The 57,076-nt window shown below is 73.6% G+C and carries 51 protein-coding genes and 1 tRNA gene (1 of these 52 cut by a window edge); 24 read left to right on the top strand and 28 right to left on the bottom strand.

Annotation, left to right across the window (positions count from 1 at the left end; genetic code table 11):
• Positions 1-809 carry the 3' portion of an IS701 family transposase gene (locus OTB16_RS08230; RefSeq protein ID WP_267719302.1) on the top strand. The gene continues 517 nt to the left of window position 1, outside the view, so only the last 809 of its 1,326 coding nucleotides appear in the window; its start codon lies off the left edge, out of view; the stop codon is at positions 807-809.
• 68 nt (positions 810-877) lie between these two features.
• Here the strand turns inward: OTB16_RS08230 and OTB16_RS39470 are convergent, their stop codons facing one another.
• The 3 genes from OTB16_RS39470 to OTB16_RS08215 all read right to left on the bottom strand — a co-directional run bounded on the left by OTB16_RS39470 (position 878) and on the right by OTB16_RS08215 (position 3,497).
• Positions 878-1,153 carry a DUF6126 family protein gene (locus OTB16_RS39470; RefSeq protein WP_420717644.1) on the bottom strand — a complete coding sequence of 92 codons (276 nt, stop codon included), beginning with the start codon at positions 1,151-1,153 and terminating at the stop codon, positions 878-880.
• Between the two features lie 16 nt (positions 1,154-1,169).
• Positions 1,170-1,856 (bottom strand): helix-turn-helix domain-containing protein, encoded by a 687-nt coding sequence (locus OTB16_RS08220; protein ID WP_267719301.1) that lies wholly within the window; start codon positions 1,854-1,856, stop codon positions 1,170-1,172.
• 105 nt (positions 1,857-1,961) lie between these two features.
• Positions 1,962-3,497: an ATP-dependent DNA ligase gene (locus OTB16_RS08215; RefSeq protein WP_267719300.1), complete on the bottom strand. Its 1,536-nt coding sequence runs from the start codon at positions 3,495-3,497 to the stop codon at positions 1,962-1,964.
• Positions 3,498-3,602: 105 nt separating this feature from the next.
• Between OTB16_RS08215 and OTB16_RS08210 the strand changes: the two genes are divergently transcribed.
• From OTB16_RS08210 to OTB16_RS08200, 3 genes are all read left to right on the top strand, one after another.
• Positions 3,603-3,839 carry a hypothetical protein gene (locus tag OTB16_RS08210; protein WP_267719299.1) on the top strand — a complete coding sequence of 79 codons (237 nt, stop codon included), beginning with the start codon at positions 3,603-3,605 and terminating at the stop codon, positions 3,837-3,839.
• Between the two features lie 126 nt (positions 3,840-3,965).
• On the top strand, positions 3,966-6,761 hold the full coding sequence (locus tag OTB16_RS08205; RefSeq protein ID WP_267719298.1) for an alpha/beta fold hydrolase: 2,796 nt from the start codon (positions 3,966-3,968) through the stop codon (positions 6,759-6,761).
• Positions 6,758-7,624 carry an ABC transporter permease gene (locus OTB16_RS08200; RefSeq protein ID WP_267719297.1) on the top strand — a complete coding sequence of 289 codons (867 nt, stop codon included), beginning with the start codon at positions 6,758-6,760 and terminating at the stop codon, positions 7,622-7,624. The genes OTB16_RS08205 and OTB16_RS08200 overlap by 4 nt, the downstream gene beginning before the upstream one ends.
• 79 nt (positions 7,625-7,703) lie before the next feature.
• Here the strand turns inward: OTB16_RS08200 and OTB16_RS08195 are convergent, their stop codons facing one another.
• From OTB16_RS08195 to OTB16_RS08175, 5 genes are all read right to left on the bottom strand, one after another.
• A complete protein-coding gene (locus tag OTB16_RS08195) occupies positions 7,704-8,582 on the bottom strand; it encodes a D-2-hydroxyacid dehydrogenase family protein (protein WP_267719296.1) in 879 nt (292 codons plus the stop codon).
• A gap of 16 nt (positions 8,583-8,598) precedes the next feature.
• Positions 8,599-9,549, bottom strand: a complete 951-nt coding sequence (locus OTB16_RS08190; protein ID WP_267719295.1) for an aldo/keto reductase — start codon at positions 9,547-9,549, stop codon at positions 8,599-8,601.
• A gap of 150 nt (positions 9,550-9,699) precedes the next feature.
• On the bottom strand, positions 9,700-10,860 hold the full coding sequence (gene galK / locus OTB16_RS08185) for a galactokinase (protein WP_267719294.1): 1,161 nt from the start codon (positions 10,858-10,860) through the stop codon (positions 9,700-9,702).
• Positions 10,857-11,894: a galactose-1-phosphate uridylyltransferase gene (gene galT / locus OTB16_RS08180; RefSeq protein WP_267719292.1), complete on the bottom strand. Its 1,038-nt coding sequence runs from the start codon at positions 11,892-11,894 to the stop codon at positions 10,857-10,859. Before galT ends, galK begins: the two co-directional genes overlap by 4 nt.
• 14 nt (positions 11,895-11,908) lie before the next feature.
• Complete coding sequence (locus OTB16_RS08175; protein ID WP_267719291.1) at positions 11,909-13,705, bottom strand: glycoside hydrolase family 35 protein; 1,797 nt, start codon at positions 13,703-13,705, stop codon at positions 11,909-11,911.
• A gap of 313 nt (positions 13,706-14,018) precedes the next feature.
• Here OTB16_RS08175 and OTB16_RS08170 point away from each other — a divergent pair, with 313 nt between their 5' ends.
• Positions 14,019-15,143: a substrate-binding domain-containing protein gene (locus OTB16_RS08170; protein ID WP_267719290.1), complete on the top strand. Its 1,125-nt coding sequence runs from the start codon at positions 14,019-14,021 to the stop codon at positions 15,141-15,143.
• A 449-nt stretch (positions 15,144-15,592) separates the two neighbouring features.
• Here the strand turns inward: OTB16_RS08170 and OTB16_RS08165 are convergent, their stop codons facing one another.
• Positions 15,593-16,399: a sugar phosphate isomerase/epimerase family protein gene (locus OTB16_RS08165; protein ID WP_267719289.1), complete on the bottom strand. Its 807-nt coding sequence runs from the start codon at positions 16,397-16,399 to the stop codon at positions 15,593-15,595.
• Positions 16,396-17,472 carry a LacI family DNA-binding transcriptional regulator gene (locus OTB16_RS08160; RefSeq protein ID WP_267719288.1) on the bottom strand — a complete coding sequence of 359 codons (1,077 nt, stop codon included), beginning with the start codon at positions 17,470-17,472 and terminating at the stop codon, positions 16,396-16,398. The genes OTB16_RS08165 and OTB16_RS08160 overlap by 4 nt, the downstream gene beginning before the upstream one ends.
• A gap of 215 nt (positions 17,473-17,687) precedes the next feature.
• Between OTB16_RS08160 and OTB16_RS08155 the strand changes: the two genes are divergently transcribed.
• The 4 genes from OTB16_RS08155 to OTB16_RS08140 all read left to right on the top strand — a co-directional run bounded on the left by OTB16_RS08155 (position 17,688) and on the right by OTB16_RS08140 (position 21,736).
• Positions 17,688-18,812 (top strand): Gfo/Idh/MocA family protein, encoded by a 1,125-nt coding sequence (locus OTB16_RS08155; protein ID WP_420717661.1) that lies wholly within the window; start codon positions 17,688-17,690, stop codon positions 18,810-18,812.
• On the top strand, positions 18,809-19,966 hold the full coding sequence (locus tag OTB16_RS08150) for a dihydrodipicolinate synthase family protein (protein ID WP_267719286.1): 1,158 nt from the start codon (positions 18,809-18,811) through the stop codon (positions 19,964-19,966). Before OTB16_RS08155 ends, OTB16_RS08150 begins: the two co-directional genes overlap by 4 nt.
• Entirely contained in the window at positions 19,963-20,808 is an 846-nt protein-coding gene (locus tag OTB16_RS08145; RefSeq protein ID WP_267719284.1) for a sugar phosphate isomerase/epimerase family protein, read from the top strand. Before OTB16_RS08150 ends, OTB16_RS08145 begins: the two co-directional genes overlap by 4 nt.
• 529 nt (positions 20,809-21,337) lie before the next feature.
• Complete coding sequence (locus tag OTB16_RS08140) at positions 21,338-21,736, top strand: VOC family protein (protein WP_267719283.1); 399 nt, start codon at positions 21,338-21,340, stop codon at positions 21,734-21,736.
• A gap of 210 nt (positions 21,737-21,946) precedes the next feature.
• Here the strand turns inward: OTB16_RS08140 and OTB16_RS08135 are convergent.
• Both OTB16_RS08135 and OTB16_RS08130 read right to left on the bottom strand, forming a co-directional pair.
• Positions 21,947-22,023, bottom strand: a tRNA-Trp gene (locus OTB16_RS08135).
• A gap of 54 nt (positions 22,024-22,077) precedes the next feature.
• Positions 22,078-22,818, bottom strand: coding sequence for an ankyrin repeat domain-containing protein (locus OTB16_RS08130; protein ID WP_267719282.1), 741 nt, complete (start codon positions 22,816-22,818; stop codon positions 22,078-22,080).
• A 361-nt stretch (positions 22,819-23,179) separates the two neighbouring features.
• On the opposite strand from OTB16_RS08130, the gene OTB16_RS08125 reads away from it, so the two are divergent.
• Together OTB16_RS08125 and OTB16_RS08120 are read left to right on the top strand one after the other, a co-directional pair.
• Positions 23,180-24,511, top strand: a complete 1,332-nt coding sequence (locus OTB16_RS08125) for a glycoside hydrolase family 18 protein (RefSeq protein ID WP_267719281.1) — start codon at positions 23,180-23,182, stop codon at positions 24,509-24,511.
• A 293-nt stretch (positions 24,512-24,804) separates the two neighbouring features.
• The gene (locus OTB16_RS08120) at positions 24,805-25,701 is read left to right on the top strand and encodes an aldo/keto reductase (protein ID WP_267719280.1); all 897 of its coding nucleotides are present in this window, start codon (positions 24,805-24,807) and stop codon (positions 25,699-25,701) included.
• A gap of 89 nt (positions 25,702-25,790) precedes the next feature.
• On the opposite strand, the gene OTB16_RS08115 is transcribed toward OTB16_RS08120, so the two are convergent.
• Together OTB16_RS08115 and OTB16_RS08110 are read right to left on the bottom strand one after the other, a co-directional pair.
• The gene (locus OTB16_RS08115) at positions 25,791-26,771 is read right to left on the bottom strand and encodes a sugar kinase (protein WP_267719279.1); all 981 of its coding nucleotides are present in this window, start codon (positions 26,769-26,771) and stop codon (positions 25,791-25,793) included.
• Complete coding sequence (locus tag OTB16_RS08110; protein ID WP_267719278.1) at positions 26,768-27,571, bottom strand: bifunctional 4-hydroxy-2-oxoglutarate aldolase/2-dehydro-3-deoxy-phosphogluconate aldolase; 804 nt, start codon at positions 27,569-27,571, stop codon at positions 26,768-26,770. Before OTB16_RS08110 ends, OTB16_RS08115 begins: the two co-directional genes overlap by 4 nt.
• Positions 27,572-27,659: 88 nt before the next feature.
• On the opposite strand from OTB16_RS08110, the gene OTB16_RS08105 reads away from it, so the two are divergent.
• A complete protein-coding gene (locus OTB16_RS08105) occupies positions 27,660-28,553 on the top strand; it encodes an IclR family transcriptional regulator (protein ID WP_267719277.1) in 894 nt (297 codons plus the stop codon).
• Here OTB16_RS08105 and OTB16_RS08100 read toward each other — a convergent pair.
• Positions 28,525-30,600 carry a tetratricopeptide repeat protein gene (locus tag OTB16_RS08100; RefSeq protein WP_267719276.1) on the bottom strand — a complete coding sequence of 692 codons (2,076 nt, stop codon included), beginning with the start codon at positions 30,598-30,600 and terminating at the stop codon, positions 28,525-28,527. The genes OTB16_RS08105 and OTB16_RS08100 overlap by 29 nt on opposite strands.
• Positions 30,601-30,866: 266 nt before the next feature.
• On the bottom strand, positions 30,867-31,658 hold the full coding sequence (locus tag OTB16_RS08095; RefSeq protein WP_267719274.1) for a hypothetical protein: 792 nt from the start codon (positions 31,656-31,658) through the stop codon (positions 30,867-30,869).
• On the opposite strand from OTB16_RS08095, the gene OTB16_RS08090 reads away from it, so the two are divergent.
• Positions 31,651-32,277 (top strand): MerR family transcriptional regulator, encoded by a 627-nt coding sequence (locus OTB16_RS08090; protein WP_267719273.1) that lies wholly within the window; start codon positions 31,651-31,653, stop codon positions 32,275-32,277. The genes OTB16_RS08095 and OTB16_RS08090 overlap by 8 nt on opposite strands.
• 102 nt (positions 32,278-32,379) lie before the next feature.
• Complete coding sequence (locus OTB16_RS08085; RefSeq protein WP_267719272.1) at positions 32,380-34,161, top strand: sigma-70 family RNA polymerase sigma factor; 1,782 nt, start codon at positions 32,380-32,382, stop codon at positions 34,159-34,161.
• Between the two features lie 113 nt (positions 34,162-34,274).
• Here OTB16_RS08085 and gad read toward each other — a convergent pair whose 3' ends face one another.
• Entirely contained in the window at positions 34,275-35,666 is a 1,392-nt protein-coding gene (gad, locus tag OTB16_RS08080) for a glutamate decarboxylase (RefSeq protein WP_267719270.1), read from the bottom strand.
• A 378-nt stretch (positions 35,667-36,044) separates the two neighbouring features.
• Between gad and melC1 the strand changes: the two genes are divergently transcribed.
• Both melC1 and melC2 read left to right on the top strand, forming a co-directional pair.
• Positions 36,045-36,443 (top strand): apotyrosinase chaperone MelC1, encoded by a 399-nt coding sequence (gene melC1, locus OTB16_RS08075; protein ID WP_267719269.1) that lies wholly within the window; start codon positions 36,045-36,047, stop codon positions 36,441-36,443.
• Positions 36,440-37,288, top strand: a complete 849-nt coding sequence (melC2, locus tag OTB16_RS08070; protein WP_267719268.1) for a tyrosinase MelC2 — start codon at positions 36,440-36,442, stop codon at positions 37,286-37,288. The genes melC1 and melC2 overlap by 4 nt, the downstream gene beginning before the upstream one ends.
• Here melC2 and OTB16_RS08065 read toward each other — a convergent pair.
• Positions 37,243-37,947, bottom strand: a complete 705-nt coding sequence (locus OTB16_RS08065) for a response regulator (protein ID WP_267719267.1) — start codon at positions 37,945-37,947, stop codon at positions 37,243-37,245. The genes melC2 and OTB16_RS08065 overlap by 46 nt on opposite strands.
• Positions 37,944-39,776 (bottom strand): sensor histidine kinase, encoded by a 1,833-nt coding sequence (locus OTB16_RS08060; RefSeq protein ID WP_267719265.1) that lies wholly within the window; start codon positions 39,774-39,776, stop codon positions 37,944-37,946. Before OTB16_RS08060 ends, OTB16_RS08065 begins: the two co-directional genes overlap by 4 nt.
• Before the next feature lie 106 nt (positions 39,777-39,882).
• Between OTB16_RS08060 and OTB16_RS08055 the strand changes: the two genes are divergently transcribed.
• Positions 39,883-41,310 carry a cation:dicarboxylate symporter family transporter gene (locus OTB16_RS08055; protein WP_267719264.1) on the top strand — a complete coding sequence of 476 codons (1,428 nt, stop codon included), beginning with the start codon at positions 39,883-39,885 and terminating at the stop codon, positions 41,308-41,310.
• Between the two features lie 270 nt (positions 41,311-41,580).
• Positions 41,581-43,344, top strand: coding sequence for a S8 family peptidase (locus OTB16_RS08050; RefSeq protein WP_267719619.1), 1,764 nt, complete (start codon positions 41,581-41,583; stop codon positions 43,342-43,344).
• Positions 43,345-43,642: 298 nt separating this feature from the next.
• Here the strand turns inward: OTB16_RS08050 and OTB16_RS08045 are convergent, their stop codons facing one another.
• Together OTB16_RS08045 and OTB16_RS08040 are read right to left on the bottom strand one after the other, a co-directional pair.
• Positions 43,643-44,311, bottom strand: a complete 669-nt coding sequence (locus OTB16_RS08045; RefSeq protein WP_267719263.1) for a (2Fe-2S)-binding protein — start codon at positions 44,309-44,311, stop codon at positions 43,643-43,645.
• 188 nt (positions 44,312-44,499) lie between these two features.
• Complete coding sequence (locus OTB16_RS08040; RefSeq protein ID WP_267719618.1) at positions 44,500-44,733, bottom strand: alpha/beta fold hydrolase; 234 nt, start codon at positions 44,731-44,733, stop codon at positions 44,500-44,502.
• 245 nt (positions 44,734-44,978) lie between these two features.
• Between OTB16_RS08040 and OTB16_RS08035 the strand changes: the two genes are divergently transcribed.
• Positions 44,979-45,665: a GNAT family N-acetyltransferase gene (locus OTB16_RS08035; protein ID WP_267719262.1), complete on the top strand. Its 687-nt coding sequence runs from the start codon at positions 44,979-44,981 to the stop codon at positions 45,663-45,665.
• Positions 45,666-45,766: 101 nt separating this feature from the next.
• Here the strand turns inward: OTB16_RS08035 and OTB16_RS08030 are convergent, their stop codons facing one another.
• Positions 45,767-46,795, bottom strand: coding sequence for a TolB family protein (locus tag OTB16_RS08030; RefSeq protein ID WP_267719261.1), 1,029 nt, complete (start codon positions 46,793-46,795; stop codon positions 45,767-45,769).
• A gap of 286 nt (positions 46,796-47,081) precedes the next feature.
• Here OTB16_RS08030 and OTB16_RS08025 point away from each other — a divergent pair, with 286 nt between their 5' ends.
• Positions 47,082-48,215, top strand: a complete 1,134-nt coding sequence (locus OTB16_RS08025; protein ID WP_267719260.1) for an alpha/beta hydrolase-fold protein — start codon at positions 47,082-47,084, stop codon at positions 48,213-48,215.
• Here the strand turns inward: OTB16_RS08025 and istB are convergent.
• On the bottom strand, positions 48,199-49,029 hold the full coding sequence (gene istB, locus OTB16_RS08020; RefSeq protein ID WP_267719259.1) for an IS21-like element helper ATPase IstB: 831 nt from the start codon (positions 49,027-49,029) through the stop codon (positions 48,199-48,201). The two genes, OTB16_RS08025 and istB, sit on opposite strands and share 17 nt — an antisense overlap.
• Before the next feature lie 75 nt (positions 49,030-49,104).
• Positions 49,105-50,646, bottom strand: a complete 1,542-nt coding sequence (gene istA / locus OTB16_RS08015; RefSeq protein WP_267719258.1) for an IS21 family transposase — start codon at positions 50,644-50,646, stop codon at positions 49,105-49,107.
• 167 nt (positions 50,647-50,813) lie between these two features.
• Here istA and OTB16_RS08010 point away from each other — a divergent pair, with 167 nt between their 5' ends.
• Entirely contained in the window at positions 50,814-51,113 is a 300-nt protein-coding gene (locus OTB16_RS08010) for a hypothetical protein (RefSeq protein ID WP_267719257.1), read from the top strand.
• On the opposite strand, the gene OTB16_RS08005 is transcribed toward OTB16_RS08010, so the two are convergent.
• Entirely contained in the window at positions 51,091-52,641 is a 1,551-nt protein-coding gene (locus OTB16_RS08005) for a carboxylesterase/lipase family protein (protein ID WP_267719256.1), read from the bottom strand. The two genes, OTB16_RS08010 and OTB16_RS08005, sit on opposite strands and share 23 nt — an antisense overlap.
• Positions 52,642-52,778: 137 nt before the next feature.
• Here OTB16_RS08005 and OTB16_RS08000 point away from each other — a divergent pair, with 137 nt between their 5' ends.
• On the top strand, positions 52,779-53,153 hold the full coding sequence (locus tag OTB16_RS08000; protein WP_267719255.1) for a hypothetical protein: 375 nt from the start codon (positions 52,779-52,781) through the stop codon (positions 53,151-53,153).
• Positions 53,154-53,250: 97 nt separating this feature from the next.
• Complete coding sequence (locus OTB16_RS07995) at positions 53,251-53,541, top strand: chaplin (RefSeq protein ID WP_267719254.1); 291 nt, start codon at positions 53,251-53,253, stop codon at positions 53,539-53,541.
• Positions 53,542-53,624: 83 nt separating this feature from the next.
• Here OTB16_RS07995 and OTB16_RS07990 read toward each other — a convergent pair whose 3' ends face one another.
• The 3 genes from OTB16_RS07990 to OTB16_RS07980 are packed head-to-tail and all read right to left on the bottom strand — an operon-like array spanning position 53,625 to position 55,469.
• Complete coding sequence (locus tag OTB16_RS07990) at positions 53,625-54,488, bottom strand: tyrosinase family protein (RefSeq protein WP_267719253.1); 864 nt, start codon at positions 54,486-54,488, stop codon at positions 53,625-53,627.
• 16 nt (positions 54,489-54,504) lie between these two features.
• Positions 54,505-54,873, bottom strand: a complete 369-nt coding sequence (locus OTB16_RS07985) for a tyrosinase family oxidase copper chaperone (protein WP_267719251.1) — start codon at positions 54,871-54,873, stop codon at positions 54,505-54,507.
• A 59-nt stretch (positions 54,874-54,932) separates the two neighbouring features.
• Complete coding sequence (locus tag OTB16_RS07980) at positions 54,933-55,469, bottom strand: GNAT family N-acetyltransferase (RefSeq protein ID WP_267719250.1); 537 nt, start codon at positions 55,467-55,469, stop codon at positions 54,933-54,935.
• A gap of 524 nt (positions 55,470-55,993) precedes the next feature.
• Here OTB16_RS07980 and OTB16_RS07975 point away from each other — a divergent pair.
• A partial coding sequence (locus OTB16_RS07975) for an ATP-binding protein (protein ID WP_324290783.1) occupies positions 55,994-57,076 on the top strand: 1,083 nt, incomplete at its 3' end.

Genomic DNA, 57,076 nt, shown 5'->3' with positions numbered 1-57,076 from the left:
CCGCCTCCATGGTTCGCTTCCTGGCCGCCTGCCACTACGGCCGACTTCTGCACGTCGTCGCCGATGCCGCCTACCACGGCAAATCTCTGCGTGACCTGCCCACGAACGTCACCTTCGCCACCCGCCTGCCCGCCACGGCGGTCCTCTACGACCTCGCCCCACCCCGCACCGGAAAACGCGGCCGGCCCGCTCTGAAGGGCAAGCGGCTCGGCACCGCCAAGGAAGTCGCGGCCACCGCGGTGTTCGCACCCCACGATGTCGCTCGCTACCAGCGCACCGACACCGTGTTTCTCGCCGAGATCACCTGCCTGTGGTACGGCTCCTTCCACACCCAAACGGTCCGACTGATCCTCCTGCGCGACGATGCCACCGACACCGGCTACGACCTCGCCCTCCTCACCACCGATCTGACCACCCCTGCCCCACAGCTGATCACCCGATACGCATGGCGCTGGTCCATCGAGGTCACCTTCGCCGAAGCCCGCCACCTGCTCGGTGTCGGCCAGGCCCACAACCGGACCCGCCAAGCCGTCGAGCGCACCGTCCCCTTCGGCCTGTACTGCTACACGATCACCGTCATCTGGTACGTCCTCCACGGCCACCAGCCCGGCGATGTTGCCGACCGCCGTCAGCAGGCGCCCTGGTACACCACCAAGACCGAGCCGTCACTGTCCGACATGATCGCCAAGCTCCGCCGCACGATCATCGCCGCCCGATTTCTACCCACCCACCCCGGTCAGCCCACCGCACAGGAAATCCGCACCGTCCAACAGGCATGGGCCACAGCCAGCCCCGACTACGCCGCGTGACCCAACCGGCCTGCCAGAACGACGAAAGTCGAGTTCCTAGAGCCGCGAGCGGAAAGTTGGGCCCGCGGTCACTGGTTCTCGGCCCCCAGGACGAAGAGGAGGTAGACGAAGAAGGCGAAGAGGTGGCCGACGAACAAGTAGGCGATGAGCCGGATCACCAGACCGCGCGGAAACTTCGACTCGATGCGGGACCGCACGCCCGTCGGCGCGGACGCCTCCGCCGCCTCGACCGCCTCCACCTCCACCGCCGCCCCGGGCGCCCCGGGCGCCCCGGGCGCCCCGGCGGGCTTCGCGGCGGGCTTCGCTGCCTCTGACACGTACGGCATGTTCTCTCCCTGGGACACGGTTACGGCTCCTCGGCTATCGGTCGTGCGTGCTCGCGCCGCCGAGACAGAGCCCGGCGAGGCTGCTCTGCAGCAGGGTGTGGACGAACAGCAGGTCGGCCCCGTCGGGGCCGGCCGCGGCGATGCGGTGCGGGGTGAGCGAGTCGAAGTGCGCGCTGTCCCCCGGCTCCAGCAGGTGCTCGGCCTCGCCCAGGTGCAGCCGCAGCCGCCCCTTCAGGACGTACAGCCACTCCTCGCCCGGATGGACGCGGACCAGGTCGGCCCGGCCGTGGGCGTACGGGACGTGCACGCGCAGCGCCTGCATCCCGCGCCCGGAGCCGCCCGCCTGCCAGTACGTCCACCCGTCGGCCTCGCGGGCCCCCGGTGCGCCCGCCCGTACGATGGGGTCGGCCACGGCAAGGGTCTCGCCGAGCAGTTCGGAGACGGTCGTGCCGTAGGTACGGGCGAGGCCGAGCAGGAGCGGCAGCGAGGGCTGGCGCCGGCCGGTCTCCAGGCGGGACAGGTGGGCGGGCGAGAGCCGGGCCCGGGCGGCGGCGGCTTCGAGGGTGAGCCCGGCGCGGCGGCGCAGCTCGCGCAGCTGCGGGGCCACGGTGGGAAGCTCGTCGGGGCCTGCCGCGTCGGCCGGGCGGGGACGTGCCGCGTCAGCCGGGCTGGAGCCGGGTGCGTCGGCCGAGCTGGAGCCGGGTGCGGGACCGGGTGTCATGGACCGATTGAGCCAGAATCTTGCCTGTCTGGCAATCCGCCTTACCTCTGAGGCAAATCGCCGTTGGGCCACCCCGGCCGCGCGGACCCGGACGCCGCTCCGGCGTCACTCCACCGTGCCCTGCCCCAGCACCGTCTCCACGGTATCGGCCTGCTCCGCGGTCTTGTCCGGGCGGTGCCTCAGCACCCGTGCGAAGCGCAGGGCCACCCCGGCCGGGTAGCGCGGAGAGCGCTGGAGGCCGTCGTAGGCGATCTCCACCACCAGCTCCGGCCGCACCCGGACCGTGAACCCGTCGTCCGAGACGGCCAGCTCGCCCAGCGCGCCGGTCTGCCAGCGCAGCATCTCGTCGGTGAGCCCCTTGAAGGTCTTGCCGAGCATGGCGTATCCGCCGTCGGCGGCCCGCGCCCCCAGGTGCAGGTTCGACAGCAGTCCGGTGCGGCGTCCGTGGCCCCACTCGGCGGCGAGCACCACCAGGTCCAGGGTGTGCACCGGTTTCACCTTCAGCCAGTTCCGTCCGCGCCGGCCCGCGGCGTAGGCGGAGTCGAGGCCCTTGACCATCACCCCCTCGTGGCCCCGGAGCAGGGTCTCCCGCCAGAACTTCTCGGCCTCGGCCGCCTGCGCCGCGGGGTCGTCGACGACGAGCCGCCGCACCCGGGCGGTCTCGGGCACGAGGGCGGCCAGGGCCGCGTGCCGCTCCCGCACCGGCAGGTCGAGCAGGACCTCGTCCCCGGAGGCGAGGACGTCGAAGAAGCGGGCCTCCAGCGGGAGCGTCTGGCGGGCCGCCGCCACGTCGGTACGGGAGCCCACCCGGCTCGCCACCTCCTGGAAGGGGACCGGGCGCCCGTCCGGCGCCCGGCCGATCACCTCGCCGTCCAGGACGAACCGCTCCCCCGGCAGCGACCGGGCCAGCTCGGCCACCTCCGGGAGCCGCCCGGTGATCTCGTCCAGGGAGCGCGTGTACACCCGTACGTCGTCCCCGTCCCGGTGGACCTGTACGCGTACGCCGTCGAGCTTCTCCTCCACCGCGCAGGGGCCGAGGGTCTCCAGGGCCTCTCCGACCGACGCGGCGGTGCCGGCCAGCATGGGCTGGACGGGCTGCCCGACGCGGAGGGTGAAGCCGCCGAGCGCCGCCGCGCCCCCGGCCAGGACAGCCGCGGCCACCCGGGGCAGCGAGCCGTCCAGCATCACGGCCCGGCGCAGGCCCGCGGCCGGCACTCCGGCGGCGGCGGCCACCCCGTCCAGGGCCACGGCGTCGAGCGCGCCCTGGCGCACCTCGCCGGAGAGCAGGCTGCGCAGGAACGCCTGCTCGTCCCCGGTGGCCGCCCCCAGCAGGGCGTCGAGGACGCGGCGGCGCTCGGCCTGCGACCCGGGTCCCGCGACGGCGGCCAGGGCGGTCACGGCCTCGTCGACCGCGCGCACGGTCAGCGTGGGGGCAGCGGCCGGTTCGACCTCCCGGCCCAGCGCGCGCCAGCCGACGCCCGGGCGGCCCTGCGGGAGCCGTCCCGCGAGGTAGGAGATCACCAGCGCGGCCTCCCCGGGCGCCGCGGCGGCGAAGACCTCCGCGAGCAGGGCGGACTTGCGGGAGCGGGCGGAGGTCTGGGCGACCTCCCTGGACACGCGCGCGACCTCGGCCAGCAGCATGCGGCCATCCTCCCGCCCGACGGCGCGCCCCGCAGGTCGGCTCCGGAACCCGGGCGCGCCACCGACCGCGATTACGCCCGGCCCGTACGTGGAAGCGATCTCCGCATGACGGAAAGCGCGAGTCCCTACATCTCCTCGGCGCGGGTCAGCGTGGGCGGCGTACAGCCCGGCAACCCGCCGTTCCGCATCGTGGAGATCGACGGCGAGGTCGTCGGCACCGCGAGAGCCATGACGGACGTGCTCCTGGCCGCGGCGGCCCTCGGCATCACGATCCACGACCTTGACGACCCGGGCGAGGTCCGGTGGGTCAGCGGCGGGAAGTTCCACTGGCACACGGGCTGACGGGGCCGCGGCGGGCGGATGTACCGCAGGCGCGGTACACGGGCCGCCGCGCGTACTCCTCGGGAAGGGCGGGACATCCACCTGCGGGCGCTCGGGTGCGGCGCGGCCTGCGACTAGGGTTCCCGTATGAAGCTCCGACTGCCCCGGCGCCGCCGCAGCCGCCTGATCGCGGGCGCCGCCGCGCTCGCCGTCGTCGCGGGAGCCGGTACGTGGACCGTCGCGGCCGCGGCCGGCGACGCGCCGGCCGTACACCGCGAGGACCGCGTACTGGACATGCCCGGCGCCGGCATCGACACCTCGTACTTCACCGCGGGCGGCGGGGAGGACGGTGGGGGGAAACGGCCCGCCGTTCTTCTCGGGCACGGCTTCGGCGGCAGCAAGGACGACGTCCGGGCCCAGGCCGAGCAGCTGGCCCGCGACGGGTACGCCGTCCTGACCTGGTCGGCGCGCGGTTTCGGCCGCTCCGGCGGAGAGATCGGGCTCAACGACCCGGAGCACGAGGTCAAGGACGTCTCGCGGCTCGTCGACTGGCTCGCGACCCGGCCCGGGGTACGCCTCGACGCGGCCGGCGATCCGCGCGTCGGCGTGTCCGGGGCCTCCTACGGCGGGGCGGTGTCGCTGCTGGCAGCCGGGTACGACGCGCGGGTGGACGCCATCGCCCCGCAGATCACCTACTGGAACCTCGCCGACTCGCTCTTCCCCGGGGACGTCTTCAAGAAGTTGTGGGCGGGGATCTTCTTCACCACCGGATCCGCCGAGGGCCTTCAGCAGTCCCAGCGGGCACCCGACCCGCAGGCACCGGCCGGGCAGGCGCCCGCTCAGCGGGAAGCGCCCCGGCAGGACGCGTCGCCGGGCGGAATCCGGGCCGCCGGCCCCGCGGCCGCTCCCGGCTGCGGCCGGTTCCAGCCCGAGCTGTGCGCGATGTACGAGCGGGTCGCGGTGGCCGGGAAGCCCGACGCCGAGGCCCGCGCCCTGCTGGAGGGCCGCAGCCCCTCCGCCGTCGGCGGCCGGATCAAGGTGCCGACGCTGATCGTCCAGGGCCAGGACGACTCCCTGTTCCCGCTGGACCAGGCCGATGCCATGGCCACGGCCATCGCGGCGAACGGCGCGCCCGTCTCCGTGGACTGGGCGGCCGGCGGCCACGACGGCGGGATGCGGGAGGCCGGCCGGACGAACGCCCGGGTCGCCGCCTGGTTCGACCGCTACCTGAAGGACGACGAGGGCGCGGCCACCGGTCCGGCGTTCCGCGTGTCGCGCTCCGGCGGCATCGACTCCACCGACGGACAGGTGACGCTGCGCGGCGCGGCGGGCGACCGCTACCCGGGCCTCACGTCGGGCCCGGAGCGGTTCGCCCTGTCCGGGCGCGAGCAGAGCTTCGCCAATCCGGCGGGCGGCGCGCCGCCCTCCCTGTCCTCACTGCCGGGCATCGGCGGCCAGCTCGCCGCGTTCGGGGCCGGGCTGTCCCTGGACTTCCCGGGGCAGAACGCGCGGTTCGAATCGCAGCCGCTGGCCGAGGACGTGACGATCACCGGAACCCCGACCGTAACCCTGAACGTGAGGTCGACGGCTGCCGACGGCTCGGCCGTCCTGTTCGGCAAGGTGTACGACGTGGGGCCGGACGGACGCCAGCAGGTGCTGCCCAGCCAGCTCGTCGCGCCGGTACGGGTGGAGGACGCGCAGCGGGGCAAAACCGTCGCGCTGCGGCTGCCCGCGATCGACCACGCGGTCGAGGCGGGGCACCGGCTGCGCCTGGTGGTCGCCGCGACCGACCTCGGCTACGCGACTCCGGCCGCGCCCGCCGTGTACACGGTCACCGCCGAGGGACCCCTGACCGTTCCCGTCGCCGCGGGGGTGCGTACCGCCTCGTCCGGACTGCCCGCCTGGACGTGGGGACTCCCGCTGGGCGCGGCCGCGCTGGCCGCGGCGCTGCTCGGGATCCGGCGGACCGGCGGCCGGAGCGGTGGCGGCGGGCGGGGCGGGGCTCCGGCTCCGGACCCCTCGCTGGCCGGCGTACCGCTGGAGATCACCGGGCTGACCAAGCGGTACGCCACGGCGCAGGACCGGTACGCGGTGCGGGACCTGTCGTTCCGGGTGGAGAAGGGCCAGGTCCTGGGCCTGCTCGGACCCAACGGCGCCGGCAAGACGACCACCCTGCGGATGCTGATGGGGCTCATCTCCCCGGACGCCGGTGAGATCCGGGTGTTCGGGCACGCGGTACGGGCCGGGGCGCCGGTGCTGTCCCGGGTCGGCGCGTTCGTCGAGGGCGCGGGGTTCCTTCCGCACCTGACGGGCCGCGCCAACCTGGAGCTGTACTGGCAGGCCACCGGCCGGCCGGCCGAGGACTCCCAGATGGCGGAGGCCCTGGAGATCGCGGGCCTCGGCGACGCGCTGGAGCGTGCGGTGCGCACGTACTCGCAGGGCATGCGGCAGCGGCTCGCGATCGCGCAGGCCATGCTCGGCATGCCGGACCTGCTGATCCTCGACGAGCCGACGAACGGTCTGGACCCGCCGCAGATCCGGGAGATGCGGGACGTGATGATCCGCTACGCCGCCGGCGGGCGGACGGTCATCGTCTCCAGCCACCTGCTGTCGGAGGTGGAGCAGTCCTGCACGCACCTGGTCGTCATGGACCGCGGCCGGCTCGTCCGGGCGGGCGAGGTCGCGGAGATCACCGGCGGCGGGGACACCCTGTTGGTGACCCTGGCGGGACCGGTGGACGAGGTGGCCGTCGAGAAGGTGGCGGCCCTGGAGGGAGTGGGTTCCGTGGTGGCCGCCGACGACGGGCTGCTCGTGGGACTCGAAGGCGCGACGGCCGCGGAGCTGATCGCCGAACTCGTACGGCTGGAGGTGCCGGTGTCCGGAGTGGGGCCGCACCGCCGGCTGGAGGACGCGTTCCTGACGCTGATCGGAGGTTCGGCATGAGTGCCGTCCAGGAGACCGCGCCCGGCTACCGGCCCGGCCGGACCCTGCCGCTGCGGGTGGAGGCGCTGCGGCAGTGGCGGCGGCGGCGGACGCTGGTGATGGGCGGGGTGCTCGCCGCACTCCCCTTCATCATGATCGTCGCGTTCGCCGTGGGCGGCGGGCCCGACGACGGTCCGGGGGGCGGCAACGGCCGGATCACCCTGATCGACACGGCCACCGCCTCGGGCGCGAACTTCGCCGCGACCTGCCTGTTCGTCTCGGCGGGCTTCCTGCTGGTGGTGCCGGTGGCGCTGTTCTGCGGGGACACGGTGGCCTCGGAGGCGAGCTGGTCCTCGCTGCGATACCTGCTGGCCTCGCCGGTGCCGCGGGCCCGGCTGCTGTGGAGCAAGCTCGTGGTGGCGCTGGGGTTCAGCCTGGCGGCGATGGTGCTGCTGCCGGTGGTGGCACTGGCGGCGGGCACGGCCGCGTACGGCTGGGGGCCGCTGAAGCTGCCCACGGGCGGGGCCCTCGCGGCCTCGGAGACGGTGCCGCGGCTCGCGCTGGCGGTCGCCTTCATCTTCGTGTCGCAGCTGGTCACGGCGGGGCTGGCGTTCTGGCTGTCCACCCGGACGGACGCCCCGCTGGGTGCGGTGGGCGGCGCGGTCGGACTGACGATCGTCGGCAACGTGCTGGACGCGGTGACGGCCCTCGGGTCGTGGCGGGAGTTCCTCCCGGCGCACTGGCAGTTCGCCTGGGCGGACGCGCTTCAGCCACAGCTGGAGTGGGGCGGGATGGTCAAGGGGACCGCGGTGTCGGTGTCCTACGCGCTGGTGCTGTTCGCCCTGGCCTTCCGGGGCTTCTCCCGCAAGGACATCACGTCCTGACCGGGAGCGCCCCGACCCGGCGGGACCCGGGCCCGCGGGCCCGGAGCGGACGGGGCCCGCGCGGGCGCGCCCCGGTCCGTCACGGCAGGACGCGTACGGGCGAGCCGTCGAGGAACGCGGCGATGTCCTCGACGGCTTCGCCGTAGTACGTGGCGTAGTTGGCCCGCGTCACGTAGCCGAGGTGCGGCGTCGCCAGGAGCCGCGGGGCGGTGCGCAGCGGGTGGTCCCCCGGCAGCGGCTCGGTGTCGAACACGTCGAGGCCGGCGCCGGCGATCCGGCCGGCGTGCAGGGCGTCGAGCAGCGCGTCCTGGTCGACGATGGCCGCCCGCGAGGTGTTGACCAGGTAGGCGGTCGGCCGCATCAGGGCGAGCTCGGGTGCGCCGATCAGGCCCCGGGTGCGGTCCCCCAGGGCGAGGTGGACCGAGACGAAGTCGCTGCCCGCCAGCAGTTCCTCCTTGGATCCGGCACGGCGTACGCCGACCTCCGCGGCCCGCTCGTCCGTGAGGTTGCGGCTCCAGGCCACCACGTCCATGCCGAAGGCCAGCCCGACCCGGGCGACCCGGCTGCCGATCCTGCCCAGCCCGAGGAGCCCGAGCCGGCGGCCGTGCAGGTCGGCGCCCAGGGTGCTCTGCCACGGCCCGCCGGTGCGCAGGGCGGTGTTCTCCGGGACGATGCCCCGGGCCAGGCCGAGCAGCAGCGCCCAGGTCAGTTCGACGGGCGGGGTGCCGGAGCTGGCCGTGCCGCAGACCGTGACACCGTTGCGCGCGGCGGCGGCGTAGTCGATCACCGAGTTGCGCATGCCGCTGGCGACGAGCAGTGCGAGGCGGGGCAGCCGGTCGAGCAGGGAGGCCGGGAAGGGCAGTCGCTCGCGCAGGGTGACGACGATGTCGAAGTCGGCCAGGCGGGCCGCGAGCCGGTCCTCGTCGGAGAGGTGGTCCGCGAACGTCACCACCTCCACCCGGCCCGGGGACCGTTCACGCCGGGGCGCCCGGTGCCACGGCGTCGATCGCGGCGAGCAGCTCGGCGTCCAGGGGCCGGTCGGCGACGGCCGCGTTGGCCCGTACCTGCTCGGGCGAGGTGGCTCCCGCGATGACGGAGGCGCAGCCGGGCTGCGCGGAGAGCCAGCCGACGGCGAGTTCGAGCACGGTGCGCCCGTGCTTCTCGGCAAGCGCGGCCAGGGCTTCGACCACGTCGAGGCGTTCCTCGGTGAGGTAGGCGTCGCGCCCTTCGAGGCGGGAGCCGGCCGGGACGGGCGCGCCGCGGCGGATCTTGCCCGTCAGGAGGCCGTTGGCGAGGGGGAAGTAGGGCAGGACGCCGACGCCGTAGTGCAGGGCCGCGGGTACCAGCTCGCGTTCGGAGGACCGTTGCAGGAGGGACCACTCGTTCTGCGCCGACACGAAGGGGGCGGCGCCCGTTTCGCGGGCGACGTGGGCGGCCTCGGCGAGCTGCCAGCCGCTGAAGTTGGAGTGGCCGATGTAGCGCACCTTGCCCTCGGCCACGAGCTCGGTGAGCGCGGCGAGGGTCTCGGCGACGGGGGTGGCCGGGTCGGGACTGTGCAGCTGGTAGAGGTCGATGTGGTCGGTGTCCAGGCGGCGCAGGGACTCCTCGACCGCCCGCCGGACGTAGGCCCGGCCGCCGCGCGAGCCCGCGGCCGGCCCGTACTCCATGTCCATGCCGGCGAAGCCGAACTTGGTCGCGAGCACGACCTGGTCGCGGCGGCCCTTGAGGGCCTGGCCGAGGTGGCGTTCCGAACCGCCGCCACCGCCGTAGATGTCGGCGGTGTCCAGGAGGGTGATGCCCGCGTCGAGGGCGGCGTCGACGACGGCGCGGGTGGCCTGGGCGTCGAGGCGGCCGCCGAAGTTGTTGCAGCCCAGTCCGACGGCGGAGACCTTCAGGCCCGAACTGCCCAGGGGGAGATGGCGCATGGGTTCCGTTGCTCCGCTCTCGTGAGGTCACGTGATCACCGCGAAGTTACCCCACCCGCGCCCTGACGGGGGGGGCGGCCGGGAGGTGTGGCCGGGCCCCTGCCGGGGCGCCCCGGCCCGGCGCCCCGGCCCGCGGCCCCGGGCGGGCGGCTACCGCAGGCGGGCCGCGCCGGCCGACGGGGCCGCCGTCGTGATGCGGGGCGGTGCGTGGCCCGCCCCGCGGAAGGCCTCGGTCACCGCCCGGGCCACCTCCGGCTCCGCGTCCGCGTCGATCAGGGCCAGCGCCGAGCCGCCGAACCCGCCGCCCGTCATCCGGGAGCCGTACGCTCCCGCCGCGTTGGCCGCGGCCACCGCGAGGTCGAGCTCCGGGCAGGACACCTCGTAGTCGTCGCGCAGGGAGGCGTGCCCCTCGGTCAGCAGCGGACCGGCCTCCCGGAACGCGCCGGAGCGCAGCAGCTCCACGATCCGTACGACCCGTTCGTTCTCGGTGACGACGTGCCGGACGCGCTTGCGGTGGAGCGGGTCGGCGAGACCCGCCAGGGCCCGCTCCAGTCCCTCGTACGGCAGGTCGCGCAGGGCCGGCACGCCGAGGACTGCCGCGGCCTCGTGGCACGAGGACCGGCGCCGCGCGTACGCCCCGTCGGCCAGGGCGTGCTTGACCCGGGTGTCGATGACGAGCAGGCGCAGGCCCGCCGCCGCGCAGTCGAAGGGGATGTGCCGCTGTTCGAGGCTCCGGGTGTCCAGGTGCAGGGCGTGCCCGTCGGTCGCACAGGCCGAGGCCGTCTGGTCCATGACCCCGCACGGGACCCCGACGTACGCGTTCTCGGCACGCCGGGCGAGCGCCGCCAGTTCGGGACGGCTGAGCGCGAGCCCGTACAGGTCGGTGAGGGCCAGTCCGACGGCCACTTCCAGGGCCGCTGAGGACGAGAGCCCCGCCCCGGTCGGAACGTCGGACCGGACGTGGAGATCGGCGCCGCCCCCGGCCGGAAGGCCCGCGTCCAGCAGGGCCCACACCACCCCCGCCGGGTACGCCGCCCAGCTCGCGGCACCCTGCGGTGGGTGCGCGGGATCGAGTCCGGCGATGTCGAGGCACACCACCCCGGAGGGGGCGTCGGCCGAGTGGAGCCTCAGGAGCCCGTCGCCGCGCCGGGCGGCGGCGACCTCCGTGCGCTGCGGGAGCGCGAAGGGCAGGACGAAGCCGTCGTTGTAGTCGGTGTGTTCGCCGATCAGGTTCACGCGCCCCGGGGCCGCCCAGACCCCCTCGGGCGCGTACCCGTACAGCTCCCGGAACTCCCCCGCCGCCGCGTTCACCGGCTCGCCACCTCCCGCAGGCGCGCGGCCGCGTCCTCGGGCCGGACGTCGTTCATGTAGGCCTCCATGCCGGATTCGGTCCCGGCGAGGTACTTGAGCTTGTCCGCGGTGCGGCGGACCGTGAAGAGCTCCAGGTGGAGCGCGAAGTCGGCGCGTCCCCCGCCCGTCGGGGCCTGGTGCCAGGCGGAGATGTACGGGGTCGGTTCGGGCCGGTCGAAGAGCCGGTCGAAGCGGCGCAGCAGCTCCAGGTAGACGCGGGGGAACTCGGCGCGGGCCTCGTCGCCGAGGGCGGGCAGGTCGGGGACCCGGCGGTTCGGGTAGAGGTGCACCTCGTACGGCCAGCGGGCCGCGTACGGTACGAAGGCGGTCCAGTGCTCCCCGGCCAGCACGATCCGCGAGCCGTCGGCGCGTTCGCCGGCCAAGACCTCGTCGAAGAGGTTGCCGCCGGTGCGGGAGCGGTGCTCCTCGACGGTGGCCCGCATCCGGGTGGTGCGCGGGGTGACGAACGGGAAGGCGTAGATCTGGCCGTGCGGGTGGGCGAGGGTGACGCCGATCTCGGCGCCCCGGTTCTCGAAGCAGTAGACCTGGCGGACGCCCTCGCGGGCGGAGAGCTCGGCGGTGCGGTCGGTCCAGGCGGCGAGCACCAGGGCGGCGCGCCGCTCGTCGAGTTCGGCGAAGGAGGTCAGGTGCTCCGGCGTGAAGCAGATGACCTCGCAGCGGCCGGTGTCCCCGGCGAGGGAGGGGAAGCGGTTCTCGAAGACGGCCACCTCGTAGTCGGGCGCCGGGATCTCGCTCGTGCGCCCGCCGGTGGAGGGGCACAGCGGGCACTCGTCGGCGGGCGGGTGGTAGGTACGGCCCTGCCGGTGCGAGGCGATGACCACCTCATCGCCGAGCAGCGGGTCGCGGCGGACCTCGGAGGCGCTCGCGGGGGCGCCGAGGGGACGGGTGTCGGGGAAGGCGCGGGCCGCGCCCTCGTCGGTGTCGTAGTAGAGGATCTCGCGGCCGTCGGCGAGGCGGGCGCTCGTGCGCTTCACGTGCGGGGCTTCTCTCATTGGAGGGTGACGACCTTGGTGCGGCCGAGGTCGGGCCGGTCGCACAGCGGCAGTCCGGTGCCGGGGCTTTCGAGTTCGAGGACGATGATCTCGTTCTCGCCGGTGTGCCAGAGGGGTCCGGGCGCGTAGAGGGTGCGCTGCGGGCCGCGCGGGGTGTCGTAGTGGCCGAGGAGGAATCCGTTCAGCCAGACCAGGCCGGTACCCCAGCCCGAGACGTCGACGAAGGCGTCGGCGGCGGCGCCCGGGGCGTGGAGGTAGCGGTGGAAGACCGGCTCGCCCGCGGCGGCGCCGGGTCCGGCCGGGCCCGCGGACCAGTCGAGCGTGGTCGGGTCGGTGAGGGGCAGCGGGCGGATCTCCCACTCGAAAAGCTGCTGGTGGCCGTGGCGCACCCCGCGCCATATGCCCTTGCGGTCGTCGAGGAGCGGCCCGTAGTTGACCCGCCCCTGGGCCCGTACGAGTACGTCGAGGACCACGCCGTCCTCGCCGACGGGCAGATCGAGGCCCTCGTCGGGGGCGTTGCGGTCGAGCACGCCGAGCGGGACTCCGTCGGCGAAGACGTACGCGCGGTCACCGAGGCCGTCGATCCTGACGGGCATCGCGGGGCGCGGGCCGGTGATCGTGGTGCGGTAGTGGATCAGGCCGTGGCTCTGGCCGAGCCGCTCCATGGACTCGGGGGCGGCCCGCAGCACGGGCGGTCCGGCGAGACGGTCGAGCGCGGCGAGCAGCGGCGCGGAGCCGGCGGGTGCGGCGAGGGCGGGGACGATGCGGGGCAGCGGCTCGGGCAGCGGCTCGTCGGGCAGGGGCAGGTACTTGCCGATGACCTCGCGGAACGCGTGGAACTTGGGGGTGAGTTCGCCGGCCTCGCCGATGGGCGCATCGTAGTCGTAGCTGGTGACGGTGGGCTCGTAACCGGCCTCGCCGGGGCGGGACCCGGTGTGGTTGGCGCCGGCCCAGAAGCCGAAGTTGGTGCCGCCGTGGGCCATGTAGAGGTTGACCGAGGCTCCGGTGGCGAGGAGTTCGTCGAGCGATCCGGCCGCGTCCTCGACCTCGCGGACGTGGTGGTCCTCGCCCCAGTGGTCGAACCATCCGATCCAGAACTCCATGGCGGCGAGCGGGCCGGTGCGCTGGTAGCGGCGCAGGGCGTCGAGGCGTTCGGCGGGCCGCGCGCCGAAGGTGGCGGTGGCGAGGCGGCCGGGGACCATCCCGCCCTGGAGCATGGCGTCCTCGGGGCCGTCCGCCGTGAACAGCAGGCAGTCGACGCCGCGTTCGACCAGTGCCCGCTCCACGTGGGCACGGTAGCGGGTGTCGTCGCCGTACGAGCCGTACTCGTTCTCTATCTGTACGGCGACCACCGGGCCGCCGCGGCTCGCGAGCAGGGGCAGCAGCTCGGGAACGACCGCGTCGAACCAGCCGTCCACCTCGGCCTCGAAGCGCGGGTCGGAACAGCGCAGGTGCAGGCCATCGACGGCGAGGAGCCGCGCGGGCAGGCCGCCGAAATCCCATTCGGCGCAGATGTAGGGGCCGGGGCGCACGATGGCGTCGAGACCGGCGTCCCGGGCGAGGCGCAGGAAGCTGGGGAGGTCGCGCGGGCCGGTGAAGTCCGCCTCGCCGGGAGCCGTCTCGTGGAAGTTCCAGGGGACGTAGGTGTCGACGGTGTTCACGCCCAGGGCGCGCAGCCGGCGCAGTCTGTCCTCCCACAGGTCCGGGTGGACCCGGAAGTAGTGCAGGGCCCCGGAGACGATGCGGTGGGGCCGGCCTGCGCGCCGGAATCCGTCCTGGTCGTGCGTGAGCATGCGCTGACTCCCGGGAGAGGTCGAGATGTCGTGAAGTGAAGTGCGGGCGCCATCGAATATATGAACGTTCCGACCGCACCGTCAATGACCAATTGATCAGATTCGATCGATTCGATCGAATCAAATGCTTATGATGTCACCGGGCGCCCCGCACACCCTGTACCACCCCCCACGCACCGCATCCCTCCCAGGCGCCCGCCCGTACCCGTACGTCCGGCACGTACCCGTACCCGTACGTCCGGCACGTACCCGTACGCGTACGCTCCGACTCCCGGATCAGCCGAACGTAACCGCGCAGACAGCAGGGGGACATTTGAGACCGCACGTAGACCAGCGCCAAGCCCGCGTACTCACCCTCGTCCGGGCGCGCGGCAGCGTCCGCGTGGCGGACCTGGCACGGGAACTCGGCATCTCGCCCGTCACCCTGCGACGGGACATCGAGGCGATGACCGCCCGGGGCGAGATCCAACGCATGCACGGGGTGATCAGCCGGGTGGATCCGGCGCACGGTCCGACCGCCCCCCGGGCGGCAGCGTCGGCCCCGGCCACCCCCACCGCCCGGGGCGCTGCGGGCCCCGGCGGCGGCGGGGAGGGGCTCGTGGTCGGGATGGTGGTGCCCACGACCGAGTACTACTACGCGGACGTCGTCCGCGGCGCCCGCGAAGCGGTCGAGGCGCGCGGTGCCCGGCTGACCGTGGGGCTGACCCGGTACCTGCGGGGCGAGGACCGCACCCAGGCGGACCGACTGGTGTCGACCGGGGCGCACGGACTGCTGCTGACGCCGAACTGGGAGGCCGGTTCGCCGGACCCCGGGGAAGGCGCCTGGGTGGCGGAACTCCCGGTTCCGACGGTCCTGGTGGAACGCTGGGCACCGCCCGGGCATCCGGCGGCGGCACTGGACCGGGTGGCATCGGACCACGCCCACGGCGCGGCGCGGGCCGTGCAGCACCTGGCGGGACTGGGCCACCGGAGGATCGCACTGGCCAGCCGGACCACCCCGACGACGGCGCGGCTGCGGACCGGGTACGAGGCCGCGGTGGCCGCGCTCGGACTCGAGCCGGCCCCGCCGTGGCCGGCGGCCGGACCGGCCTCCTTGTCGGAAGCCGACCTCTTCGCCCGGACCCTGGACTACCTGTGCGACGCGGTGACCGCGGGCGGGGTGACGGCCGCGCTGATCCACAGCGACACGGACGCGATCATGCTGATCCCCCGGCTCACGGCGCGCGGCGTACGGGTGCCGGAGGACCTGGCGGTGATCGCGTACGACGACGAGGTGGCCGGAATGGCCGACGTCCCGCTCACGGCGGTGGCACCCGCCAAGCACGAGGTCGGCGCCCGGGCCGCCGGGCTGCTGCTGGACCGGCTCTCGGGCGGGGAGCCGGAGGGCGGCCCGCGTCTGCACCTGGAACTCCTCCCGAGGCTGACCATCCGCCCCTGACGGCGCGGCGGCGCCTCCCCCAAAGCCGATCGTTTCGATCGAACCCGGCCCCACGGGGAGGACCGGGCCGAGGCGGGGTACATCCCAGCGGCAACCCTCCCCGGAGCGGCACCGCACAGCAACCGTCACCACACCGGAGAGCGTTGCGCCCCGGCGAAGCCGCGAAGCCGGAACGGCACGCCCGCGGCGGAGCGGCGAGGCCGCAGCGGAACACCCCGGCGCGGGCACGAATCGGGAGCCGAATCCCGACGGAACCATAAGACCGCAGCGACACGCCCCGGCGCGGGCACGCCGCCGGGGCGGCACGGTCCAGCGGAGAGATGAAGCCGCGTGCGAACGCCCGGCGGAGCAGCGAAGCGGGAGCGGAATCCCCGGCGGAAACGTGAAGCGGAAGCAGGGCGCCCTGGTACCGCCTGGGATCGGCGCGTGGCGAGCCGCGGCAGGATCGCCTACTCGGCAGCGGTCCCCGGGGCCCGTCCCGGCTCCAGCCCCTGGAGGTACCTTCGGCCCCGTGCGAGCTGCCCGGCCAGCTCGGCCGCGTCGGGGTACCAGCGTTTCTCGTACTCCCAGCAGACCCACCCGTCCGACGGCAGCACGGCCAACGCCTCGGCCAGCGGCAACACCCCGGCGCCGAGCCCGATCGGGGTGAGTTCCCGGGCCGACGCCACGTCCTTCACCTGGACGTAGCCCAGGTGTGCGCCGAGGGCCCGCCGTGACTCGGCGGGAGTCTCGCCTCCCAGCCAGGTGTGCAGTACGTCCCACAGCGCGCCGGCCCCCGCACGCGCGACCCGGTCCAGCACCCGGGCAGCCGCCGCCGCCGTCCGGTGTGAGTCGTGCGTCTCCAGCAGCATCCGTACCCCGTGGCGCTCGGCGTACGGCGCGGCGGCCAGCAGCCGCCGCACGGCGTTGTCGTCGGCCGCCGCCGACGGCAGCTCGGCGCCGCCCGGGAAGACCCGTACGTAGGGTGCTTCGAGGTCGGAGGCGAGTCGGACCAGCCCCCGCAGGGCGGCGAGGACGGGCTCGTCGGTGCCTTCGGCGGCCACCCGTACGTACCCGGCGACCCCGAGGACAACGACCCCCTCCCGGGTGAGGGCCCGCAGCCCGGCGGCACGCGCGGCGGGCGGGCTGTCCGGATGCAGGGGCTCCTCGGGGTGGGCCCGCAGCTCGAGGCCGTCGAAGCCGTGCGCGGCCGCCAGGCCCGCGCTGCGGTCGAGCGGGATGCCGGGCACTCCGAGCGTGGAGAAGGCGTACCTCACGGGCGGCTCCCTCCGGCTGGAGGCGGCCCGGTGGAGCCGCGCACCATCAGCTCGGTGGGCAGGGTGGTGAGGCCGCCCGGGGGCAGGGGTCTGCGGCCGGTGACCAGTTGGGCGGCCAGCGCCCCGGCCTCGCGCAACGGCACCCGGACGGTGGTGAGGGCCGGTGCCGTGTCCACGCAGAACGGCAGGTCGTCGAAGCCCGCGACCGACACCTCCTCGGGGATCCGTATTCCCGCGTCCCGCAGGGCGGCGGCGGCACCTGTGGCGACGGTGTCGTTGGCTGCGGCGACGGCGGTGAACGGCTCCCCACGGCGGAGCAGTTCGCGGGTGGCGTCATAGCCCGCGGCCCGCTCGAATCCGGCGTGGACCGTGAGCGGGGCACAGATCCCGGCCAGGCCCGGGTCGTGGCGGACGAGGGCCGCGCGATGTCCCGCCAGCCGCTCCCGGGTGGTACTCAGTCCCGGAGGCCCGGCGATGTAGGCGATGCGGCGGTGGCCGAGCGCCAGCAGGTGTTCGGCGAGCCGGAAGGCGCCGCCGCGGTCGTCGAACATCACGGTGGCCACGGGCAGTTCATCGGGAAGGGGCAGCGGAGGACGCCCGCACAGGATGACGGGAACACCGCCCGCGGCCATGCGTGTGACGCGGGCCGCGAGCGCTGCCGTGTGGCCGGGGTCCTCGGCGGCACCACCGGTGAGGACGACTCCACCGGCGCGCTGGCCCTCCAGCAGCGCGAGGTAGGCCAGTTCGGCCTCGGGGGCACCCTGCGTGTTGCAGACGACGGCGAGGCGGCGGGCATCCGACGGGCCGGCCGGGGCGAGCGCGCTCTGCAGGGATCCGGCGAGGATCCCGAAGAAACTGTCCGCGACGTCGTGGACGAGGACACCGACGAGGTCGGAGGTGGCGGCCGCGAGCGCGCGGGCGGGTCCGTTGGCCACGTACCCGAGGTCTTCGATCGCCTGCTCCACCCGGGTCCGTGTGCCCCCGGCCACTGGGTATCCGCCGTTCAGTACGCGAGAGACCGTGGCCGGCGATACGCCCGCCCGCGCCGCGACCTCCGCGAGAGTCACCGCCATGCTGCACCCCTCCTCTTCCGATCCCGGGTCATCGTCTCATCCGGGCGTGGGTCCATACTGCACGATTCAGAAAGCGCTTTCTATCACCCGTTGGGGTGTTGCACCTGCACCATTCCGCGCCCTAGCCTAACGAGTGTGAAAGCGCTTTCTATCAAGCGCTCACCGACAGCCGAGAAGGAGGGGACACCGTGGAGCGCAGGACGATCAAGATCGCCATGAATGGCGTGACCGGCCGCATGGGATACCGGCAGCACCTCGTCCGGTCCCTGCTCGCCCTGCGCGAGCAGGGCGGTCTGGACCTGGGAGACGGCACGGTGCTGTGGCCGGAGCCGGTGCTCGTGGGGCGCCGGGAGGGGGCGCTGCGGGCCATCGCCGAGCGGCACGGCCTCAAGCACGTCAGCACGGACCTCGATGCCGTACTGGCGGATCCCGAGGTGGAGATCTACTTCGACGCGCAGGTCACCAGTGCCCGCGAGTCGGCGGTGCGACAGGCCGTGGCGGCAGGCAAACACGTGTACTGCGAGAAGCCGACCGCCCTGACCTTCGCTTCGTCGATGGAGCTGGCCAGGCTGGCGGCCGCCTCCGGGGTCAAGCACGGCGTGGTCCAGGACAAGCTGTTCCTGCCGGGGCTGCTCAAGCTGAAACGGCTCATCGACGGCGGCTTCTTCGGCGGGATCCTCTCCGTGCGCGGCGAGTTCGGCTACTGGGTGTTCGAAGGGGACTGGCAGGCCGCCCAGCGGCCGTCGTGGAACTATCGCGCGCAGGACGGCGGGGGCATCGTCGCCGACATGTTCCCGCACTGGGAGTACCTCCTGCACGAGCTCTTCGGCCGTGTCCGCACGGTCCAGGCCCTGACGCGCACGCACATCGGCCGGCGCTGGGACGAGGAGGGAAGGCCGTACGAGGCGACGGCCGACGACGCGGCGTACGGGATCTTCGAGCTGGAGGGCGGCGCCGTCGCGCAGATCAACTCCTCCTGGGCGGTCCGGGTCCACCGCGACGAGCTGGTGGAGTTCCAGGTGGACGGGACCCACGGGTCGGCCGTGGCCGGGCTGCGCGGATGCCGCGTCCAGCACCGCGGGACCACACCCAAGCCGGTGTGGAACCCGGATCTGCCGCAGGCCGACTCCTTTCGCGCCCAGTGGCAGGAGGTTCCGGACAACTCCCCCTCCGACAACGGCTTCAAGGCGCAATGGGAGCTCTTCCTGCGGCACGTCGTACTGGACGATCCGTGGCAGTGGGACCTGCTGGCCGGGGCGCGCGGAGTGCAGCTCGCAGATCTCGGTCTGCGCTCCTCGGCCGAGGGCCGTCGGCTGTCCGTGCCTGAGGTGTCCTTGTGAGCATCCGACTGCCCGCGGCGGACGGCGGACTGCGCCCCTACCGACCGAACACCGCCCCGTTCGCCCCACTGGCGCACGCACCGGCCCGCAGCCGTACGTTCTACGCGGCGGCGCACGTGGTCGCCGATCCGCTGGCCGCCTCGGCGGAAGCGGGTCCCGTACTCGACTGGGGGTCCACGCTGGCCTTCCGCCGCCGCCTCTGGTCGCAGGGGCTCGGGGTCGCCGAGGCGATGGACACGGCGCAGCGCGGAATGGGCCTGGACTGGCCGACCGCCGCGGAGCTGATCCGGCGCTCGGCGGCCGAGGCCCGGGCCATGGGCGGGCGCATCGTCTGCGGGGCGGGCACCGACCAGTTGGAGCCGGGCCGGACGCACTCGCTCGACGCGATCACCCGGGCGTACGAGGAACAGCTCGCGCACACCGAGGCCTGTGGGGCGGGCGTCGTCCTCATGGCCTCGCGTGCCCTGGCCCGAGTCGCCCGCGGGCCGGAAGACTACCTCGAGGTCTACGGCGCCTTGCTGAGACAGAGCGCGGGGCCGGTGGTTCTGCACTGGCTGGGGCCGATGTTCGATGCGGAACTGGCGGGCTACTGGGGCCACGAGGACCTCGACGATGCCATTGAGGTCTTCCTGAAGATCATCTACGAGTCACCGGGCAAAGTGGACGGGATCAAGGTCTCCTTGCTGGACGCGGAGCGGGAGGTGGGCATCCGGCGGCGGCTTCCGGCCGGGGTGCGGTGCTACACGGGCGACGACTACCACTATCCGCAGCTGATCGCCGGGGATGGGGAGCTGGCCAGCGACGCACTGCTGGGGATCTTCGACCCGATCGCCCCGATCGCGGCCCGGGCGGCTCTCGCCCTCGACCGGGACGATCAGGCGGGCTTCCGGGAGCTGCTCGATCCCACGGTCCCTCTGTCGAGACACCTCTTCACCGCGCCGACGCGCTTCTACAAGACCGGGGTGGTCCTGCTGGCCTGGCTGGCAGGCCACCAAGAACACTTCGCCATGGTGGGCGGCCTGCAGTCCGGCCGCTCGCTCCCCCACCTCGCCACTGCCTACGAACTGGCTGACGGACTGGGGCTGTTCCCCGACCCCGAGCTCGCGGAAGACCGCATGCGCCGGCTGCTCTCGGTGTACGGGGTGGCGTCGTGAGCGGGGACCGGGCAACGGCCCCGGCCCGGTTCAGCCTCAACCAGGAGACGATCCGCCAGTGGTCGCTGCCCGAGCTCGTCGCCGGGTCCGCGGCGGCCGGGGTGGGCGCGGTCGGGCTGTGGCGCGACCCGGTCCGGCTGTTCGGAGTACGGAAGGCGGCGAAGCTGCTCGCAGGGGCCGGACTGCGCGTCAGCTCGCTGTGCCGGGGCGGGTTCTTCACCGCAGCCGATCCGGCCGGCCGGGCGGCCGCGCTCGAGGACAACCGCCGGGCCGTGGAGGAGGCGGCCGAGCTGGGCGCCGAGACACTGGTGCTGGTCTCGGGCGGCCTGCCCGCGGGCGACCGCGACCTGCCGGGAGCCAGGATCCGGATCGCCGAGATCCTCGGTGAGCTCGCCCCGTGGGCGGGTGCGCACGGCGTGCGGCTGGGACTCGAGCCGCTGCATCCGATGTTCGCCTCGGACCGCTGCGTGGTGTCCACGCTCGGGCAGGCCCTCGACCTCGCGGAGCAGTTCCCGGCCGAGCAGGTGGGCGTCGTAGCCGACTCGTACCACCTCTGGTGGGACGAACGGCTGCCCGCCGAGCTGCTGCGGGCGGGCGCGGGCGGGCGCATCGCGTCCGTACAGGTCGCCGACTGGGTGACGCCGCTCCCCGAGGGTGTGCTGCTCGGGCGGGGGCAGCTCGGCGACGGCTCCATCGATCTGCGGGGTTTCCGCGAACTGACCGACGCGGCGGGGTACCGGGGGTCGGTGGAAGTGGAGATCTTCCACCCCGGCCTGTGGGCCCGGGACGGCGCCGAGGTACTGCGGGAGGTGATCGAGCGCTACCGAGAACACGTCGGCTGAGGGGATCACACGCGGCGGGGGTACCCCCAGGACCCGCTGGTGCTCCGCTCCACGGCAGCGCCTCGCGGTCGCCGGCCGTCGCCTTCGACCGACCGTACGGGTGTGACGACGGCTGGGTCCGTTCCTCGCGTACGAGCCCCGCTGATAGCACTCGCCGAGTGGCTCGGCCTTCCCTTGGCCTACGGCGACGACCAAGGAGGAGACCCGGGAGAAGCCCCCCTCTGGAGGGGCGTCGGCCGGGTCATCCGGCGACGGCGCTTCGGCGCAATGGGTGTCCGCGACCGGCGCGATACGGCGGGGTGAGGCCTCGGGCGCCCGCGGAGGCGGCTCCGGCGGCGCCGACCGATGTCTGAACGCACGGGCGGGGCCACTTTCCACCCGGGGCGGAGGGATCGGCGGGACGGCCGGAACCGGACCACCCTGGACGTCCCAGGGCCCGCTGTCTAGGATCGATCACGGCATCGCGTGCCGGTCACCGACCGGGTGAGGCATGGAGGCGCCGGGACGTGCCTTTCGGAGGCATCCACCCATGGCAGTACAGCTGAACCACACGATCGTCCACTCCCGCGACAACCGGGAATCAGCCGAGTTCCTGGCCCGCGTGCTCGGCCTCGAGGTCGGGACCGAGTGGGGTCCTTTCATCCCCGTAGACCTCGCCAACGGCGTCGTGCTGGACTTCGCGACCATTCCGGCCGGGTCCATCACCCCGCAGCACTACGCGTTCCTCCTGTCCGAGGAGGAGTTCACCGCGTCGTTCGAGCAGATCAGGGCGGCCGGAGTCCCGTACTTCGCCGACCCGTACGGCAAGCACCCCGGCGAGATCAACCACAACGACGGAGGCCGCGGGGTGTACTTCACGGACCCGGCCGGCCACTACATGGAGATCATCACCCGCCCGTACGGGTACCAGGAGGACGCGGACTCCTAGCGGGTGTCGTCGCGCAGCCGCACCTTCCCGCTCACACCGGGGGCGCGCAGCCCTCTTCGCGGATTGCAGGTCTGTGGGGACCCATCAGGCCTGCGAACCACCCTCCGCCCCGGAGGCCGTGACCTCCCCAGCGCGTGGAAACGCCGTGGGGCCGGCTCCAGGAAGGAGTCGGCCCCACGGCGTACGGCAAGAAGGGATCACGCGAACTGATGGCAGGGGCGGCAGGATTCGAACCTGCGACCTTCGGTTTTGGAGACCGGCGCTCTGACCAGCTGAGCTACACCCCTTCGGTGGGACCAACCATGACACGGCACGGCCTGAAGATCCACCGTTTATTGCGGTCAACCGGGTGGGAATCCGTCGGCGAGCTGTCCGCCGGACGCCTTGAGCCAGGCAATCAGTTCGGCGTCCTCCCTGGTCAGAGCGATGTCGAGCGGCGTCATCCGGTCATGGCCGATCCAGTTGAGGTCCGCCCCTTGGGACAGCAGGTATCGCGCAGTGGACAGTTGGCCGCCGTGACAAGCCGCCCAGAAGCCGCTCGTGACGTCCTCGCGAGAGGTCCCGCACGCCAGGAGGTCGACGACCCGGTCGAGGAGACCGAGAGCCGCCGCCTCCTGCAGGCCGGGGCGGGCACCATGGTCGAGGAGCCGGCGCGCCGCCCGCCACTGGCCGAAGCCGCAGGCGTCGGTGAGCGGGGTACCGCCTCCGAGGACCGCACCCGGGGCCTCGATGTCGGCTCCCGCGGCGACGAGGGCGTCGACGGCGTGTACGTCGTCGTTACTGGCGGCCCAGTGCAGCGGAGTCTCGGCGGGGGCCCCCACGAACCGGGCCCCCGGGTCGGCGCCGGCCGCGACGAGGGTGCGGATGACCTCTGCTGTGTGCGGGCGATGGCCGGGCCAGTCGGTCGCGACGTGCAGGAGGCTTCGCTCGCCGGCCGCCTCGCCGCGCCGGACGATACGCGCGGTCGCGAGCGCGGGGTGGGCGTCCAGGAGGCGGCGCAGCGCGGGCAGGTCGCCGCTACGGATCGCGGCCGTGACCGAGATGGCGAGCGGGTCGCCGAATTCCAGCGGCTGGGGCTGCATGGGGCGTCCTCCCGTGGGCTGCCGACCAGCCTACGAGTCCGCCGGGCCCACCGCACGCGCCACCCTGCTCCGGGGCGCCGAAGGGCCACCGGAGAGCCGGAGAAGGGTCAAAGAAGAGCCGGAGAAGAACCCAACGGAGAGCCACCTGAGGGATGCCGGACGGCCGCCGGAGAGCCGCCGGGGGAACGGTCCAGTAGGGCGACCGCCACCACCACAGCGGCCCGTGGGGCGCGTTGGTCGGTCCGTCCGCGCACCACCGAGTTTCGGCCGCCCCCTTGACCGTTCTGGTCCAGACCAATAGTTTCCGGCATACACCGCGCACGCGCTCACGCCCCAATCCCCGCATCCGCAAAGGAAGCCCATGCGCCGCAGCATGCTCGGCAGACTGGCCGTCGCCGCCTGCTCCCTCTCCCTGCTGACCGCCTTCGCACCCTCCGCCGACGCGCAGGGCGACGGGGCGAACGGACACCACCGCTCGTACAAGAAGGTCGGCTACTTCACCCAATGGGGTATCTACGGCCGGGACTTCCAGGTCCAGGACCTTGATGCGAACGGCTCCGCCGGCAAGCTCACCCACATCAACTACGCCTTCGGCAACGTCAGCGCCGACGGAAAGTGCTTCACGGGCAACGTTCCCGGTGAGGCCGATGCCTGGGCCGACTACTCCCGGCCCCTGGACTCCGCGAACTCCGTGGACGGCGTGGCGGACACCTGGGACCAGCCGCTCGCCGGCAACTTCAACCAGCTGCGCGAACTGAAGGCCAAGCACCCGGACCTCAAGGCCCTCATCTCGCTGGGCGGTTGGAGCTGGTCCACGCACTTCTCGGACGCCGCGCTGACGCCCGCCTCCCGCAAGGCCCTCGTAACCTCCTGCATCGACCTCTACATCAAGGGGAACCTGCCGCAGGACGGCACCCGCGGCGGTGCGGGTGCCGCGGCCGGCGTGTTCGACGGGATCGACCTCGACTGGGAGTGGCCCGGTTCGGCCGGAGACGCGGACACCAAGTTCCGGCCGGAGGACAAGGCCAACTTCACCGCGCTCGTCAAGGAGTTCCGCACCCAGCTCGACGCGTTGGCCACGAGCCAGAAGAGGAAGTCGAAATACGAGCTGACGGCCTACGTGCCGACGGCGGCAGCCAAGATCGACGCGGGCTTCGACGTCCGCCGGATCATGCGCGACTTCGACTTCGTCAACCTCCAGGGCTACGACTTCCACGTCTCCGGCGAGGCGACCACCGCCCAGCAGTCCGCGCTCCGCGCCCGGAACGACTTCAGCGTCGACGGCACGGTCGAGGCCTGGAAGCGGCGCGGCGCCCCCGCGCACAAGCTGGTGGTGGGCATGCCGTTCTACGGGCAGGGCTGGACCGGCGTCAGCGGCGGCGGGGACGGCATGGGCCAGCCGGCCACCGGCCCGGCCCCGGCCACCTGGGCCGCCGGGTATGAGGACTACAAGGAGCTGAAGAAGCTCGCGGACTCGGGGTCGTACCAGGTGCACCGCGACCGTCGGGGTGGCCACGCCTGGCTGTTCGACGGCACCACGCTGTGGACGTACGACGACCCGCAGGTGCTGCGCGCGAAGACCGCCTACGTCCGTGAAGAGGGCCTGGGCGGCGCGATGTTCTGGTCGCTGGACGCGGACACCGCCGACGGCGAGCTGATCACCGCCGTGGACCGCGGCCTGCGCGGCCGCTGACCGGGCTCCCCTCGCGGGGACCCACCAGACCGGCGCCGCCGGGCCGCGGACATCGATCCGGCCCGGCGGCGTCACACCACGTACCGCACCGCAGGCTCCCGTACCCGCCGGCTCCCGTGCACCAGGCTCCCGTGCACCAGGCATCCGGCATCCGGCATCCGGCATCCGGCATCCGGCGGGTACGGGAACCCCTGCGGACCTGCCGGGACGCGCCACCCACCGCGCGTCCCGGCAGGTCCGCGGCGCGCGGGCGGACGCGCGGGCCGGACCGGAGTACCCGGTACGGTCACCCGATGACCACAGAAACGATCACCGCGTCCTCCGCGGGTACCTGGCAGCTCGGCGACCTCACCGTCAACCGGATCGGCTTCGGCGCGATGCGCCTCACCCACCTCGCCGACGGGTCCGCCTCCGACCGCGCGCGCGTGACCGGGGTGCTGCGGCGCGCCGTCGAACTCGGCGTGAACCACATCGACACCGCCGCGTTCTACTTCTCCCCGCTGCGCTCCGCGAACGAGCTGATCAACCGGGCGCTCGCGCCGTACGCCGACGAGCTCGTCATCACCACGAAGGTCGGACCGGGCCGCGACCCGTCCGGCGAGTGGTGGTGGGCCGAACCGGAGCAGCTGCGCGGACAGGTGGAGGAGAACCTGCGCCAGCTCGGCCGCGATCACCTGGACGTGGTCAACCTGCGCGTCAAGCGCCGCGAGACGACCGGTTCGATCGCCGAGCACTTCGGCGCGCTCGCCGAACTCCGGACGGCCGGGCTCATCCGTCACCTCGGCCTGTCCAACGCCCGGCCCGACCACCTCGCCGAGGCGCTGGCCATCGCGCCGGTGGTGTGCGTGCAGAACCCGTACGGGATCGGTTCCCCGGCCGAGGACCACGCCTTCCTCGACGCGTGCGGGGAGCGGGGCATCGCCTTCGTCCCCTTCTTCGCCATCGCCGGAGCCGGCCGGGAGGCGGGAGTGATCGCGGACGACGGCGAGCGGGTACGGGCCGTGGCCCGGGCCCACGGCGTCTCGGCGGCGCAGCTGCGCCTCGCGTGGACGCTGAGCCGCGGGGCGCACGTCCTCGCGATCCCGGGCACCGGCAACCCGGACCACCTGACGGAGAACCTCGCGGCGGGCGCGGTCGCCCTGTCGCCCGAGGAGATCGCGCTCCTGGGCTCGGCGGACCCGACGGCGTAACGGTCCCGCAGGCCCCGCAAACCACACCGGCCCGCAAACCACACCGGCCCGCAAGCCCGCAGGCCCCAACGCCCACCCCCCGGCCCCCGCTACCGGGCCGTACCGGCGCCGGCGCCCCCGCCGTGGGCCGCGGCCAGCGCCGCCGTGGCGGAGAACGCGGGGACGTACCCGGTACCGCCGCGCCCGGAGACCGAGAGGGAGGCCGCCGCCATGCCGTACGCCACGGCGTCCCCGAGGGGGTCCCCGAGCGCGATCCGGGCGGTGGTGGTTCCGGTGAAGCAGTCCCCCGCGCCGGTCGCGTCGACGGGGGCGGGGTTGACCGGCACCGGATGGTGGGCCACCTGCCCGCCGTCGTCGAGCAGCAGCCGCCCGGCGCCCGCGGTGACGGCCACCGTACGGGCGCCGAGCGCGCGGCAGCGGGCAGCGGCGGTCCGCGGGTCGGCGGTGTCCAGGAGCGCGAGCGCGTCCGCGGGGCAGGACGTCTTGAGCAGTCCGGTCAGCGGGGCGATCCGGGCGAGGAGTTCCCTGGCCTCGGCCCGCCCGGTCAGCCGGGAGCGGAAGTTGGGATCGTACGAGAGGTGCCCCCCGGCCCCGTGCACGGCCCGCGCGGCGGCCAACACCGCGTCTCGGCTCCCGGGTGAGAGCGCGCCGGTGATCCCGCTGGTGATGAGGGCTTTCGAGCCGGTCAGCAGCGTCCGCCAGGAGTCGACATGGGCGGGCGACAGAGTGGAACCGGCACTGTGGGTACGCCAGTAGACGAACTCGCGGTCGCCCTCGGTGTCGGCGCCGAGCAGATAGGCGCCGTTGGGGCGCGGGGCGCGGCGGACGTGGGAGATGTCGATGCCGAGGTCGCCGGCCCGGCGCAGCAGCGGGATGCTGAGCTCGTCGTCGCCGACGACCGCGAGCAGGGCGGTCCGGGCCCCCGCGGCCGCGGCGGCGGCGGCCGCGTTGAGCGCGTCACCGGAGTAGGAGAGACGGGCCGGGGTGCCGTCCCCGGCCGCGCGCAGGGCGGCGTCGGCATGGATCTCGACGAGGACCTCGCCGAGGACGAGCACGTCGTACCCGGTCACGCCCGCCCCTCCCGGACACGGCCGCCGACGTCCGAACCCTCCACACCGCCCGGACCCTCCACACCGCTCGCGACGCCCACACCGTCAGCACCGCCCGCGACGCCCGTGCCATCACCAGCGCCCGCACCGCCCGCAACGCCCGAACCACCCTCCCCATCACCAAGGCCCGCAGCGCCGGAGCAGTCGGCGCAGCAGCGGCCCGCCAGTGCGGCGAACACGGCGGCCAGTTCACCCGGATCGGCCGGCAGCCCGCTTCCGATGCCGACCGCGGCGGCGCCGGCGTCGAGCCAGTCGCGCACCTCGTCGGGCCGGATGCCGCCGGTGGGGATGATCAGGGCGTCGGGGAGGACGGCTTTCAGGGAGCGGATGAACTGCGGGCCGCCCACGTGGGCCGGGAACACCTTGGCCGCTCCGGCGGACCGGACGGCCGAGGCGATCTCGCCGGGGGTGAACCCGCCCTCGATGAAGACCGCCGACCGGCGCCGGGCGACCGCGCGGACCTCGGGAGCCGGGTACGGGGAGATCAGGAAGGCGGCGCCCGCGTCCAAGGCGGCCTCCGCCTGTGCGGAGGTGACGACCGTGCCGACGCCGACGAGGGCGGGGCGGCCGTGCGCGTCGGAGAGGGGGACCGTACGGCGGACGGCGTCGGCCCAGCCGGGGGTGGAGGTGGTCAGCTCGACCGCGCGGCAGCCTGCGGCGAGCAGGGCCGAGGCCCGCCGGACGGCCGCGTCGGCGTCGGGGCTGCGCAGCACCGGCAGCAGCCGCTGGGCGGCTATCACCGCGTACGGGTGGCAGGACAAGGAACCCTCCCATTCGTCCCACGTAGTGGAACGAGGTATCGTGTACCGGAACCAGTTGGTCTAGACCCTACACAGGACGGGAGTTCTCGTGTCGACGAACGGCCCAACGAACGACTCAACGAACGACTCAACGAACGACCCGGCGGACGGTCTGGCGGACGGCACGGCGGACGACCCGACAGACGGCCCGGCGGACCAGCAGGCGGACGGCGCCGCCCCTGGCGGCGTGCGCGGCGGACGCACCTCCGCCGCCGGGTCGGCGCTGGAGAAGTCCCTCCGCGTCATGGAAGCGGTGGCGGCGCCCGGCGGGCCGCACCGGCTGGCCGACGTCATGGCGGCGGCCGCCGTGCCGAAGTCGAGCACCTTCCGCATCCTGGCCTCGCTGGTCGACCAGGGCTTCGTACGCCAGGACGCCGAGAGCCGGTACGGCGCGGGCCCGCGGCTGCGCGGGCTCTCCGCCCTGGTCGCCGGTGGGGAACCGGCGAGCATCGGACGCGTCCTCGGCGAACTCCAGCAGGCCACCGGCCAGACGGTGCACCTCGCCCTGCACAGCGGTGAGACCATCACCTACATCCAGAAGCTGGAGAGCGACCAGCCGTTCCGCACCGCCTCCCGGGTGGGCATGCGCATGCCGCTGCACACGACCGCGATCGGCAAGAGCATCCTGGCGCACCTGCCCGACGCGGAGGTTCGGGACCTGATCGCCGCCGCCGGCCTCCCGGCGCGCACTCCGCACACGCTGACCACCGCCCGGGAGCTGAGCGCGCAACTGGCGCGGGTCCGCGCCCGGGGCTTCGCGCTGGACGACGAGGAGAACGAACCCACGATCCGCTGCATCGGCGCGGCGGTGCTGCGTCCGGACGGCCGCCCGGTCGGCGGGGTCAGCGTCACCACCGTCACCTTCCTGGTCTCGCGCGAGGAGATCGAGGCGTACGCCCCGGCCCTGCGCGCCGCTACGGAGGCTCTGGCGCCGCTGCTGTGAGCCCGGCACGCAGTTCACGGGCGAGCCGCAGGTGGCGGTGGCCCGGTTCCAGGAACCGCCCCGCCTCCCCCACGACCCGCAACAGCAGCTCCGACGCCTCGCGCCGCCGCCCGTCGGCGATCAGCGCCCGCGCCCACTCCAACCGGGAGTGCACGACGTGCGGATGGTCGGAGCCGAGGACGCGGGCGCGGTCGGCGGTCAGGGCCGCCCAGGCCCGTACAGCCTCGGCGGTGCGCCCGGTACGGGCCGCCAACGCCGCCTGACCGGCTCGGACGGCCAGGGTGTGCGGGTCGTCGGGGCCGAGGTGCCCCTCCGTGTCCGCGAGGAGCGCGGCCCACTCCCGCCCGGCCCCGGCGGGTTCCGCCGGGCGGTACCAGATCAGGCCGCGCCGCACGGCCAGTACGCGGGGGTGGTCCGCGCCCAGCACGGGCAGCGCGTCGGCCAGCAGGCACGCCAACTGACTGGCCGCCGCGCGGGGGTCGCCCGCCTCGCCGGTGAAGAAGGCCAGCTGGTGGCGGGCGGCCAGGGTGTCCGGGTGGCCGGGGCCGAGCACGGCTCCGGCGTCGGCGGCGAGCAGCCCGAAACGTGCGGCGGCGGCGCCCGCGTGCCCGGCCTCCCCCGTGAAGAACGCCAGCTGGTGGCGGGCGGCCAGGGTGTCGGGGTGGCGGGGGCCGAGCCGCAGTTCGCGGCGGCGGGTGAGCGCGGCCAGGTCGGCGGCGGCCCGGCGCGGCCGGCCCGCGTCCCCGACCGCGAGCGCGAGGGGCAGCTCCGCCTCGGCCACCCCGCCCCGCCGGGCCGCGGTGAGGGCCCGGACCGCCCGGGCCGGCCGCCCCTCCTGACGGGCCACGAGTCCGAGGTCGTACGCGTCGCCGGGCCCGGCGCGGGCCAGCAGCCCCCGCCACAGGTGCTCGGGAACCGGCCCGAGGCCCGGCGCGTCGAGCAGGCAGCCGTCGGCCGTGTACCCGAGGACGTCGTTCCCGGCCAACAGGCCCCCCACGCCCGCACCGTGGACCGCCGCGCACGCCCACACCAGGGCCTCCCCGAAGGCCTCCCCGAAGCCCTGCCCCGTTGCGCCGCCGGAACCCCTGTCGAAGCCCTCCCCGGCCCCGGCCCCGGGTCCCGACCCCGTTGCTGGCCCCGGCTCCGCCCCCCGGCCGGCCCCCCGCGCCCCGCCGTCGCGCCCCGCCAGGTAGGCCGGGTACAGCGCCCGCAGCCATGCGCGGGCGACCGGGCGGCGCAGTCCCGCGCGTCGGCAGTCCACCGCCGCGGCGACCACGGCGGCGCCGGCCGGCTGCGCGCCCGGCGTCCAGCCGCCGGTCCACCGGGCCACCGACCGCTCCCCGCCCGCCAGGACTTCGGCGGGACCGCGGCCCTCCCCCGCCTCCAGGGCGGCTCCGATCCGCGGGTCGTCCCGGCGGGCGGCCGCCCGGCGGCGCTCCCGAGGAGACCAGGACCGGGCGACGGGGACGACGGCCGCGCGGCCGAGCAGCTCGCCCTCGGTCCGCCAGGCGCCCCGGTCGCAGCCGGTGAGACGGCTCGCCTCCCGGGCCTGGTGGCGCCGGTACTCCGCGGCCCTCATGGTGGCGACGACGACCGCCCCGCGCAGGCCGTCCAGGTGCGCGGCCGTGAGGCCTCCGGCCCCGAGGTGGTCGTCCAGGCCGTCCAGCCACAGCACCGCGCGGCGCCGGCGCGAGGCGACCCGTACCGCTTCGGGCAGCGCGGCTCGGGACAGCGGCCGGACGAACGCGTACCGGGGGTGGACGGCGCGCACCACCTCGTAGGCGAACCGGGTCGCACCGGCCCGGGCCTCCCCCACCACCAGCACGAACCGGGGGCCCGGCGCGGCGAGGGCGGCGCGCAGCAGGGCCTCGGCGTCGCGCGGCACGTACGCGGGCGGCCCGCCCGGCCCCTCGGCCGGGTGCACCCCGGCCCGCCCGGGCGTCACCTCCCGCAGGAGCGGGATCCGCCCGCCCGGGGTACGCCAGACGTCCGCGGCCCCGGGGGAGCCGCGGCGCGCGGACTCGCGCCCGTACCCGGGTGTGAACATGCGCGGTGTGGACAACCGCGGTGAGAACGACTCCGGTAACAGCCGTGTGGTCAAGAACGATGCCGGCATGCCGCCCCCCACACGTCCCGTTTCGTCCTATGGTTCCCCGTCAGTCCGTTCGACTACCCCAACGAACGCACCGAATCCGGCAGTTCCCCCCGGAACGGTCGGCCCCAAGCGACCGGCCCGAAGCGACCGGCCCCGAGCGGCGGCCCGGACCCGCGGCCCCGAGCGGCGGCCCGGACCGGTCACGACGGTGCCCGGGGTCAGCGGCCGGGAGCCCGCGCCCCTTCCGGGACCGCCTCGGCCGGAGCCCCGCGGCCGGTCCGAAGGACCAGGAGCACCCCCGCCGCCACCACGACGGCCAGTGCGGCCGCCGCCCCCAGCGTGAGGGCGTCCGGGGAGGTCAGCGCCTGGCCGCGGAGGGCCTGCCAGGCGGTGAGGGCCACCAGACCGGCGTACCCGGCCCCCGAGACAAGGATGAGGCGGACGCGGGCGTTGTCGCCGAGGGCCCAGCCGTAGCGGCCGGCCGCGAAGGCGAGGGCCAGTGCGAGCAGCGGCAGCGGCTGGAGCGCGTGCATGCCCACGAAGTGGGCGATCCGCAGGTCTCCTCCGGTCGCGGACCAGCCGGTGACGGGCAGGTGCGGGCCTCCGTCCGGCACGCCGACGCTGTGCGCGCCGACCGTGTCGGTGATCTGCCGCGCGAGCTGCGCGTCGGTCGGCGAGGTCATCAGGAAGCCGAGTGCCAGCCCGCCGAGTCCGATCACCGAGCCGAGCCGGATCGCCCAGGTGGCCGACCGGTCCACGAGCGGCCGACGCCACAGCGCCACCGCCAGCACGAGCGTGCCCAGCCACAGCACGACCACCGTCGTGCCCATCACGCTGAACAGAGCTTCGTCCAAGGGGGTTTCGTTGTCGAAGTGGCTGCGGCGCCCGCGGATCACCTGGCCTACGATCACGGCCATCTCGACGACGGCCGCCACCACGATCACCAGCCCGGTCCACCATCCGGTCCGCCGGCCGCGGGAGAGCAGGGAGTCGGGCGTTCCGGTGCCCACGATCAAGTTCTATCTGCGGGAAGGACTGCTGCCCGCAGGCGAGTTGAGCAGCCCCAATCAGGCGCACTACGGCGAACGGCACGTCCGGAGACTGAACTTGATCCGGGCCCTCACCGATGTCGGCGGCCTGCCGCTGGCCTCCGTAAGCAAGGTCGTGGAGGCCGTGGAGGACCTGGACCGGCCCGTGCACAAACTGCTGGGCTCGGCCGCCCGGACCGTGGACCCCGCGCCGGCGCCCGAACCCGGGCGCGAATCGGGTGACCGGGCACGGGCCCTGGTCGGGGAACTGATCGCCCGGCGCGGCTGGCAGGTACCCGGGGACCACGCCGCGGCGGTGTCCCTGGCCACGGCCCTGGCCGCCCTGCTGGAGGTCGGCCACGGGGACTACCTGGACTTCCTGGACGAGTTCGCGTCCGCGTCCGAGCAGATCGCCGAGGCCGACCTGGCGTTCGTGGCCCGCCGGCAGAGCCCGGAGGAGATGGTGGAGCGGGTGGTGATCGGCACCGTCCTGGGGGATGCGATGCTGGCCTGCCTGCGGCGGCTCGCCCAGTCGGACGCGTCGGCCCGGCGCTACCCGCGGCCGGACGGCCCGGAGGCGGGCCGGACGGCTTCGCGATAGATGTTCAGGAAAAGCGTTCGGGAAAAGTGTTATCGAGGCCCATCTCGACGGTCTCCCAGGTATCGGGCATCATCGACCGCCGGTACGGACAGGGAACATCACATGAGTACTCAGCACACGGCAGCGCTGGTGGCAGCGGCCCGCGCGGGCGATCCCCGCGCTCAGGACGAGCTCGTCAGCACCCACCTGCCGCTCGTCTACAACATCGTCGGGCGGGCCCTGAACGGCTCCTGCGACGTGGACGACGTGGTGCAGGACACGATGCTCCGGGCGCTCGACGGGCTGGGCGGCCTGCGTGCGGACGACAGCTTCCGCTCCTGGCTGGTCGCCATCGCGATGAACCGTGTACGGGCGTTCTGGCAGGCCCGCCAGAACGGTCTCGGCGCGAGCGGTCTGGAAGCCACCGAGGACGTCGCCGACCCCGGGGCCGACTTCGTGGACCTGACCGTCGCCCGCCTCAACCTGGCGGGCCAGCGCCGGGAGACGGCCCGCGCCACCCGGTGGCTGGAGCCGGACGACCGGGCACTGCTGTCACTGTGGTGGCTGGAGTGCGCCGGTGAGCTGACCCGGGCCGAGGTGGCCACCGCGCTGGAGCTGCCCCCGCAGCACACGGGGGTGCGGGTGCAGCGGATGAAGGCCCAGCTGGAGGCGGCCCGGGTGGTCGAGCGGGCCCTGGACGCGCAGCCGCCGTGCGAGGGGCTCCGGCAGGTGACCGCGGGCTGGGACGGCGCGCCCTCCGCGCTGTGGCGCAAGCGAATAGCCCGTCATGCCCGGGAATGCGTACGATGCTCCGGCTTGTGGAGCGGCCTGGTTCCGGCGGAGGGCCTGCTGGCCGGACTGTCCCTCGTACCGGTCTCGGCGGCCCTGCTGGCAGGGATGCGCACGGCCGGCGCGGCCGGCTTCGACCCCGCGGGCGCCGCCTTCGCCGACGGCTCCGGGGCGGACTTCACCCACGGCTCCGGGACGGACTCGGCCCAGGGCTCCGGGGCGGAGTTCGCGAACGCCGCCAGCCAGCTCACCCCCACCGTGTCCGGCCCCGGCCGGGCGGCCCGGCGCCGCTCGGGCGGCCAGGGCGTACCGGGTGCCGGCGGGCACGCGGGGGGTGCGGCGGCGGGCCACGCCTCCCGCGGGGCGCTGCGCAAGCGCCGGCGCAGCCGCCGCCGGGTGATCGGCGGCGCCGTGATCGCCGCCTGCGTCGCGGGCGGCGGGCTGGCGTACCTCGGCACGCTCCCCGGCTCCGGCAAGCCCGAGGCGGGCGGCAGCACGTCCCCGGCACCGCTGGCCGCGCTCTCGGCCACCGACCCCGGCGCGCCGCTCCCCAGCGCGTCGGCCTCCCCCTCGCCCTCACAGTCCCCCTCCCCGTCACCGTCCGCCTCGGCGTCGGCCTCCGCGTCGGCGTCGCCCTCCACCGCCCCGAGCCCGAGCGCGAGCCCGACGCCGCAGAAGAGCCGCTCCAGCGCCCCCGCTCCGAAGCCCTCGGCCCCGGCGCCCGCACCGGCTCCGCCGGGTGTCGCGGGCCAGGTCGTCGCACTGGTCAACAAGGAGCGCGCCACGGCGGGCTGCGGTCCGCTGAAGGATGACGCGCAGCTGCGCGCGGCCGCCCAGGGACACTCCGAGGACATGGCGAAGCGGGACTTCTTCTCGCACACCAGCCCCGACGGCGCGGACCCCGGCAAGCGGACGACCGCGGCCGGGTACCGCTGGTCGACGTACGGGGAGAACATCGCCAAGGGCCAGCAGACGGCGCAGTCGGTGATGGAGTCCTGGATGAACAGCTCGGGGCACCGCGCGAACATCCTCAACTGCGCCTTCAAGGACATCGGCGTCGGCGTCCACCAGGGTGCGGGCGGCCCCTGGTGGACGCAGAACTTCGGGGCCCGCTGAGCGGCCCCGGGACCTCGACGGCCCACGATCCGGGCGGCGCCGAGGGCGATCCGACAACGCGGCGAGCGTCCGTGCCAGGCGCCGCGCGGCAGGAACGAGTGTGACGGCACCCCCTAGTGGTGGAAGCCCGACCGCGGCACCGTGGCCGGGACCGGCGGCGGCGAGGCCGTCAGGTGCTCCACGGCCCGGCGGAGGTCCTCGACCAGCAGGGCGATCTGGTCGCGCGTCACGCCGTGCCGGACGAGGACGCGCTGGATGACCGTGTCCTCGCGGTCGGCCGGCAGCGGGTACGAGGGCACCTGCCAGCCCCGCATCCGCAGCCGGTCGGAGAGGTCGTAGAGGCTGAACCCGGCCGCGGCCGGGTCGGTGAGGGTGTAGGAGACCGCGGGAAGGGCGCCCTCGCCGTCGTACAGGAGGGTGAAGGGGCCCATCGCGGCCACCTCGCCGGCCAGGTACTGGGCGGTCTCGGCGCAGGCCTGCTGGACGCGGCGGTAGCCGCCCCGGCCGAGGCGCAGGAAGAGGTAGTACTGGGCGATGATCTCGCCGCCGGGGCGGGAGAAGTTGAGGGCGAAGGTCGGCATGTCGCCGCCGAGGTAGTCGACATCGAAGACGAGGTCCGCGGGGAGCAGGTCCGCGGTGCGCCAGACGATCCAGCCGACCCCGAGGGGCGCGAGCCCGTACTTGTGGCCGGAGGTGTTCACGGAGGCGACGCGCGGCAGCCGGAAGTCCCACACCACGTCGGGGTGGAGGAACGGCGCGACGAAGCCGCCGCTGGCACCGTCGACGTGGATCGGAACGTCCCATCCGTGCTCGGCCTGGATCCGGTCGAGTTCGGCGGAGAGCTCGGCGACCGGCTCGTAGTCGCAGGTGTAGGTGACGCCGAGGATGGCGACGACGCCGATGGTGTTCTCGTCGACGTGCGCGGCGAGCTGGTGCGGCCGCAGGCCGGTGGCGCCCTCCTCGAGGGGGACCTGGCGCAACTCGACGTCGAAGTACCGGGCGAACTTCTCCCAGCAGATCTGTACCGGCCCGCAGACCAGGTTCGGCCGGTCGGAGGGCAGCCCCTGGGCCCGGCGGCGCTCGCGCCAGCGCCATTTGAGGGCGAGGCCGCCGAGCATGGCGGCCTCACTGGAGCCGGTGGTGGAGCAGCCGGCCGCGGTGGTGCCCGCCGGGGCGTTCCACAGGTCGGCCAGCATGTTGACGCAGCGGGACTCGATCTCGGCGGTCTGCGGGTACTCGTCCTTGTCGATCATGTTCTTGTCGAGGCATTCGTTCATCAGGCGGTGCACGCCGTCGTCCGACCACGTGGTGCAGAAGGTGGCCAGGTTCTGGGCGGCGTTGCCGTCGAGGAGCAGCTCGTTGTGGAGGAGTTCGTAGACGACCTCGGTGGGCGAGTGGTCGTCGGGCATCCGGTACTTCGGGAGGATCTGGCCGCTGAGGGCGGACGTGAACACGTCCGCATCGGCGTCGGGGCCACGTACGTCCTTCGTCTCATGGAGAGCCATATCGGGACTATAAGGGAATGCGGCGCATACCACCCTGAAGCCCTCCCGGGGACCTTCGCGCTGGAACGCGGGCGAGGCCCCGGGGTGGGCCGCCGCGCCCGTACGGCGTCCCGCGGACCCCGCGACGCATGACCCGCGGGGCCCGCGGGTGTTTCGCCGCATGGCTTCCGGCCGACTCTGCGGTGTGACCCCTCCCATAGAGTCCCGTAACCGCCGCAGAACTTACTGTCCAGTAGTGTTACCCGCGTAGATCTTCCCGTCCGAGCCGCCGGAGCCGGTACGGACGGGAAGATCATCCAATTAGTTCTACCGGCAACGTATCCACACATGTCTGGATACAGGCCAAGCGTGCCCACTGCACTGATACCTCTTCGCTCCATGAACACGATCACCCGCCGGCAGGCTCTGGGAACCTCTGCCGGTGTACTCACCGCACTCGGCCTCGCCGCTGCCGCCACAAGCGCGAGCGCGAGCGCCACCCCCGCCCCGTCCACACCCACCGACGCGGGCACGGTCGACGAGGTCTACAAGGGCCGCCGCATCCAGATCACCCCGGGCGGGGGCGGCCACCACGGCGGCCACCACTCCCCCGGCCAGCCCACCGTCCGAATAGACGGCCGCGAACTGCACGTGATGCGGAACGCCGACGGGACCTGGATCAGCGTCATCAACCACTACGAGACCTTCGCCGATCCGACCTCGCTGGCCCGCGCCGCCGTGCGCGAGCTCCAGGGCGCCACCCTCGCCCCGTTCGCACCGATGGGAGGCGCGGCATGACCGTGCGCAAGAACCAGGCCGCGCTCACGCCCGAGGAGAAGCGCGCCTTCACCAACGCCCTGCTGGAGCTGAAGCGGACCGGCCGCTACGACCGGTTCGTCACCACCCACAACGGCTTCATCATGAGCGACACCGACGCGGGCGACCGGGTGGGGCACCGCTCCCCGTCCTTCCTTCCCTGGCACCGCCGCTTTCTTCTCGAGTTCGAGGCGGCGCTGCAGGCGGTGGACGCGACGGTGGCGCTCCCGTACTGGGACTGGACCGCGGACCGCACCTCCCGCTCCTCCCTCTGGGCCGCCGACTTCCTCGGCGGAACCGGCCGCGCCCGCGACGGCCAGGTCCTCGACGGACCATTCGCGTACGCGACGGGCAAGTGGAACGTGAACGTGCGCGTGGACGGGCGCTCGTACCTGCGCCGTGCCCTCGGCGAGGGCGTCGCCCAGCTGCCGTCCAAGGCCGAGGTCGACGCCGTGCTGGCCATGCCGGTGTACGACGCGGCGCCCTGGAACAGCTCGTCGAGCGGCTTCCGCAACAACCTGGAGGGCTGGCGCGGCGCCAACCTGCACAACCGGGTCCACGTATGGGTCGGCGGCCAGATGGGCACCGGCGTCTCGCCGAACGACCCGGTGTTCTGGATGCACCACGCCTACGTGGACAAGCTGTGGGCCGACTGGCAGGCCCGCCACCCGCAGTCCACCTACCTGCCCGCGGCCGGCACGGCGAACGTCGTGGACCTGCGCGACACTATGCGGCCGTGGAACGACGTGACCCCGGCCGACCTGCTGGACCACCGGAAGTTCTACACGTTCGACACCGAGCCCGCCGCGGCCGCCAGCCAGCGGTAGTGCAGTTCGGGGCGGCCGACCTGGCCGTACCGGGGGGTGCGGTCCGCGCGGCCGCTGTCCACCAGGTGCTCCAGGTAGCGGCGGGCGGTGATCCGGGAGATCCCGGCCGCCTCGGCCGCCCCTGCCGCGGTCAGCCCCTCGGGCGCCGCCCGCAGCAGGGCGGCGACCCGGTCCAGGGTGGGCGCGCTCAGCCCCTTGGGCAGCTCGGCGGGGCGGGGCGCGCGCAGGGCCGCCATGGCCCGGTCCACGTCGTCCTGCCCGGCCGCCTCGCCCGCCGTTGCGCGGAACTCGGCGTAGCGCAGCAGCCGTTCGCGCAGCGTCGGGAAGGCGAAGGGCTTGAGCACGTACTGGACCACGCCGAGGGAGACGCTCTCACGGACCACGGCCAGGTCCCGTGCGGAGGTCACGACGATCACGTCGACGGGGTGTCCGGCGGCGCGCAGCCCGCGCGCGAAGCGCAGGCCGTGCCCGTCGGGCAGGGTCAGGTCGAGCAGGAGCAGGTCGACGCGGGTCCGGTCCAGGACCCGGGTGGCCTCGGCGAGCGAGTGCACGGCGCCGACGGCGGTGAACCCGGGCACCCGGCCTACGTAGAGCGCGTGCGCGTCGGCGGCCACCAGGTCGTCCTCCACGACCAGCACCCGCACGTCCCCGCCCGTCACGCCGGGCCCCCTTCGGACCGCGCGGTCCCGGACTCCGGCCGCGCGGTCCCGGATCCCGTCCCCGCGGTTCCGGACTCCGTCCCCGCGGTGCCGGGATCCCGCCCGGCTGCCCGGCTCACCCGCGCGCCCGGGGCCTCGCGGAGCGGCCCGGCGGCCTGCTCGGGCACCCGGACTACCGTCTGCCCGGGCACCCGACCGGCGGCCCGGCGCTCCCCCGCCGGGTCGCCCCCGGCCTCCGGCGCCGAACCCGCCGGCGGCAGGCGTACGGTGAACTCCGCGCCGCCGCCCGGACCCTGCGCCGCGGTGACCTCGCCGCCGTAGCGGTCGGCCACCTGCCGGACCAGCGCGAGGCCGAGGCCGCGCCCCTCACCCTTGCCCGACCAGCCGCGGCGGAACACGTCCACCCCCTCCGGGAGCCCGGGGCCGTTGTCCGCGACCCGCAGGAGCAGTTCGCCGCCCGCCGGACGCAGCGTCACCGCGATCCGCGCCGCCGGTACGCCCGCGACGGCGTCGACGGCGTTGTCGATCAGGTTGCCCAGGACCGTGACGAGGTCGCGGGCCGGCGGCAGTCCGCCGCCCGCGGCGAGCCTGCGGCTGTCCGGGGTGACGACGAGTTCCACGCCCCGTTCGTGGGCCTGGGCGGCCTTGCCGAGCAGCAGCGCCACCAGGACCGGTTCGCCGACCGCGGTGATCACCTCGTCGGTGAGCGCCTGCGCCAGCTCCAGTTCGGCGGTGGCGAACTCCACCGCCTCCCGCTCGCGGCCGAGTTCGATCAGGGAGACCACCGTGTGCAGCCGGTTGGCGGCCTCGTGCGCCTGGGAGCGCAGGGCCTGGGTGAAGCCGCGTTCGTGGTCCAGCTCGCCGGTCAGCGACTGGAGCTCGGTGTGGTCGCGCAGCGTGATCACGGTGCCGCGGCGGCCGCCGCCCGCGACGGGCGAGCTGTTGACGACGAGCACCCGGTCGGCGGTCAGGTGCACCTCGTCCACCCGCGGCCGGTCCGCCAGCAGGGCCCCGGTGAGCGGCGCGGGCAGCCCCAGGTCGGCGAGGGACGCCCCGCGGATCCCGCTGCCCAGGCCGAGCAGTTCGCGCCCGGCGTCGTTGATGAGGGTGATCCTGCGCTGGCCGTCGAGCATGAGCAGCCCCTCGCGGACCCCGTGCAGGGCCGCCTGGTGGTAGTCGTACATCCGGCTCAGCTCGGCCGCGTTCATCCCGTGGGTGTGGCGGCGCAGGCGGGCGTTGACCACGTACGTGCCCATGCCGCCGAGGGCGAGCGCGGCGGCGGCGACCCAGGCGAGGGCGGCGAGCTGCTCGGCGAGCCGGTCGCTGATCGCCCGGACCGTGATGCCGGCGCTGACCATGCCGATGACCCGGCCGTCGTCGTCGAGCGGGGTGACCACGCGGATGGAGGGGCCCAGGGTGCCCGTGTAGGTCTCGCTGAAGGACTCGCCGCGCAGGGCGGGGGCGGTGTTGCCGAGGAAGGGCTCGCCGATCCGGCGCGGGTCGGGGTGGGTCCAGCGCCGGCCGTCGGGAGCCATGATCGTGACGAAGTCGACCCCGGAGTCGACCCGGACCCGCTCCGCGTAGGGCTGGAGCCGGGCGGAGGGGTCGGCGCCGCGTACGGCCTCCCGTACGGCCTCGCGTACGGACGGGGAGTCCGCGACCGCGTGGGCCACGGCTCCGGCCTGGCGGCGGGCGGCTTCCTCGGCCTGGCCGCGGGCGGTCGCGTACGCGAAGACGGCGCAGCCGGCGACGACCACGGCGACCAGCAGCACCTGCATGGCGAAGAGCTGGCCGGCGAGGCTGCGCGGAGGCCGGGGCAAACGGAACATGACGCTCAGTGTGCACCCGGCCGTGAACTCAATGAACGCAAGGGTGACCGGGGTCACAGCGGCGCGCGATGGTCCTCCCGGGACGTAATCACCACCAGGAGGCATCGTGGCCGCCAGGCGCGACAGAACGCACTATCTCTACATCGCGGTGATCGCCGCGGTACTGCTCGGCATCGCCGTCGGCTTCGCCGCACCCGGTGTGGCCGTGGAGCTCAAGCCGCTGGGCACCGGCTTCGTCAACCTCATCAAGATGATGATCTCGCCGGTGATCTTCTGCACGATCGTGCTGGGCATCGGATCGGTCCGCAAGGCCGCCAAGGTCGGGGCGGTGGGCGGGCTCGCCCTCGGCTACTTCATGGTGATGTCCACCGTGGCCCTCGCCATCGGCCTGCTGGTCGGCAATCTGCTGGAGCCGGGCAGCGGCCTGCACCTGACCGAGGCCGCGCGCAGCGCGGGCGAGGCGCAGGCCAAGGCGGGCGGGGCGCAGAGCACTCCGGAGTTCCTGCTCGGGATGATCCCGACGACGATGGTGTCCGCGTTCACCGGCGGCGAGGTGCTCCAGACGCTGCTGGTGGCGCTGCTGACCGGATTCGCGCTCCAGGCCATGGGCGCCGCGGGCGAACCGGTGCTGCGCGGGATCGGACACGTGCAGAAGCTGGTGTTCCGGGTGCTGGCGATGATCATGTGGGTCGCCCCGGTGGGCGCCTTCGGGGCCATCGCGGCGGTGGTCGGGGCCACCGGCATGGACGCGCTGAAATCGCTGGCCGTCATCATGATCGGCTTCTACACGACCTGCCTGCTCTTCGTCTTCGTCGTCCTGGGCACGCTGCTGCGGGTGTGCACCGGGGTCAGTGTGTTCGCGCTGCTGCGCTACCTGGGCCGGGAGTTCCTGCTGATCCTCTCGACCTCCTCCTCGGAGTCGGCGCTGCCCCGGCTGATCGCGAAGATGGAGCACCTGGGGGTGTCGCGCCCGGTCACCGGGATCACGGTGCCGACCGGGTACTCCTTCAACCTGGACGGGACCGCGATCTACCTCACGATGTCCTCCCTGTTCGTCGCGGAGGCCATGGGCAAGCCCCTCGCCCTCGGCGAGCAGATCTCCCTGCTGCTGTTCATGATCATCGCCTCCAAGGGGGCGGCCGGGGTGACCGGCGCCGGGCTGGCCACCCTCGCCGGCGGCCTCCAGTCGCACCGGCCGGAACTGGTGGACGGGGTCGGGCTGATCGTCGGCATCGACCGGTTCATGAGCGAGGCCCGGGCCCTGACGAACTTCGCGGGCAACGCGGTGGCGACGGTGCTCATCGGAACGTGGACGAAGGAGTTCGACCACACGCGCGCCGGCGAAGTCCTCGCGGGCCGGTTGCCTTTCGACGAGAGCACCCTGCTCGACGACCCGCACGGCGGCGACTTCGGCGAGGCCGGCGCCCCGGGCCGTGGCGCCGGGAAGGACACCGGGAAGGACACCGGTGAGGGCGCCGGGAAGGATGCCGTACCGGTGCAGTCGTACGGCGACAAGGACGGCGTCCCGGCCTGACCGGAACGCCCGCGCGGGAAGGCCGGGCCGGGCTCGCCCCCACGGTGCCCAGCCCGGCCGGACCCGGCACAGACCACACATCTCACCCATACTCGGTTAGCCGCCACCGATAAACGAACCCCCGTGTTGCAAAAGGTACTTCCGCACCGGGGCATGCGTCTGACATCTTGCGTCCACCACTCGTTTCGTACGGCCCGGTAGGTGCGACCCACCGGGTCTTCGGAGGACGCCTTGATACCCCACATATCCAGCAGACCTCGACGTACCCTGGTGCTGGCCGCCGCCCTCGGCGCCGCACTGGCCTTCGGGGCCCCCGCCGCTCTCGCCGGTACCGCCCCGGTCTCCCCCGGCGCACCGGCCCCGGCCCCCGCGCCGCAGGCGGCGGCACCGGCTTCCCAGAGTGCGACCTGGGCCGCCGGCACCCGCGCCTACCTCGTGATCACCGCCCCGGGTGACAGTTCGGCGGTACGCTCCGCCGTCACCGCCAACGGCGGCACGGTCTTCGCGAACTACGACGCCATCGGCGTCATCGTCGCCCACTCCTCCTCGGCCTCCTTCGCCGCCACCCTGCGCGGCGTCAGCGGGGTCCAGCAGGTCGGCGCCACCCGTACGTCGGACGTGCCGGCGGACGCCTACAACCCGGCACTGCCCGCCAACCCGGCGCAGTCCACGACCGGTTCGGGCGAGCCCGTCCGCGCCGACATGACCCAGATCAAGGCCGACCAGGCCTGGGCCGTCACCACGGGCTCCGCCACCGTCAAGGTCGGCATCCTGGACACCGGTGTGGACGACCAGCACCAGGACCTGGCGCCGAACTTCAACGCGGCGGACTCCGCGTCCTGCGCGTACGGCAAGGCGGACACCCGCGCCGGAGCCTGGCGGGACGTCGGCACCCACGGCACGCACGTGGCCGGTACGGTCGCCGCCGCCAAGAACGGCAAGGGCGTCATCGGCGTGGCCCCGGGCGTGAAGATCTCCTCGGTGCGCATCGCGGAGCCGGGCTCCTCGCTCTTCTTTGCCGAGAACACCGTCTGCGGCTTCATGTGGGCCGGCGACCACGGCTTCAAGGTCACGAACAACAGCTACTACACCGACCCGTGGCAGTTCAACTGCCCGGACAACGCCGACCAGGCCGCGATCATCGAGGGCGTCAAGCGCGCCCAGGAGTACGCCGAGGGCAAGGGCTCGCTCCAGGTCGCCGCGGCCGGCAACTCCAACCTCGACCTGGCCAACAAGACGACCGACACCGAGAGCCCCAACGACTCGACGCCGGTCACCCGCACCATCACCAACGCCTGCCTGGACATCCCGACCGAGCTCCCGGGCGTGGTCACGGTCTCGGCGATGGGCACCACCGCGAAGGCCTCGTACTCCAACTACGGCCTGAACGTCGTGGACATCACGGCCCCCGGCGGCGACGCCACCGGCATCTACAGCACCCTGCCGGGCGGCAAGTACGGCAGCATGAGCGGTACCTCGATGGCGTCCCCGCACGTCGCGGGCGTGGCCGCGCTGCTGGCGAGCACCAACCCGGGCATCACCCCGGCGCAGCTGCGCGACAAGCTGGCCACCCAGGCCAACGACGTCGCCTGCCCGTCGGACAGCCGCTGCAAGGGCACCACCGCCAAGAACGGCTTCTTCGGCGAGGGCCAGACCGACGCCCTGAAGGCCGTCGGCTCCACCCCGCCCCCCGGCAAGTTCTTCGAGAACACGGGTGACTTCGCCATCGGCGACAACACCACGGTCGAGAGCCCGGTCACGGCCTCCGGCGTGACGGGTAACGCCCCGGCCACCCTCAAGGTGGGTGTGAACGTCGTGCACACGTACATCGGCGACCTGAAGGTCGACCTCGTGGCTCCCGACGGCACCGTGTACACGGTGCACAACCGCTCGGGCGGCAGCACCGACAACATCAATCAGACCTACACCGTCAACGCCTCCTCGGAGGTCGCGAACGGCACCTGGAAGCTGCGGGTGAACGACAACGCCGGAGGCGACACCGGCAAGATCGACTCCTGGAGCCTGACCTTCTAGTCGGGGCCAGGACACCGGGACGGCCGTCACAGCACGCCGGCCGGCCAGTCGAGGACGACATCGCAGTGCTGCCGCGGGCCATCGGGGAACAGTGCAACTGTGCCCCGGTGGCCCGCGTCGGTTTCACGTACGCGCGCCGCGAGCGGAGCAGGTCGTACATCCGCTGCGGCCGGCCCGGGCAGAACTCCTCGCGGTGCTCCGAACGGCCCCCCGTCCGTACCCCGCCCGTCCGTGCCCTGCCCCTCCGCGCCCGGCCCGTCCACTCGGCGACGCGGGGCGGGGCGACGGGAGGGGTGGCCTACCGGGTCCGCAGGACGCAGTCCCCGCAGAAGCCGCCGCCCGGGACCTTGTAGTAGAGGCAGCAGCTGCCCCGGACGAAGGCCACGCCGATCCCCGGCTCGTGGAGGAAGGTGCCGGTGCCCGCCAGCGGCCCGCCCTCGGCCAGCAGGGCGGCCGCCGCGACCACGGCGGCGTCCCCCTCGACCCGGTCCGTCAGCACCCGCAGCGCCCCCACGAGTCCCGACGCGGTGTTGCCCCGCAGGACCTTGGGCGAGACCCCGAACCGCTCGCGCAGGCGGGTGCCGAGCAGGTCCAGGTTGTCCAGGACGGTCAGCGCCAGCGCCTCGGCCGGCAGCCCGCCGGGCTCGGGCAGCCACAGTTCCAGCGAGCCCGCGCGGGGCAGCCTCCACCACACCCGGCCGGGGTCCAGGTCCGGCACCCGTCCGGCCAGCGCGAGACACCCGAGCCCGAGCGACCACAGCCGCGAGGCGATGCCGAACTGTGCGGTCGAGGCGGCGACCCGGTCCGGTCCGGTGCCGATCCGCCGGCCCACCTCGGCCACGTACGGTCCCAGGTGCTCCCCGTACAGCTCGGTCAGCGGCCGGAAACCGGGGCCGGGCGGTTCCTTCCCGAACGGAACGGCGAAGAAGGGGCCGACGGCGGCCAGCCGACGCAGTGCTTCGTCCAAGGTCAGGCTCCCGGTACGGCCGCGGCTGCGCGCCCGGCGCCCGGATCCCTCACGCAGTCCATCCCCCGATGGTCTCAGGCGCCGGCCGGGCTCAGCTCACCGGGGAGTACGCCGCCACCTCGAAGTCGGACAGGTCGAGCCCGCGCCCGCCCTCCGTGGTGTCGTCGTGTCGGACAGGACGAGGGCGCTCACCGGACACGGGTGGCGCAGTCGTTTCTCCATCGCTGTCCGCCCCCCATGGACACACCGCCGACGATCACTCGTTCGATTTTCGGACCGGCGGGCAGAGCAGCCAGGTCGTCTGCGGGACCGGCGCGCGGGGCCTTGCCGGGGATCACCGGACTTTCCCCGTATCCCCGCAGGTCAGGAGCGTTGACCCGATAGCCCGCCGCGGTCGGTGCGGCCGGCTGGGGGGCCCACATCGCGCGGTGGGGCGGATGTCCGTGGATCAAGAAAACGGGCGCCCCGGTGCGGGGTCCGAGATCGTCGAAAAAGAGTCGCGCGCCATTGCCGAATCGGGGGTTCATGAGAGGACTTCGAGGGGCTACATTGAGCCACTCGCGTTCACCTGACAGCCCGTTGCCTTTCACTCGTGTTTTGCACGGGGGGCGACGTCAGGGACGCAGACTGTGCAACCACCCCACCGCCCAGAAGGACCGAAGGCTCCGTGCCCGTACCCGTACTCCTCGCCGGCCGCACCGTGCGGCTCGAGCCCCTCGCCCCCCACCACACCGAGGCCTTGGCCGTGGCCGGGGCCGAGGATCGTACGACTTACGCCTTCACCCCCGTGCCGCACGGGCTGCAGGCGTCCCACGAGTACATCGACCGTGCCCTCGCCGATCAGGCGGCGGGTCGATCGCTCCCGTTCGCGGTGGTCAGAGCCACCGACGGACGGGTGGTCGGTTCGACCCGGTTCCTGGAACTCGACTACTGGCAGGGGCCCCTGGTGTGGCCCGCCGTGCCGGGAGTCCCGTTCGGCGATCCGGCGACGGCGATCCCCGATGCCGCCGAGATCGGCAACACCTGGCTGTCCCCGGGCGCCCAGGGAACCGGCATCAACACCGAGGCGAAGCTCCTCATGCTCCGCCATGCCTTCGAGACCTGGGGCGTCCGGCGCGTCTCGCTGCGCGCGGACGCCCGCAACGGCCGATCCCGGGCCGCCATGGAACGGCTCGGCTTCACCTCCGAGGGGGTCCGCCGGGCCCATTCCAGGGGGCTGGACGGGGCGGTCCGCAGTACGGCCTTCTACTCGATCCTCGACGAGGAGTGGCCGACCGTGCGGTCGGTCATCGAGCTGAAGCTGTCGCCCGCGGCGGGGCGCAAGCGGCGCCGCAAGACCCTGGTCCCGGCCTGAGCCATCCCGGCCCGCGCCCTCCCATACCGGCCCGCGCCCTCCCGCACGCGGACGGAACGGCCCCGCCGGGCCGTCCCGTCCGCGTCCCCTCCCCCGGCTGATCACTCGAGGAAGGCCGGGCCGAGGGCCGACGCCATGAGCGGGGCCGGAGCGCCGCCGCCGTCGGCCGGCACCGCGTACAGGTCCGCCCCGAAGTCCCCGGGAAGGGAGTAGACGACGGTCCGGTCGTCCGTCCAGACGACCTGGTCGTCGACGCTGCGCTCCTCGGCGAGCGGGGTCTGCGTCCCGGTGGCCAGGTCCAGGGCGTACAGCCGCCACGGTGCCTCGGCGGGCCGCCCGGGCACCCGCTGCTTGAACACCACCCGGGTTCCGTCGGGTGACAGCGACGGGCACTCGGCGTTCTCGCGCAGCGTGGTCACCGTGCGCGCCGCAAGGTCCCCGCGGACCAGGTGGGTCCGGCCGCCGGTGGCCAGGGTCGCGTAGAAGGTCCGTTCGTCGGCGGTGAAGGTGACCCCCCAGAAGTTCACGTCGGCGCTGCGGTACGGCTTGCCGTCCCTGACCACCGCGAAGTCCTCCAGCGAGGCGTCGAGGCGGCCGGTGCGCAGGTCGACCACGGAGGTCCGCGTCGAGAAGTCGGTGCCGGCGTACGAGTCCCCGCCGACGAAGACCGTCCACGCGGCGAGGTGCCCGCCGGGCGAGACCCGGGCCCGGGTCGGTATGCCGGCCAGGGGGTACGCCGCGACCTCGGCGAGCCGGGCGTCGAGGACGACGGCCCGGTAGCCGTCCTGGACTGCGCCCCCGGCCGCCTGGAGGCAGATCCCGGTGCCGGCCGCCGCGTGGAAGCGCAGGCAGTTCACCCCGGAGGTGGTGCGGTCGCCCCCGGGCGCGGCGGCCGGGACGGTGGCGAGTTCGTCGCGGTGCGGGCCCCAGGCCATGTTGCGGAACACGATCCGCCGGCCGCCGTCGCCGGGGGCCAGGGACACCGCGCCCCGGGTGGCGCGGGGGCCGCCGTCCCGGGCCCGGTCCTTGTCGTCCGCCCGGGAGGAGGCGCGCAGTACGGCGCCCACCCCCACCGCGGCCAGCAGGACGAGCACGGCGGCGAGGATCAGCATCCGGCGCTGGAGGGTCATGGGGGCCTCTCGGTACGGGTGCGTGCCCGGGAGCTCCGGCCGGGCGGTCCGGCGGCCGGTGCGGACGCACCGTACCGGGGGGACCCCGCGGGGGCCAGGGGCGGTCGGCCGGAGGACCGGAAACTCCGGGGACCGGCGGGCGCCGGGCAAGGTCCTGGCCTAGGGCACCCCAAGAGAAGGAAAAATGCGGAACCCTGGCATGCTTTCGTACATCCTTCGAACGGAAGGAACCCACGCCAGACCACCCCGCCCCATCGGGGCAGCACCAGCCGGAGAGCCACCGCACATGTCGTACGCACCCGACGGGCAGCAGTACCAGCCGTACCGGCCGGAAGGGCGGCAGCCGCAGCCACAGCCGCCCCACGGCGGACAGCAGTACGGGCAACAGCCATACGGGCAGCCGTCCTACGGCCAGGAACCGTACGGGCAGCAGCCCTACGGGCAGGAGCCGTACGGCCGGGAACCGTACGGGCAGGAGCCGCCGGAGGCCCCGCGCCCCCGGAAGTCACGGCTGCGCCGCTGGGTGATCGCCGGCACGTCCGTCCTCGCCCTGGCGGGCATCGCGGCGCTCGTGATGAACCACTACGAGATACCCCCGTTCACCGACAAGGGCGCGGCGGTCTCCTTCGGCCGTCCGCCCGCGGGCGGCCCCGGCAAGACGGGCGCGGAGACGCCGCAGCCGGTGAACTCGAAGATGCTGATGCCCACGGGCCCGGCCGCCGACTTCAAGAACGCGGCGACCCTGGCCGACGGGACGCACATCGCCGTCACCACGCTGGACGGCAAGAAGTCGGGCTTCAAGGGCAAGGTCTGGGTCTGGGCGCCCAAGGAGTACAACGACCCCAAGTTCGCCAAGAGCGGCTTCCCGGTCATGATCGCCCTGCCGGGCGGCGCCGGTTACCCGAGCAACTACTGGATGGGCACCGACCTGGGCCTCCAGAGCAGCATCGGCAAGTGGTACGCGGAGGGCAAGAGCAAGCCCTTCATCCTGGCGATGCCGGTGCTCAACCCCGGCCCGGACGACAAGGGCGTCTACTGGGACGCCTCCGACATCCCCGGCCAGCCGAAGATGGGCACCTGGCTCACCGAGGACGTGCCGGACCTGATGAAGGCGAACTTCCGCACCGTCAAGTCCCGTGACGGCTGGGCGTTCATGGGCTCCTCGACCGGCGGGTTCGCGGGTCTGAAGGCCGTGCTGAAGCACCCGGACAAGTTCAAGGCCGTGATCGCCTCCGGCCCGGACGTCGTCCCGGACTCCTCGCTGTGGAAGGGCCACGACAAGGAGAAGGCCGAGAACAACTGTCCACGGACAGTGGGACATCCGGGTGAGCGGACAGTTCAGGTCCTCGTGTGCGGACAGCTGATCTCCCTGTCCGGTATGACTATTTGTCCCTCGGTCGGGCTCAGGCCAACGGGGTGACACCCTGGCCTGTGGTGGCTTGGGTGAGCCGAAGCGAGGAGCCCTCGGTGAGGATGATGTGGGCGTGGTGCAGGAGCCGGTCGACGGCCGCGGTCGCCAGGGTTTTGGGCATGATCGAATCGAATCCCGAGGGGTGCAGGTTCGAGGTCACGATCACCGAGCGGCGCTCGTATGCGGCGTCGATGACACGGTAAAACGCTTCGGCGGCGGCCTGTCCGGACGGGAGCATGCCGATGTCGTCGACGACGATCAAATCGCACCGGGTGATCTTCGCGATGGCCTTGGTGACGGTGTTGTCGACGGTGGCCCGCCCCAGGTGGGTGGTCAGCGATTCCAGGGTGAACCAGGCGACCTGCATCCCGGCGTCGATGGCCTTGTGGGCCAGGGCCTCCGCCAGGTGGCTCTTGCCCGTCCCCGACGGCCCGGTGACAGCCAAATTCTCCGCGCGGCCGATCCATTCCAGGGTCATCAGTGCGTGCTGGGTGGGCAGCGGGATCGAGGAGTCGGCTTCCTTCCAGGACTCGAAGGTCTTGCCGGAGGGCAGGCCGGCCTGGCGGTGGTGGTTGCGGCGGGTGGCCTCGTTGCGGCCGTGGGCCTCGGCCTCCAGCAGGATCCGCACGACCTCGGCGGGGTCCCAGCGTTGGGCCCGGGCGGTGGCCAGTACGTCGGGGGCCGCCGCGCGGAGGTAGGGGAACCGCATCCTTCGCAGCACCGCGTCCAGCTCGGCCGGGATCGGCGGCGCGAGAGGCGCGGGCGGGACCGGGGACGGGGCGGGGATCAGCTCGGGCGGATCGATGACGGCTGTGGTGGCCATGGGCAACTGCCTTTCCTTGCTGGATGGTTCGGGACTGTCCGTTCCCGGGCCGCTTCGCGGCCCGGGAACGGGGGATCAGGTGGCGGGGCGGCCGAAGTCGGACCAGGCGCCGGTGCCGGGCTGCGCGGAGTGTGCCTCGTCGGCGACGACCAGGTCGGCGGGGCGGGCGGCCTCTTTGCGGTGCTGGACGATGGACATCAGGTCGCCCTCGGCGAAGCGCCGGTTGATGGCCGCCAGTCCGAGTGAGAGGTCGACTTCGGCGGTGCCGACCAGGGCGGCGAGCTCGACGGCGCCCGCCATCTTGACCCGGATCCGGGTGGTTCCGGCCGCGGCGGCCTCGATCAGCCAGGACTTCGCCCCGGGGCCCAGTGCCAGGAAGGCTTCCTCGGCGTCGTTGCCGGGCTTGACCTTGGGCGGGCGCGGGGACCCGTCCATCTCCTGGGGGTGGTCGGGGTAATGGGCGGTGTCGATGACCGGACGCCCGGGCAGGGCGATCTGGTGCCGGGCGACCTCGGCCAGGCCGGCCGGGCCCTGCATCCACTCGGGGCGGTGGGCGAGCTGGGACAGGTCGCAGACCACGACGAGCTCGTCGCCGTCGACGCGCACCCACGCTTCCTGGCCGACCAGTCCGGGCGGGGTCGAGTAGCGCACCGACCCGAAGCGCACCGTCTGGTCCCGCAGCACCTGCCTCGACTCGCCCAGTGCGAGGGTGTGCGGGCCGGCGGGCAGCGCGTGCAGGCGGGTGCGCTCGATGTCGAGCATGGTGGAAGGGGCCCGGCCGGTCTCACGGTGGACCCGGTTGTTGACCTGTTGGCAGAAGATCGCGCAGGCCCCGCGCAGTTCGGCGAACGAGTCGTAGGCGGGCCGCAGGTTGGCGTCGGTGGGCACCAGGTCGGCCTTCGCGACGCGGACCGTGGCCTCGCTGCCGCCCTTCGATTCGGGGTCGAACGGCACACACGTATGTACTTGAAGGCCGTAGTGCCGTCCCGCGGCCACGATTTGGGGGTGGCGGACCGCGACACCGGCGACCCTGTCGATGGTCACCGTCTTCTCGTTGTCGGTCAGCGCATAGGTCGGCACTCCGCCGATCGCCCGCAGCATCGAGTCGACGCAGGAGATCAGCGTGGGCAGGGTCCGGTCCCAGACCGGGATCACCACCCGGAACCTGGACCAGGCCAGCCATGCGCAGAACAGCAGTGTCACGCGGGGCGCACCGCCGCCGGGACCAGGGACTTTCGGGCCCCATCCCCAGTCGAATTGGACCCACAGCCCCGGCTCGGTGATCCATGGGCGATACGTTCTGCGGTGCCCTGCCTCCCAGCGGCCCTTGGCGACCGCCACCGCCCGGCGCGTGGTGCGTTCATCGCCGGTGAACCCCAGCAGCACCAGGCGCTCGTGGAGCTTGTCCGCGCGGGCCTTGCCTTGCGAACGTTCCACCCATTCCTCGATCTTGGGAAGGAACGGGTCGATCAGCTTCGGCCGCATCACCGGTGCGTCAGATGGCTGACCGGTGTCCCTCATCCGTGCGTACCTGCGGACGGTCTTCGGGTCGACCCCGGCCAGTTGGGCAGCCGAATGCGCACACCCGGTGGCGTCCAGGGCCTCGTAGATTTCCATGATCTCCCTGCAAGACTTCTTCACGGTCCCTCCGGCGCGGTCCAGCTCGTTGTCCTCACACCAGCGAGCAAACCCCCGGAGGGATCACCAGTTCGGTACCTGGGTTCGAAAGCACACGAACGGCCGTACCGACAGGGAGATCAGCTGTCCGCCAAGCGGGATCCAAAATGTCCGCCTACAAGGATCTTGCGCTGTCCGCTCTCAACAACCCGGAACTGCTGGCGAAGCAGCTCATCGACAGCAAGGGTCCCGATGTCTACCTCGCCTTCCAGGTGGGAGACAGCGAGAACAACAAGAAGACCCTGCCCGACGTGCAGAAGTTCATCGCCACGTACGGCAAGGGGCCGGTCCACACGACCCTGAGGGTCATCAAGGGCGGCCAGCACAACGCCAAGACCTACGTCCCGAACATGGGCGAGGGCCCCATCCAGGAGATCAGCAAGGTCATGGAAGGACCGGTGGAGTAGCGTCCGCCCCGCAGGTCCCGCGCGGCGGCGCCCCGACCGCCGACGCCGGCTCCCGCTCCGGCCCGCCGAACACCTTCGGCGGGCCGCTGCCGTTCCACGGCTCCCATCCCGGGTCGCCGGTGAGCGCGAAGCGCACCCAGGCCGCGTGCATCTCCCGCGCCAGCTCCCGCGGGGCGTCCGGGCCGGCCAGCCAGGCGGACTCCGGCACGTCGAGGGTGTCGAACACGAAGCCCAGCTCCAGCGCGTGGCAGGAGCCGAGGCCTGGTACGCCCGAGGGCCAGGCGAACTCGTACAGGAAGCTCGGCGCGCTCCGCCGCGCACCCGCGAGCCGCCGCAGCGGGTCGCGCAGCAGCCGGTCGGTGAGCAGCTGCCCGGCGAGCTCGGCCGGGCTCGCACCGGGCAGGACGGCGCGCAACCGCCGTACGGCGGCCCGGTCCTGGCCGGCGCGCAGGCGCGCCAGCTCCACGGCGGCCGGACCCATCCGGTCGAGAAGCCGCATCCCTCCCGTGGGGGCCAGCCAGAGCCGGTACTCCTCCCGGGTCCAGCCCGCCAGCAGGGGCACGTCCCCGGAGGCGCCCCGGCCGGTCAGGGCGTCGAGGGGGTCCTGCGGCAGCGTGTCCGGGTCCGCGACCAGGCCGAAGGCCGGTCCGCCCAGCAGCGGCCCGGACCGGCGCAGCACGGCGCCCTGCGCGGCGAGCAGGGCCGGGAGGGGGGTGGCGGCGAACGCCACGGCGGTGGCCGGCGTCTTGAGCAGGGACGCCATCCGCCGGACCATGGTGCGCACCCCGTCGCGGGGCAGCACCTCGGGGGCGCCGCTCTGCAGGACGGCCCGGGCGAAGAGCCCGGCGGCGCGGGGGGCGGCGAGCAGGGCGCCGATGCTGATGGCACCCGCGGACTCGCCGAAGACGGTGACGCGGCCGGGATCGCCGCCGAAGGCCGCGATGTTGTCCCGGACCCATTCCAGGGCGGCGATCTGGTCGAGCAGGCCGCGGTTGGCGGGGGCGTCCGGGAAGAGCCCGTAACCGAGCACGCCGAGACGGAAGTTGAAGGAGACCAGCACGACCCCGTCGCGGGCGAAGGCCGAGCCGTCGTAGACCGGGACGGCGGAGGAGCCGCGGGTGTGCGCCCCGCCGTGGATCCACACCATGACGGGCAGCCGGGCGACCGGCGCCGGATCGGGGGTCCACACGTTGACGCCGAGGCAGTCGTCCCCGGGGATCTCCGGGTCGGGCAGCAACGCGGCGAAGGTGTCCGGGTAGGGCACCTTGGGCGCGGTGGGGCCGAAGGCGCCCGCGTCGCGTACGCCGTCCCAGGGGGCCGGGGGCGCGGGCGCCGCGAAGCGGAGCGCTCCGACGGGCGGCGCGGCGTACGGGATCCCCCGGAACACGGCGGTCCCCGCGGCGCCGGTCCGCCCCTCCACGAGGCCGTACCGGGTCCTGACCCGGGGCCGGGACCCGCCGCCGCGGGATCCGTCGCCGCCGGGTCCGTCGCCGCCGGGTCCGGTGTCCGCGCCGCCCGCTGCGCCCATCTCGTCCTCCTGGAATCGGTCGCTCCGCACAGGTGTGGTCCGCGCACGTTCGCACAGCCGTACCACAGGTGACAAGGCGTGACCGTGTCCGGGCGCGCCCCGGTTGGTCCGGCATGCGATCCCTCATGCGATCCCTCATGCGACCTCTCGTGCGACCCCTCGTACGACTCCTGCGAATCCACCCCACCGCGCGCGGCCCCGTCCGCGCCGGGGCGGTGCCCGTCCTGCTGCTGGCGGCCGCCGCGCTGGCCGGCGGCCCGGCCCGGGCCGCCGCCGGGCCGGACTTCCAGTACCTCGGCCAAGACGACCGGGTGCACGGGCTGACCGCGCCGAAGGGCTGCGTCGAGGCGGAGGGCGGCGGCGCCCGGGCCGTCACGAACCACACGCGGGGTACGGCGACCCTCTACCGGGAGCCGGGCTGTGCGGGCCGGGTCGTGGAGGTCCTGCGCCCCGGGGCCGTCACACAGGTGCGGCCGTACTTCGCGTCCGTCCGCTTCTCCGTCACCGGGTAGGCGCAGGAACCGTGACCCCTTGGCCATCCCTGCGTTGTATGCCATGTCAAACGCCGCAGATTCTGCGGTGCCCCACATTTCTCACGAGGAGATCTTGATGTCGCGTATCGCGAAGGCAGTCGCCATCACCGCTGTCGCCGGTAGCGCCATGGCCGCCGGCGCGGGTCTGGCAGTCGCCGACGCCGGAGCGCACGGTGCGGCGGTCGGCTCCCCCGGTGTCCTCTCGGGCAACCTGCTCCAGGTCCCGGTGCACGTCCCGGTCAACGTCTGCGGCAACACCGTGAACGTGATCGCCCTGCTCAACCCGGCGTTCGGCAACACCTGCGTCAACCAGTCGGGCGGTGGCGAGAAGCACACCGAGCACCACACCGAGGGCTACGGCGGCTGAACACCGCTCACCGATCGTCGGATCGACTGATCGACGAAGGGCCCCCGCCGTGTGGCGGGGGCCCTTCCCTTGCTGTCTTCCTCTCACGCGTAGCGGTAGAGGCCGTCGTGGCCGAGCAGCTCGCGGGGGGTGACGTCCCACGGGGGCATCGGCTCGTCGAGCGCGATCACCCGGCCGCGCTGCGGGTCGCCGAGGGAGGGGGGCACGGCCGGGAGGTATCCGGATCGGGGGTGCTTGCGCTGCCAGCGGTCCCAGATCAGGTCCACGAAGGCGTGGTGCAGCCAGAAGGCGGGGTCGTTGGGCGCCGTACCGCCCGTCATGTGCCCGCCGATCCACTGGTGGACCTTGTTGTGGTTGCGCCACCGCTCGCTCCTGGGCGCGGCCCAGCCCTCCAGCTTGTTGCGGAATCCGCCTCCCGTGGCCGTGGAGTCCCACGGCGCGACGTCGTAGACCGGGTCGTCGACGGCCCACTGGAGTTCGGCCGGCGTGGGCAGGGCGATCGGGTTCTGCGGGCGGCCCAGGTTGCGGGTGAGGAAGCGGGACTCCGTGATGCCCACGGTCACCGTCCAGTTGCCTTTGTCGTAGGCGAACGGACCGGTCATCACCTGCCGGTCGGCGGTCCGGCCGGTTCCGCCGAGGAAGTCGTCGGCCCAGAGCGAGGAGACGGGGCTGGTGTCGGTGGTCCAGTCCCAGTACGGGATCGAGACGCCGGGGTCGACGGCCCGCAGTTGCTTCTCGAACTCCAGCAGGTAGCGCCGGTGCCAGGGGAAGAACGACGGGGACATGTGCCCGACGCGCAGTTTCCGGTCCCGGTCGGGAACGAAGAACTTGTCGTGGGTGCGCACGAAGGCGTCATAGGTGCCGTCGCGCTTCAGCTCCAGCACGGCCGCCGTGAACCGCTTCTTCTGCGCGCTGGTCAGGTCCTTCTGGTTCTGCCGGGTGTACACGTCGGGACTCCTCGCCTCAGCCGTGGTGCGGGGCGGACGCCAGCGCCAGCTGGGCGGAGCCCAGTTCGTCGACGGCGGCGCGGGCCAGTTCCAGGCGCGTCGGATAGGACTGGAAGTGGTTGACGCCGCTGAGGTAGCTGCCGTCCGCGCGGCGCATCACGTGCAGCGGACGCCCGTCGATGCGGACCCCGGCCCGGTCCACGGCGATGTGCCGGCCGCGGTACGTCTCCTCGGCGAGCGGCGCCGGGGTGAGTGTCTGGCGGGGCCGCCGGGAGCGCAGTACGGGCCCCAGGGCCGCGGCCGTCCCGGCGAGCACGGCAGCGGTGAAGGCCGTGCGCAGGACCGCGCGGCGGGTCACTGGTACGGCGGCGGATGCTGCGGACATACGGTCTCCCTCGCTCGGTGGCCGGCGCCGATGGGTCTAACGCGGCGCGGCGGGCGAGGTCACCCTGCGGCGCCCCGCGGCCTCTTGTAGTAGAGGGTGGTGGGGTGCAGGCGGCCGTCCGGGCCGGTGGCGTAGTCCGGGATCGTGCCGGCCTCGGTCCAGCCGGCGGAGCGGTAGACGCGCTCGGCGGCGCTGCCCGTCTCGGTGTCCAGGAACAGCAGCAGCACCCCGGCGCGGGCGGCGGCCGCCTCGGCCTCGGCGAGCAGCGCGCGGGCGGTGCCGCGGCCGCGGGCCGCCGGGTGGACCATCAGCTTGCGCAGCTCGGCCCGGTGGCGGCCGTTGGGCTTGGACTCCCGGTACCAGCTGACGGTGCCGTCGAGGCGGCCGTCGTCCGCGCGGGAGACCCAGAGCGCGAGCGAGCCGTCCTCGACGGCGGGCAGCAGGGAGTCCCACCAGGCGGCGGCTCCCGCGTGGTCGAGGCCGGCGAGGAAGCCGAGCGAGGACCCGCCGGCGACCACGTCGACGAGGAGGGCGGCGAGTTCGTCGCGGTGGTCGCGCAGGCCGGGGGCGGGGAGCGCGGTGATGGCGGCCGTCATGCCGCGAGCATAGGGATCCGGCGGTGCCGCGCCGCAGACGGGGCAGGTGCAGACCCCTGTCACGGTGACCACGGCGAGCCCGACGGCGTCCGCGGCCATCAGGGTGCGGTGCGGGAGCTCCCGGCGGCGGAGGTGGAGCGCCCGCGGCCACGGCGACGGACACGACGAGGACGAGCAGCAGCCGGTCGCCGGTCCGGTAGAGGATCGCGTCGCCTGCCGCCGAAATACCCGCGCCACCCCATCCACCAGGGACCCCGGCAAGGCCGCACGGCGCCCACTGGGGCACGTAGACCCGATTCGCTCAGGGGGGATAGGGCGATGGTTTCACGTCGCACCACAGGGGCGTCCAGGCCTGCCGTTGACCCTGCAACTCACCTACACACGCCTCGCGTTGAATAGAATGGCGGTCCGGATGTCGGCCCCGGAGCCGGGCATCCGTTCACGACCGCGTCCGGCCGTCCGCCGCGCGTCCAGCCGCATCCCACCCCACGGACCGCTCCCGCCCGCCTGCGGGAGCGCGGTTCGTGCTGTGCCCGAAGGAGCACTCCGTGACCGATCCCGGCAATCCCCCCGAGCCCGCCTACGGCGCCCGCGAAATCAGCGTCCTCGACGGGCTCGACGCGGTCCGCAAGCGGCCGAGCATGTACATCGGGTCGACGGGCGAACGCGGCCTGCACCATCTGGTGCAGGAGATAGTCGACAACTCCGTCGACGAGGCCCTGGCCGGCGTGGCCGACACCATCGGGGTCACGATCCTCGCCGATGGCGGCGTCCGGGTCGCCGACAACGGCCGCGGCATACCCGTCGACATCGTGGCCTCCGAGGACAGACCGGCCCTGGAGGTCGTCCTCACCGTCCTGCACGCGGGCGGCAAGTTCGGCGGCGGCGGCTACGCCGTCTCCGGCGGTCTGCACGGTGTGGGCCTCTCCGTCGTCAACGCCCTGTCCACCAGGGTGTCGGCGGAGGTCCGCAAGGACGGTTACCGGTGGAGCCAGGACTTCGAGGCCGGCGCACCCGCCGCCCCGCTCGCCCGGCACGAGGCAACCACAGCCACGGGCACCACCATCACCTTCTGGGCCGACGACAGCATCTTCGAGACCGTCGACTACTCCTTCGAGACCCTCTCCCGCCGCTTCCGGGAAGTCGCCTACCTCAACAAGGGCCTGACGATCTCCCTGACCGACGCACGCGCCGCGCCGGGCGCCGCCGAGCCGGCCGGGCCGACCGCACCGGCCGGCAACGGCGCCGACCGGCGGCAACAGGTCCGTACGGCGGCCTACCACTTCGAGGGAGGCATCGCGGACTTCGTCACCCACCTCAACTCCCGCAAGGCCGGGACCGTGCACCCCCACGTCATCTCCGTCTCCGCCTCCGACCCCGGACGAACCCTGTCCGCCGAAATCGCGATGCAGTGGAACACCGGTTTCGGCGAGAGCGTCCACTCCTTCGCCAACACCATTCGCACCCACGACGGCGGCATGCACGAGGAGGGTTTCCGTGCGGCGCTGACCGGGCTGGTGAACCGTTACGCGCGGGAGAAGAAGTTCCTGCGGGAGAAGGACGACAACCTCGCCGGCGAGGACATCCGCGAGGGTCTGACGGCGATC

Origin of the sequence: Streptomyces antarcticus, assembly GCF_026627255.1 — a bacterium.
In the GTDB taxonomy this organism is placed as follows: Bacteria; Actinomycetota; Actinomycetes; order Streptomycetales; family Streptomycetaceae; genus Streptomyces; species Streptomyces antarcticus.
This window is presented reverse-complemented; position numbering and strand designations above follow the sequence as displayed.

Coding starts and splice junctions, on each gene's coding strand:
- OTB16_RS08215 (WP_267719300.1), bottom strand. CDS start 3,497: ATGCTGCTGGCCGAGGTCGCGCGCGTGTCCAGGGAGGTCGCCCAGACC.
- OTB16_RS08210 (WP_267719299.1), top strand. CDS start 3,603: ATGACGGAAAGCGCGAGTCCCTACATCTCCTCGGCGCGGGTCAGCGTG.
- melC2 (WP_267719268.1), top strand. CDS start 36,440: ATGACCGTGCGCAAGAACCAGGCCGCGCTCACGCCCGAGGAGAAGCGC.
- OTB16_RS08200 (WP_267719297.1), top strand. CDS start 6,758: ATGAGTGCCGTCCAGGAGACCGCGCCCGGCTACCGGCCCGGCCGGACC.
- gad (WP_267719270.1), bottom strand. CDS start 35,666: ATGGCTCTCCATGAGACGAAGGACGTACGTGGCCCCGACGCCGATGCG.
- OTB16_RS08005 (WP_267719256.1), bottom strand. CDS start 52,641: ATGGGCGCAGCGGGCGGCGCGGACACCGGACCCGGCGGCGACGGACCC.
- melC1 (WP_267719269.1), top strand. CDS start 36,045: ATGAACACGATCACCCGCCGGCAGGCTCTGGGAACCTCTGCCGGTGTA.
- OTB16_RS08205 (WP_267719298.1), top strand. CDS start 3,966: ATGAAGCTCCGACTGCCCCGGCGCCGCCGCAGCCGCCTGATCGCGGGC.
- OTB16_RS08040 (WP_267719618.1), bottom strand. CDS start 44,733: ATGTGGGCCCCCCAGCCGGCCGCACCGACCGCGGCGGGCTATCGGGTC.
- istA (WP_267719258.1), bottom strand. CDS start 50,646: ATGGAAATCTACGAGGCCCTGGACGCCACCGGGTGTGCGCATTCGGCT.
- OTB16_RS08025 (WP_267719260.1), top strand. CDS start 47,082: ATGTCGTACGCACCCGACGGGCAGCAGTACCAGCCGTACCGGCCGGAA.
- OTB16_RS08100 (WP_267719276.1), bottom strand. CDS start 30,600: ATGTTCACACCCGGGTACGGGCGCGAGTCCGCGCGCCGCGGCTCCCCC.
- OTB16_RS08190 (WP_267719295.1), bottom strand. CDS start 9,549: ATGCGCCATCTCCCCCTGGGCAGTTCGGGCCTGAAGGTCTCCGCCGTC.
- OTB16_RS07980 (WP_267719250.1), bottom strand. CDS start 55,469: ATGACGGCCGCCATCACCGCGCTCCCCGCCCCCGGCCTGCGCGACCAC.
- OTB16_RS08130 (WP_267719282.1), bottom strand. CDS start 22,818: ATGCAGCCCCAGCCGCTGGAATTCGGCGACCCGCTCGCCATCTCGGTC.
- OTB16_RS08000 (WP_267719255.1), top strand. CDS start 52,779: ATGCGACCTCTCGTGCGACCCCTCGTACGACTCCTGCGAATCCACCCC.
- OTB16_RS08010 (WP_267719257.1), top strand. CDS start 50,814: ATGTCCGCCTACAAGGATCTTGCGCTGTCCGCTCTCAACAACCCGGAA.
- istB (WP_267719259.1), bottom strand. CDS start 49,029: ATGGCCACCACAGCCGTCATCGATCCGCCCGAGCTGATCCCCGCCCCG.
- OTB16_RS08120 (WP_267719280.1), top strand. CDS start 24,805: ATGACCACAGAAACGATCACCGCGTCCTCCGCGGGTACCTGGCAGCTC.
- OTB16_RS08175 (WP_267719291.1), bottom strand. CDS start 13,705: ATGCTCACGCACGACCAGGACGGATTCCGGCGCGCAGGCCGGCCCCAC.
- OTB16_RS08160 (WP_267719288.1), bottom strand. CDS start 17,472: ATGGCGGTGACTCTCGCGGAGGTCGCGGCGCGGGCGGGCGTATCGCCG.
- OTB16_RS07995 (WP_267719254.1), top strand. CDS start 53,251: ATGTCGCGTATCGCGAAGGCAGTCGCCATCACCGCTGTCGCCGGTAGC.
- OTB16_RS08155 (WP_420717661.1), top strand. CDS start 17,688: ATGAATGGCGTGACCGGCCGCATGGGATACCGGCAGCACCTCGTCCGG.
- OTB16_RS08060 (WP_267719265.1), bottom strand. CDS start 39,776: ATGTTCCGTTTGCCCCGGCCTCCGCGCAGCCTCGCCGGCCAGCTCTTC.
- OTB16_RS08140 (WP_267719283.1), top strand. CDS start 21,338: ATGGCAGTACAGCTGAACCACACGATCGTCCACTCCCGCGACAACCGG.
- OTB16_RS08125 (WP_267719281.1), top strand. CDS start 23,180: ATGCGCCGCAGCATGCTCGGCAGACTGGCCGTCGCCGCCTGCTCCCTC.
- OTB16_RS08085 (WP_267719272.1), top strand. CDS start 32,380: ATGAGTACTCAGCACACGGCAGCGCTGGTGGCAGCGGCCCGCGCGGGC.
- OTB16_RS08220 (WP_267719301.1), bottom strand. CDS start 1,856: ATGACACCCGGTCCCGCACCCGGCTCCAGCTCGGCCGACGCACCCGGC.
- OTB16_RS08030 (WP_267719261.1), bottom strand. CDS start 46,795: ATGACCCTCCAGCGCCGGATGCTGATCCTCGCCGCCGTGCTCGTCCTG.
- OTB16_RS07985 (WP_267719251.1), bottom strand. CDS start 54,873: ATGTCCGCAGCATCCGCCGCCGTACCAGTGACCCGCCGCGCGGTCCTG.